This is a genomic window from Acetobacter orientalis (genome assembly GCF_000963965.1).
GTDB lineage: Bacteria > Pseudomonadota > Alphaproteobacteria > Acetobacterales > Acetobacteraceae > Acetobacter > Acetobacter orientalis.
On sequence record NZ_BAMX01000013.1, the window covers coordinates 57,672 to 115,342 of the forward strand.

A 57,671-nucleotide genomic window follows, 5' to 3' on the forward strand; every position below is an offset into this window, starting at 1 on the left:
TTCTTCATGCTCGCAGAAGATGCCATTCAGGTAGGTGACTGGGTTACAACCAGCGGTGTTGCCGGTACGGTTGAGCATTTGTCTATCCGTACCCTACGGGTACGCTCCTTCGACGGTGACCTGCACATTATTCCTTTCTCGTCTGTTACGTCTATTGCCAACACGGGCAAGGGCTTTAACCAGCTTATTGTGCGCCAAACCCTAGACCTGACAGAAGATTCAACGCGCGTTGCAGCCCTTATGGCGCAGGTCATTAAAGAAATGCGCCAAGAAGACGCTTTCAAAGACATGATCTACTCAGAATATAACGATCTGGGCGTTGATTGCAGCGACGGGAACGGTGCTGTGCTAATTGGCACTATTCGCACGGCCCCCATGATGAAATGGAAAGTGCAACGTGAATTTTACCGCCGTCTGGCCAACCTCATGGCCGAGAATAAGGTGAAATTCTACACCCCCACCTCGTATTCCACTACGCCACCGGGCAATAGCTTACACCTTGCACTAGACAGCATGCCCGATGCCCTTTTAAACGCCAGCACCCAAGCCCCTCCGGCTACCCCAACCGCACAGCCAGACACTCAGAGCGCACCCGCCAGCAGCACGCCTGGTAACGCCAAACCGTCTGGCCCAACAGAAAGCGCACCACATGGCTGAAACTCCAGCCTGTAGGGGCACTGCCCCTACCCTGCCCTTTGAAGATGATCTGGCCAAAAACGGCTTTGCCTACCAGCAAGCCGCCACCATGCGCCCTTTGTTAGAAGCCTACGGGCTAGAGCGGTGGCACGATTTTGCCGAGAGCTGGAACCATTTGGGCGTAGACCGTTACATGGCAGATGGCGGCCGCTACCGCCGCCGCCGCTACGCCACTTTTTCGGTAACGGAAGAGGGCATTACCCGCAAACCCCACCAGCCCCACTACCAAAGCCGAGACTACAACACCCTTAATGGGGGTATTGAGCGGTGGTTTAAACCCATGCTGCCAGACATTGGCAGCCACCCCGCCCTACTGGCCATATTACGAGTTGCCCACCGTATGGCCACAGACCTAACCCCGCAGGCCCAGCGCCCGCAGGCTTGGCATACAGAGGTACACCAGTTTCGTATTGAGCCAAGCCCAGACACGCTTGGCCAACCCACCCCAGAAGGGCTGCACCGTGATGGGGTGGACTGGGTCTGTGTTGTAATGATTGACCGCGACAATATTGCGAGCGGTGAAACATCCATCCATGATCTAAACCGCACAACAGTTGGGAGCTTTACCCTCACCAACCCGCTGGATACAGCCTTTGTGAACGACAGCCGCGTCTACCACGGCGTAACCCCCGTAACCCCGGTTGACCCCACACGCCCCGCACACCGTGACGTGCTGGTAGTAACCCTACGGCACGAATAAAAAACGCGGGAAGTACTCCTTCCCGCGTGTAGTGCGCACCAATTTATAGCCTGAGACTGCTTTGCCTAAAGGCGCTTAGTAGCCTGCATAAAACACGGCATGAAAACCTAACGCCGCAAAGCAGAACACAAAAACCATTGCGCCCACCATCTGTGCTACTTCTCGCATTGTTATATCCTGCTCATTTACCGCAACCGCAGCAACGGGCTGCGGCGTAACGGGCACAACGGGGTCGGGCAGTGCGGCTTGGGCCTGTGTTTCTACAGTTTGGCCCACGGTTTGGTGTGCCGTATCCTGCTCTGCCACTCTGTTTTCAGGCTGCAAGGCGGCGGTGACATTTTGTGATGATTCTGTTCCGGTCACGGCACAACCCTTCCATTTTTGCAACTCTGATTTGTAATTCATACTTATCTGGGGGGAGAGACCCATTCCGTCAAGGGGCGGGGATCGCAAAAATCTGCATCACCCATGCCCCCATTAGGGATAGACGCCCGCCCACAACACAGGCACACGATAGAAAAACACGTTCAGGAGTTATCCCTCATGAAATGCCTGCATGTATTGTCTGTGGTCGCAGTTGCCACACTGGGCAGCTTTATTGCCGCCAGCACGCCAGCTTTTTGCGCCGCCGCTAAGCCCGTAGCCCCTCCGGCCTTGGCCGATGCACACACAAACTATTCTGTGGCGCAGTTTCAGGGGCAGTGGGCGCTCATGTCCAATATGGGCACCATTAACGTTATGGCTAACAAGGCCCTAGGCCCAGCAGCACGCCTACTGGTAGCACTGCCAGAAGACCTGAAAAAAATAGTCGGGCAAGATCGCTTTAGCCTTGCCCGCGTGTCTGGCACCGCATGGCAAGGTGCAGAGGGTGACCTTACAGCCACCCTTACCCTTATTTCTGAAAACAGCGCGCAATTGCACATTACGGGCAAAAGGGGCCACAAGCTCGACCTGCCCCTTTATCGTAACGACTAACGTAGGCCGCTATACGCCTAAAAAAAACCGCCCTGCAACAAAGCAGGGCGGTAAAACTGGCAGGCTAGTCTTCTCTCAAAACAACAGTTTTAAGCCGTTGTTTCAGGCGTCCAACCTTTCAGGAATTTTTCCAGAGCGGCATCTGGTTTACCAACTTTAATTTGCAGGGTCACATACAGGTTACCAACAGGACGCGTGCCATGTGCTTGTACCCCTCTGCCACGTAGCCGCAGTTTGGTGCCACTATCAGAGCCTGCAGGAATATTCATTTTTACAGGCCCAGTGGGTGTTGGTACCGTAAAGGAGCCACCAAGCACCGCTGTTTTTAAATCAACCGGCAGGGTTTCATACAAATCCGTGCCTTGGCGGGTGTAGGTAGCATCTGGCTTCACTGTCACGGTTATCAAGGCATCGCCACTGGGGCCACCTTGCACACCGGCTTCGCCTTTACCGCGCAAGCGCAGCATTTGGCCATCTTCAATACCGGGTGGAATTTTTACATCCAATGCAGACCCATCGGGCAAAGTAATGCGCGATGTCGCCCCGTTAACCGCGTCCAGAAAGCTCACACTTAAAGAGTAAGAACGGTCTGCGCCTTTACGCGGGCCTGCACGGCGGCCACGCCCGCTACCAAACATGCCGAACAGGTCGCTAAGGTCATCTTCAGAAAATGCGCCACCGGCACCACCGCCCGCACCGGGCCGAAAACCACCTTGGAACCCATGAAAGCCGCCACCGCCGCCAGCACCACCAAAACCGGGGTGCCGTTCTTGGCCTTCGGCATCAATTTCACCGCGGTCAAAACGTGCACGCTTTTCAGTATCAGACAACAGGTCGTTGGCTTGGTTAACAGCTTTAAACTGCTCTTCGGCCACCTTGTCATTGGGGTTTAGGTCTGGGTGGTATTTTTTGGCCAGCTTACGGTACGCTTTGCGCACATCGTCCTGACTAGCGCTTTTGGTAACGCCCAGCACTTCATACGGATTACGCGCACTCATGCCTGATCTCCCTGTTTGTTAGCAGAGACTACGGCCCCACAGACATGAGCTACAAGGCGAGGTTGTAAATAAGCCTCTGCCAATAAGGTGATCATAAAGTGCTTCTCTCCAGTCTTTTTTCTCGGTCAGGCACGGGCTGCACAAGCACCCCGCCCTTTATGCCATACTGCTTTTTCTAACTTATAATAATGGGAACGCCCCAACGCCGGGTCAATGGACAGAACTGGGCATTCACGCCACAGGCTGTGCCTTTTTTTGCACATGCGGGCCAGACATTTCCAAAGAAGCAATAGCCTATGGGCACCATACTCTCTATAAGCTGTTAGAAAGAAACGCGCCTGGGCAACCAACTGGCCCCCCGCCTAGGCCCTGCAGCAACTGGAGAACCGGCTATGCCTGACAAACCGCGCTTTTTTGATGATCTGGCCGGTGTCGCTGGCGGCGCTTTTTCTGCCCTGACCGGCCTGCGCGAAGAAATTAACGCCATTGTACGCAGTCGCGTTGATGAAGTTTTGACCGGCCTGCAAGTTGTACGCCGTGAAGAATTTGAAGTCGTGCGTGAACTCGCTGCCCGTGCCCGCATTGCTCAAGAAGAAGCAGAACGCCGCATTGCAGCCCTAGAAGCCCGGGTTGAGGCTCTAGAACACACCACGCAGCACACACACCACCACTCAGCCTAAGCCGCATACCCATTTTGGGACATGGCAGCACACATGCTGCCATGCGGCCGCACTTACGCCCGCCCCTTTTGCGCTGGAGAGTGAGCTATGCCTGCACTAAGCACAACATCTGCCCATGATACCTCTAACCCGCTCGACCTGATGGAGCAGGTTATTGCCGGGCTAGACTGGAATTTTGATCGGTGCACCGCAACAGAAATGGCGGTAGAGGCACCGGGTAAATGGTGTGACTACGGCCTGTTCTTTTCTTGGTCGGCAGAATTAGGCGCGGTGCATTTCACCTGCGCTTTCGACCTTAAAGCCCCGCCCGCACAACAACGTGGCCTGTACGAGCTTTTGGGTATGGCCAACGAGCGTATCTGGATAGGCCATTTCAGCCTCGATCAAGACGATGGCGTGCTGCTGTTTCGCCACGCCCTGTTGCTCCGTGGCACAGAACTCAGCGTCGAAATGTTTGAAGACCTGATAGATATTGCCCTGACAGAATGCGAACGCCTGTACCCGGCTTTCCAGTTCTTTCTGTGGGGTGGGCAAGAACCGGCAGATGCCCTTGCCGCTGCCATGCTAGACTGCGCCGGAGAAGCCTAATGAGCCAAAACACGCCTTTACCCTCTGTTTTACTTATTGGGTGTGGCAAAATGGGCGGCGCCATGCTTGAGGGCTGGCTGGAGCACGGGCTTAAACCCTCTGTTGTGCTAGACCGGCACGAGCACACGCTCCCCGCACCCCATGTCCATGCACGCAGCTTGACTGATATTGCGGCAGACTTTACGCCAGACATTATTATTCTGGCAGTGAAACCCCAAAAAGCGAACGATATACTGGCAGAGCTTGCCCAGCACTACCCACAGGCAACGCTCCTATCCGTCATGGCTGGCCGTACCATTGAAAGCCTAAAGGCCCAGTTTACCGCCGCTATACCGGGTGCAAACCCCACCATTATTCGGGCCATGCCCAACACACCCTGTGCCATTGGCGCAGGCATTACTGGCCTCTATGCCCCCCCACAAGCCACAGAGCAGCAAAAGCAGAACTGTGACAGGCTTATTCGCTCTGTAGGTGAAACTGTTTGGGTTGAGACCGAACACCTGATTGATGCCGTCACGGCTGTATCAGGCAGTGGCCCAGCCTACGCTTTTTTGCTGGCCGAACTGATGGAAAAAGCAGGTGTTGAGCAAGGCCTACCCCAAGAGCAAGCGCGCAAACTTGCACGCCACACAGTCTATGGCGCAGGTGCTCTGCTTGAACAGTCAGACCTCGATTCTGCCGAGCTACGCACACGCGTAACCAGCCCCGGCGGCACCACAGCCGCGGCCCTTGCCGTGCTTATGGCCCCAGAGGCATGGCCCACCACCGTACCAAAGGCCATTGCGGCAGCGGCTCAGCGTGCGCAAGAGCTTTCGTCTTAAATCTACCCACCCATACCTGCCGCCCGCTTTAGGGTGGCACTTCTGTTTCCCCCCTTTCCCCGACAGCAGGCTTTTTTATGGATACCGACGATTTCGACACAGCTCTTCTTACGGCCGCCATGGCACAGGCAGAAGAACGGGGCTGGTCTTCTGTTTCGCTTCTTGATGCCGCACGGGCTGCCGGTCTGTCATTTTCTGAAACACGCACCCGCTTTCCGCTTCGGGCCTCTCTGCTGCTTCGCCTAGGCCGCATTGCAGATGATTCGGCCTTGGCTGACGACACCGCCAGCGGTAACGCACGCGAGCGCCTGTTTGACCTGCTTATGCGTAGGCTTGATGTCTTCCAACTCTACCGCAACGGCATAAAATCTGTATTGCGTGGCCTGCCATTTGACCCACCTCTGGCCCTACTGTTGGGCGGTGCCACGGTAGAAAGCATGCGTTGGATGGCTGATGCGGCAGGCATTACCGTAACCGGCGTTATGGGCTTTGTACGCGTTAACATGGTGGTTGGTATCTGGACACACACCCTACGCGCTTGGGAAAAAGACGAAAGCGAAGACATGGGCAGCACTATGGCCGCCCTAGACCAAGCGCTGGATAAAGCCGCCCGTTTCAACCTTTTTCCGGCCGATACAGGGCTGAATGACGGTGATTTGCCTGACCTCGATTTTGCTGAACCGGAGCCTCCGCTACCACCAAATGCAAAAAATACGACTTTTGATGAAAAACTAGACGGATAATCTCTTTACGAAACATGCTGGTTGGTCTTATTAAGGGCCAACCACACACTGGTGGGGCGTAGCCAAGCGGTAAGGCAGCGGATTTTGATTCCGCCATGCGGAGGTTCGAATCCTCCCGCCCCAGCCACCTTCTCTTAAAAATTTATATCACTTTAGGCGTTACATAACGCTACAGGCGTGTGCGCACTGTCAGAGTGCCTCCAAAATCACACTCAGCTTACTGCTGTACCATTTGTTATGTGCAGGCTGTTCTGTTGTTTTTATCCTGCTATGACTTACCCACCATGACAGACCAACCTGCGGCAAAAACGCCTCTCCTCGCCCTTCCCGGCCTGAAAGCCGTTCTGGCAGCACGCACGCTGTCAGCTTTCTCCTCTCAAGTTCAGGCTGTCGCTGTCGGGTGGCAAATTTATGCCCTTACCCATAGTGCCGCCGCCTTGGGTTTTGTCGGGCTGGCACAATTTCTGCCTATGGTTGCCTTTATTTTCCCCGCAGGGCACGCAGCAGACCAGCACAACAGGCAACGCATTGTTGTAACCTGCCAAACTATAGAAGCACTGGCCGCAGCCTTTATGGCGGTTGCTTCCTTCACCCACCACTTGGCCCCTTTCATGATTTATGGGCTGGTTGCACTTTTTGGCGTGTGCCGCGCGTTTGAAATGCCAGCACAGCAAACCTTTTTGCCTTCTATGGTATCTGCAGCAGACTTCCCACGGGCGGCAGCTTTGTCTTCCTCGCTGTTTCAGGTGGCTTCTATTGCCGGGCCTTCGCTTGGTGGGTTGCTTTACGGGCTGGGGGCAGATGTATGCTACGCGTTATGCGCCATTGGTTTTACCATTGCGGCCTTCTCTACCGCGTCTATGCGTTTGCGCTTTCCTGCTCGCGCAAAACAACCAGCGACCTTGGCGGCGGTGTTCGGTGGCATTGCTTTTCTTAAAAGCCGCCCCACAATGCTGGGCGCACTGTCGCTAGACCTCTTTGCCGTCTTACTTGGCGGCGCAACCGCCATGCTCCCTTTATATGCAACCGATATATTGCATGCAGGCCCTTGGGGCCTAGGTTTACTCCGGGCTGCCCCCGCTATTGGGGCACTACTGGTTGCCATGGTGTTGGCACGCTACCCTATGGGCCGCCATTCTGGGTTTTGGATGTTTGTCTCGGTTGCTATTTTTGGAGTCGCGACCATTCTTTTCGGGGTCTCAACCTCTATCCCGCTTTCTGTTCTGGCGTTGGCCGTGCTGGGCGGAGCCGATGTTATTAGCGTTATGGTACGAAGCTCTCTCGTGCAACTTGGCACACCAGATGATATGCGCGGGCGCGTATCAGCCGTAAACATGCTCTTTATTGGGTCGTCCAACCAACTGGGCGAGTTTGAAAGCGGCATGCTGGCAAGCGCCATTGGGGCCGTGCCAGCAGTGGTGTTAGGCGGCATTGGCACACTGGTTATTACAGGGGTATGGATGGCGCTCTTCCCCGGTCTACGTAAGCTCGACCGCCTTGAAGATATAACGCCAGACTAAAAATTTATTTTAGGGGGTTGGCCCTTAAACGGGCAGCCAACACTAAATTTTTGAAACAATTACTGAACACTTGGCCATAAAAAAAGCTCTGAGGTTATTGCCCTCAGAGCTTTCAAGACAGGCTCTAAAATAATTTGAGCTCAGCCTTTATACCTTCCTCAAAAAGCTCAAACAGCTTTTTTGAGGTTGGGGCTGGCTTTAAAGCGCACGGTTTTACCAGCTTTCACTTTTACGGCTTCACCTGTACGGGGGTTTAAGGCCTTGCGGGCTTTGGTCTTGCGCACGGTAAATGTGCCAAAAGATGGCAGGGTAAAGCCACCTTCGCGTTTCAGTTCTTCAACAATTGCTTCCAGCAGATCATTCGCTGCTTGGTTAGCGGCCACACCGGTGCACTCGATTGAATCCTGAATGACTGCTGCAATAAAGGCCTTGCTCATTGAGACCCATCTCCCCTTAGGATAGTACCATATCAGTAACAATTATTCGGTTACGATAACCAATATCTCTTGCGGCTTGTAGCCATATTTTTACAAAAAAACCAACTTAAAATTTATTAGATTTCCAAATTCTTTCGCGTCTGACTGCAAAAACCAAGGAGCAAACCCACAAAGCCCATACCCGGCAGCCTCTCAGTTTACCCCTTTTAGTTGTATGCACCCCCTATAAGAGTGCAAAGCATACAGCGTGTTTTTCCTGCAAAATCTTAGACTTGCGCTGCATACCCTACAGCTTATACTCTTAAGCGCAAACGTTATTACAGAATAAAGTCTTAATTTAGTATCGTTATCGTAGTTCATTTTTAATAAAAAAGAATAACCTTATTCAGGCAAAGAATTATGGGGCTCTCCCCCCCAACCCAGCAGCTACCGTCCGCTCCGTTATTATCACACGTCACGAACAAGCCTAGAGCAACATAACACCTAAATAGCCTCCGTGCGTTGCAGTTGCCCCTTATATAAAGAACACGCCACGAGGCGCCAAAACAGCTAATCTAAAGATCAACGCCCTCTTAAAGGCTGGCTCAAAGAGTTATAACCAAAACCCTATAGGGTTCTTCTGCGGCTCCATACTCAGCTTTATCGCACCAATGCTCTCGTAGCAGGGCTCAAAATCATTCAACCAGCAGCACACCACGCCAACCCTATTGAGCAGACTTTTAAAAGCGCCGTTTATAAAGCGCTACTTGATAAGCCTCATTTCATGCACAAAGAACAAAAACGCAACATGTGCATAATGGTAATGGTAATGGTAATGGTAATGGTAATGGTAGAACCTACACCCCACCATACGTTCCTATGACAGGTTCTCTTTACAAAACGCCATCCAGTTCTTAATTTCGCCCTCACCCCCACATCAAACAGAGCATGAAAGGCTTAACTCTCCTTGCCAAGCATGCGCGACATGAAGGGTACCGTATTGATGAGAATAAGCGCTCTGCCGCAAAAATACCTCTAGTGCCTCTGCTTGGCGTTTAAATGTTGTTAGTTTATATTTATAGTTATTTTTATAATTTATAAATTTATCCGTATTTTTTAAAAGATCTAAAACCGCTTTTTCTAACTCAATAGAGGTTCCATTTGCCGCAATAATGGTACCGTTTTCTCCATCCACTATGTCTTCAACCTGTCCACCACCATTTGTCGCAATAACCCATACATCTCGGGCAAGAGCTTCCCTTACACTTAAACCATAACTCTCTTTACATTGTGATGGAAAAACAAGAACATCTATTGTGTTGTAAAAATCATCCATGGTTTCTTGTGTGTAAGCAGGTAATATTTTAACGCGTCCCTTTGTTTTCCACCCCCCCGTAAAAAGTGACTCTATGCCAAGGTTTTTCTTATTATCAACAAGCATCAACTCCCAATCATAACCATCAATTTTCTCAAATACTTCACGCAGTAAATTATACCCTTTTACAATTTCCTCACCACTCACATAACCAAAACGTAAAGGCTGCGTCGCTTTACGTGCGGGTCTATTTTTTCTCGGCCAGACAAAACCATTTTTATTAACAACAATTTTTTCGGGAGAAACACCGTTGTCTATATAAAGCTGCCTATGCGACTCACTGGGTGCCAAAAGCAATGCTGCGTTATCCAACGCTATTTGCATAAATTGTGCACGCTCTTTTAAATGCTTGGACTCAGGCATACAAATTTGACATTGGGTAAGGTCTATTTTTCTTTGTCCACAAAATTTACCTTGTCCATTCACCATATAATTGCGTTCACACAACCACCATGCATCATGCAAAGTTATAACGTAAGGAATATGATTTTCCATACAAGCACGGGTTAACCCAACACCTAACCCAATTATAGAATGAAAATGTACAACATTCGGTTTTACAGCTTTGAGCCATACCCTAAAATTTTCAGTAATCCTTGGGTTATCTAGTCCTGCCAAATAACCACTATATGGCGCAGAATCTGTTTCAACCGCCATAACAGCACTTCTCCCAACCTGATACCGCACCCCCACTTGCTCTCTCTCCCTTATTTCGGGGCGTGATGTAAAAACTGAAAATTTGATTTTCTTTTGTTGTGAAAAATAATTTGCCATTTCCTCCGCAACAAATGTTGCTCCACCAAACGAATTTGGAGAAAAATAGATATTTACAGATAAAATAGAAAAATCATCTTTCTTCTCACTGTTAGGTAAGCCGAATACAGGTAAGACTTGCCGTTGTGTAATCGTGTCTTGATGATAAAAATTTAGCGCGAATTTCTGGGCACTCTTTCCAACTTTGCAGCGCAATGCAGAGCTTTGTACAAGCCATAAAATAGTCTGTGTCCATTCATGTTCCGTATGCGCTAAAAAGCCATTTTCACCTTGCTGAATAATACGCTTAAAAGCATCTACTGGTGAACATACTATTGGAATAGAAAAAACTGCACCTTCAAGAAATTTTATATTGCTTTTACAATCATTAAAAATAGATTTTTCTAATGGTGCTATTGTAATATCGGCGTTTGATAAAATCTGCATATATGTAGCGTAATCACATTCTGGTATGCATGTAATACGGCTACGCACTACATCGCACTCAACTGGCAGTGTTAATTCTCCAACTACATGCAAGGTTATACGGTGGTCTGCCAACATGGCATTCACCAAACCTTGTGCCGCAATTTTAAAATCTGCATCGTGCGTTTTAGTGCCAGATCCATAAACAATTCTGATTTCATTTTCATCATGATCTGAACGTATTGTTCCTTTTATTATAGAATCAGCTATTAATAAGGTATTTTTATCAAAAGAATTTTCAATAATTCTAACGTCTGTAAGACCCATACTCCGCATTACGTTAGCAAGCTGGTGCGTAGAGGCAATACCGCGCCCACATAGGGTTAGGCACTCCTTAAAAAGCTCCGCCCCCCATAATACCTCCTCTCTCTCTCTTTTTGAGAGTGTAATCAGATTATTATTCTCCAAATAATACTCTCTCGAAAAAATAAGGTCATCAACCTCCCACCAGGGTGACAAACCAAGGCGTTTAGCCTCTATAATAAGATCTTTAACACTGTTAAAAGCTGGCGTTCTGTAAAATACAACTTGTGTACAAACCTGTAAAAGAGAGAGAGAGTCTTTTTTATCTCTCCAATCTACGACAGAGACAGTCCAACCAAGATTTTCCAAGGCTTCTTTTTTTTGCCAAACACGATATTTAGCGCATTGTCGTAAACTTAATTCTGCAATTATCAAAATATGAGGCTCTAAAATCTCTAGATATTTTTCATTAATATTAGAAAGATATATCTTCTCATTTTTATTAGAAATTTTAAAAATTTCTTTTTTACTAAATTTTTTAACAATTTTTTTATAAAGAACTACAACACCATCACTTTTATAAATTCTATAAATTTGTTTAATAATATGGTTTATTTCTCTTTTTGATGTTAAATTCTTCCTTACAATTCTTTTTAATATTCTAAGCGGGTATGTAATCCGCCAAGAGAGAGAATTTTGCTCTATGAAAAGAGTATTATTCAAATGATTAACCCCCTTTTCTAATTCTTCTATTTTAATATTTTGGATCCGCTCACTTGCTTTATAACTTTCAAGGAGCATTTCGTTTGTGTTTGTTTTTTGAGTTAACGTGATATCTAATAGTGTTTTAACGCTTACCATCACGATAATCCTAATTATTTTCTGTATGTATTGTTTATTCTAAAACTTTAAACAAACAGGAAACCGGGTTTTAAAACCCGGTTTCCTTCTTTTATTTATTTTTCTACTGTTAGGTAAAAACTTTAAAAACCAGAGAACTGGTCAATTGTCAGTTTATCAACACCGACAAAAGTAATACGACTATTATCCGAAAGCGTTATCGTTGTATTACCATTTTGGTGGCTTGCCGAATCAAGAACCTGTTGGAAGCTTTCTTTAGTATAGCCTTTTCCGTTCTTGAGATACGCTTCATCATAATGCACAAGCAAGACAGAGTTGCCCGCAGCACTACCAAAGTCTGTAATGGTATAATCGGAGCCAGCAACACCATTACGGAAACCAAATACGTTAGCCGCGCCAGAACCACCAGTGAGCGTTGCATTACCGGTACCAGCAACCAACGTGTCTGAGGCAGAGCCACCAATAAATGTTTGTGTGGTAGCGCCATAATCAGACCCAAAGGCATGGATGCCAAACGCAGAAGACGCACCATCAAGTGTCTGGTTGCCAATGGTTGCAACAAAGAGCGATGTACCACTGGTAGAATTCAGGTGTAGGTCTAAACCTGCTGCACCAAAGATTGTGCTTTGGCCTGCGATAACTGTTGTCTCACCTGTTCCGTGCAAGAAGGTCAGGTTACCGGCAATGTTGATGTCTGCATTTTTCGTTTGTGCAACAACAAAGTTACCTTGCCCAGCAGAGATTGTACCGCTTTCCCCCCCAGATACTGTGCCATAAGCACCGTTAAGAGTAATGTTGTCTTGCACACCACCAATAACAGTACTGTTATTGCCCACCTTAATGCTCTGGTTGCTTCCGTTATCAACAACAAGAGATTGGTCACCGACATTTACTGTAGAGCTGGCGCCATTGAGCGTAATGTTTTGGGTACCGCTAGAGGCTGTAATAGTATCCTGTCCATCTGAGTGGACATAGTTCCAACCATCACCAAGGTTGATAACGTTATTGCCTGCACCAGCAGAAATTGTATTGTTACCATTCCCACTGTTAATGGTATCGTTACCATCACCAGTAGAAATTTTCCAATTTCCATTCCCGCCATCAAACAGATTGTTTCCTGATCCACTCAAGAACGTTCCATTTTGATTCGTGCTTAGAAAGTGGATACCCTGTTTGGTTCCACCAATAAAATTTAAGTTTTCAGTTGTAACTTTTCTTGCATCAACAGTTACAAAACCATCCAATGCTTGGCCGGGCTGTGCATGACTATCAGAGCCAACAGAAAGCCAATCTGGGTTACCACTAACCTGATACGAACCAGGCGTAGTAATGGCACCATAACCACCACGGTTACCGTTAAAAACATTAGAACCAGAAGTCAGGTATCGTGAATCGAGATCAGACTGTGCATTTTTCAACTGGTCAGCAAGGCTCTGCGCCTGCCGTAAAAGTGCTGAAGAATCGCAGCCGTCTACAGTTACTTGAACTGTATGGTCTCCCGACGCACCAGGAACTGTTATAAGTGCCATATGTCCGCCCTTTGTGAAGAAAAGCCTAGACCAGACAATTACTTTCTCTGTGGCCTCGGCCTGTTGGTATCACGGCAGTTGTAAGACACGCGATTTCAGGACTTCAAGCTGAAAACATGGACAACTTGTTATATTAGGGTTTTCCTTAACAATTTAGATTTTGGAAATTTTTGTATTTAAATTTGTTTGTTTTTTATCAGCTCAAATCTTAATGCGCGCCTAAAATGTAAGCCACATACTAACGTTATGTGCGGATAGACAACATCATACTATAACAAAACTACCAACTAACTCGACTCGTTTCCCCTCATAATGCGTTATTTTTTAGCGCACTATGTGGGCCTGCTATAAGCACAGGATAAAATGCTAAGAGCGCAGATAGCCAAGTATGACTTTATAATTAGGCATCTCACGCACAAGCTAAGTGTGCAGACAAACGCAGGCAACTTGCGTGGTAGTTTTTTCAAGTATTTTTTAGCAGAACCCAATGCGGTTAGAAGAATTTAACTCTCTAACGATCCGATTTTCCTAGGAAAATCTGGAGCGGGCGATGGGATTCGAACCCACGACCCCAACCTTGGCAAGGTTGTGCTCTACCCCTGAGCTACGCCCGCATTGGATGGCCTCCTTTTACGGGCGGATGCTAAATCGCGCAAGGGGGTAATTTCATTTTTTTTGTTTTTTTATATCAAATGCTTCCGCCCCCGCAGTTTTGAGCCTTTTTTTGTGAGAACACAGGCGCTTGGCTGTACACCCCTTCTCTGCAATCATCATCTGTGGCCCATCATTTAAGGAGCACTGCTGTGTCTGGTTCTGTTTTTCGTGCGCTTTACCACCATGGCTTTGCACGTGTAGCAGCCTGCACCCTGCCCGTAGCCTTGGCAGACCCGGCCACAAACATGCAGCGCACACGAGATGCCGCTTTGGCGTGCGCAGCAGAAAGCTGTGCCCTGTGTGTATTCCCCGAACTTGGTATTTCTGGCTACGCCTTGGATGACCTACGCCAGCAAGAAGTGCTACTACACGCCACAGAGCAAGCCCTAACAGACCTAGCCGCCGCCACAACAGAGCTGTTGCCTGTGCTTATAGTCGGTGCCCCATTACGCTATGGCTCTGCCCTTTATAACTGCGCGGTTGTGCTGCACCGTGGTGCTATATTGGGTGTTGTTCCCAAAAGCTTTTTACCCAATTACCGCGAATTTTATGAGGTACGCCATTTTACCCCCGGCGCTGGCCTACGTGGGCAAAGCATACGCATAGGCACACACACCGTACCCTTTGGCACAGACCTACTGTTTGACGCCACAGACCTGCCAAACTTCTGCCTTGGCATAGAAATTTGTGAAGATCTGTGGGTACCGGCCCCCCCCGGTACGTTTGCCGCTCTTGCCGGGGCTACCGTTCTGGCCAACCCCTCCGCCAGTGATATTACGGTGGGCAAAGCTGAAACTCGTACGCTTTTATGCCGCTCTCACTCAGCACGATGTGTGGCCGCTTATATTTACGCCGCCGCAGGCGAAGGGGAATCGACCACCGATGTTGCGTGGGACGGCCAGACTGCCATTTTTGAAAACGGCCAACTCCTTGCCGAGAGCGAGCGCTTTCCAACCGGTGGGCGCACCCTTATTGCTGATATTGACCTAACCTTACTGGCCCAAGAGCGCCTTCGCATGGGGTCTTTCACAGCTAACGCCCAAGCAAACCTTGCCCAGACAGCCAACACATGGCGGCGTATTCGCTTTACCCTTAATGCCCCGTTAACCGACCTGGGGCTGCGCCGCCCCTTACAGCGCTTTCCCTTTGTGCCAACAGAGGCAAACCGCCTAGAGCAAGACTGTTACGAAGCCTTTACCATTCAGGTTTCTGCCCTCAAGCAGCGTTTACGCACCTGTGGGGCCAAAACCATGGTTATTGGTGTGTCTGGTGGCCTAGACTCCACACACGCCCTGTTAGTAGCAGCCCGCACAGCAGATGAGCTAGGTTGGCCCCGCACCGCCATACGCGGCTACACCATGCCCGGCTTTGGCACCACAGACAAAACACTGGCCAGCGCACGCGCCCTTATGGCGGCACTCGGCACAGGTAACGAGGTGCTTGATATTCGGCCAACGGCTAACCTTATGCTAACCGAAATGGGCCACCCCTTTGCCAAAGGGGAACCTGTGCACGATATTACGTTTGAAAATGTACAAGCCGGTTTACGCACAGATTTTTTGTTCCGGCTGGCCAATATGCACCACGGTATTGTTATTGGCACCGGAGACCTGTCTGAGCTGGCTCTGGGCTGGTGCACCTACGGTGTGGGCGACCAAATGGCACATTACAATGTAAATGCAGGCCTGCCTAAAACGCTTATCCAGCACCTTATTCGGTGGGTCATTGCATCTGGCCATTTTTCACAGGCGGTTTCCCCCCTGCTTTCCACTATTCTGGCTACCGAAATTTCGCCCGAGCTTGTGCCCGTTACAAACGGGGCCACACAAAGCACAGAAAGCCTTATTGGCCCCTACGCGCTACACGACTTCAGCTTGTATTATGTTCTGCGCTACGGTTTTACGCCTTCCCGCATTGCCTTTATGGCAGTGCACGCTTGGCAGGATGCCCAAAATGGCACATGGCCACCCGGCTTTCCGGCGGCAGAACATAAAGCCTACGACCTGCCCACCATTAAACACTGGTTAGCTGTCTTTTTGCGGCGCTTTTTTGCAACCAGCCAATTTAAACGCTCAGCCATGCCAAACGGCCCTAAAATAATGGCCGGAGGCAGCCTCTCCCCACGTGGAGACTGGCGCGCCCCCTCTGATGGAAACGCCCGTATTTGGCTAGAAGACCTTACCCAAAACGTGCCCTAACCCCCTACTCACTGCTAAAACTTTCATCTAAGGGCCACGTTTACGCCACCGCCATGCAGCAAGAGCCATGACAGAGGCCCCGTTATAAGAGTATAATGCCAGCTATCATGAGCACACCGCGCCAAGCCACCCTTCATCGCGTTACCAGCGAGACAGATATTGCCGTTACTCTTGATCTGGACGGATCAGGACAGGCAGACATTGATACCGGCATAGGGTTTTTTGACCATATGCTGACAGCCCTTGCCAAACACGGGCTGCTAGACCTTACCGTAAAGGTACGGGGTGACCTGTATATAGACGGCCACCACACGGTAGAAGATACCGGTATTGCTCTTGGCCAAGCCCTACGCCAAGCCTTGGGCGATAAGCGCGGCGTACGCCGCTTTGGCCATGCGCTGGTGCCGCTAGATGAAGCCTTGTGCGAAGCCGTGGTTGACCTGTCTGGCCGCCCTTTTCTGACCTTTAATGCCACCTTTGACCGTGACCGCATTGGGGAGCTGGATACGGAACTGGTAGAAGAGTTTTTCCGTGCGTTTGCCATGTCTGGCATGGTCACGCTGCACCTCAACCAGAAAGACGGCAAAAACTGCCACCATATTGCAGAGGCCGCCTTTAAAGCCTTGGCCCGCGCCCTGCGTATGGCCATAGAACCAGACCCCCGTGCGCAGGGGGCCATTCCCTCTACCAAGGGAGTGCTGTAAACAGGGCGCCGGTGGTAGTTTGCCTTTAACAAGCTGCTGCCGTGCTCTTTCACCCAGCGTGTTGCTGGCTCCTGTTTTGCGGGCCTTCCCTCCGGCCCCGTTGCGCTCAGGACCCAAGAAGTGCGAGGTCCCATGACCCAGTCTCTCTCTATTGCCGTTATTGATTACGAAGGCGGCAATCTGGCTTCTGCCGCGCGTGCTGCGGCACGTGCAGCCGAGCTTTCAGGCATTGCGGCCTCTGTTTGCATTACAAATGCGCCAGATGTTGTGCTTAAGGCAGACCGCCTTATTCTGCCCGGCCAAGGCGCCTTTGCAGATTGCGCACATGGCTTGGACGCCCAACCCGGCTTAAAAGAAGCCCTGCTGGCTGCAACCCGTAAAGGTACACCTTTTTTGGGCATTTGCGTTGGCATGCAGCTTATGGCTGAGCGTGGGTTAGAGCACGGTACAACCCCCGGCCTGGGCTGGATAAAGGGTGAAATTGCCCCCATGCAGGCCCCCGGCCTACGCCTGCCCCAAATGGGCTGGAACGAGCTTAACCTAACCCGCCCCCACCCCTTAACAGAAGGGCTTGGCACGGCGCCGCACGGCTATTTTGTGCATTCCTACGCTTTACAGGCTACGCAGTCAGAAACACTTTTAGCCACAACAGACTACGGCGGGGCTGTGCCTGCCATAGTGTGCAACGGCAACGTAGCAGGCACGCAGTTTCATGTTGAAAAAAGCCAGACCGTTGGCCTGCGTATTATGGCCAACTTTTTGGCATGGCAGCCACAAACCCTTCGGGCTGAGTGATGTCTAGAAAAAAAACTGTCCAACGTATTCTCGAGCTGGAAGAAGACGACCTTCAGGCTTTGTGCGAAGCGGCTGATGCCGCAATTTTAGACGGTGGCGGCTTTGGTTGGATAACCCCGCAAGGGCGGCAGGTGCTAGAACGCTACTTCCGTGGCTTGTTGCTAGTGCCTGAACGTATGTTGTTTGCCGTAAGGCAGCACGGCGTTATTGTTGGTTGTGCCCAGTTGGTACGCGCGCCCCGCAATAACGAATCTCAGGCTATGTGCGTAACCCTTATGCACCTGTTTGTGGCCCCTTATGCGCGTAAATGCGGCCTAGGCACCCAGCTTTTGCACGAAGTTGAAAACGCCGCCCGCAGCATGGGCTACCGTGTGCTTAATGTTGATGTCTCCGCAACCCAAACGGGTGCGGTTAGCCTTTTCCGTAAAGCCGGGTTCCAACAATGGGGCACACACCCCCATTATGCCCGCATAGGTGAGCAGACCGTAAGCGGCCTGTATTTTACCAAATTACTTGATGCCACACGCGCCCCTTTCCCCCACCCTTTTGCAGAAGACCCCCGTATGACACAGGCTGAAGCATCCTCTGCTCCCTCATCCTCTCGCGCTCTGACCCTCTACCCGGCCATTGACCTGAAAGACGGAGCCTGTGTGCGCCTACGCCGGGGTGAAATGAATGACGCCACCGTGTATTCAGACGACCCAGCAGCCCAAGCCCGCGCTTGGTGCAATGCCGGGTTTAAATGGCTACACGCGGTAGACCTGAACGGTGCATTTGCTGGCCAGTCTGCCAACGTGCCTGCGGTGCGCGCTATTTTAGAAGCCACAACCGTGCCCATGCAGCTTGGCGGTGGCCTGCGTGACATCAAAGCCATTGCCTCTTGGCTGGAAGCCGGGGTTACCCGCGTTATTCTTGGCTCGGTTGCGGTTAAAAACCCTAACTTGGTGCGTGAGGCCTGCCGCCTGTTCCCTGGCCGTATTGTGGCCGGAATCGATGCGCGCTCTGGCCATGTTGCCACCGAAGGCTGGGCCGAAGTCTCTGACATGCAGGCAACAGAGCTTGCCCTGCGTATGCAAGAAGCAGGCGTTGCCGCCATTATCTTTACCGAAATTAGCCGCGACGGCATGCTGGAAGGGCTAGACCTTGAGCAAACCGTAGCCCTTGCCAACACCGTTACTATTCCGGTTATTGCCAGCGGTGGTGTGGGTAACATTGAGCACTTGGCAGCCTTGCGCAAAGCAGCAGAGCACGCCCACGGTATTGAAGGTGTTATTGTAGGCCGCGCCCTGTATGATGGTCGCGTCTCTCCAGCTGAAGCCCTCAAGGTTCTTGGTTAATGCTTAAACTCCGCGTTATCCCTTGTCTGGACGTTAAAAATGGCCGGGTGGTTAAAGGGGTCAATTTTGTCTCTCTGCGTGATGCCGGAGACCCGGTTGAACAAGCAGCTCTGTACGATGCGGCAGGAGCTGACGAGCTCACCTTTTTGGACATAACCGCCAGCCACGAAAACCGTGACACCATTTTAGATGTGGTAAGCCGCACGGCAGAACGTATTTTTCTGCCCCTAACTGTAGGCGGTGGCGTGCGCGCAACAGATGACATGCGCCGCCTGCTCCTAGCCGGGGCCGATAAATGCGCCATGAACTCGGCCGCCGTGTCCCGCCCTGAACTCATTAACGAGGCGGCCCGCAAATTTGGTAGCCAATGCGTTGTGGTTGCTGTCGACGCGCGCCAGTCTAGCCCCGGCAAATGGGAGGTCTTTACCCACGGTGGCCGCACCCCTACCGGCAAAGATGCCATAGAATGGTGCAAAGAAGTGGCCGAGCGTGGTGCTGGCGAAATTCTGCTTACCTCCATGGATCGAGACGGCACACGCTCCGGTTTTGATCTGGAGTTACTAAAAGCCGCAACACAAGCCGTGCGGTTACCTATTGTTGCCTCTGGCGGCGTGGGTGAGTTGGAACATTTTGTAGAAGGGGCCCGCGCAGGGGCCACAGGCTTGCTTGCCGCCAGTGTGTTCCACTTTGGCCAGTTCAAAATTTCTCAGGTCAAAACGGCACTGGCTGAGGCTGGCCTGCCTGTTCGTCCCTCTCCCCCTCCGTTTCAGGCAAATGCAAACGCATGATCAAGAAAGTCAGCACAAAGGCTAGTGGTAAAGTGGCACTTAAAACAACAGGCAAAAACGCACCCAAAAGCTCTGCAAAACAGCAGGGCAAAAAGGCGGCTCCGGCTAAAAAAGCAGCCGCAGCACCCGTAACCCAAGCCCCGCAAGATACCTTGAACACCCCAGCAGACATGACCGTGCTGGATAGGTTGTTTGATGTGGTGCAAAGCCGTAAAGGCACAGACCCCAGCGTAAGCCATTCGGCCCGCCTGCTGTCACGCGGCACTTACAAAATTGCCCAAAAATTTGGCGAAGAAGCCGTTGAATGCCTTATTGAAGCAGTAGCAGGCCGTAAAGACCTGCTTATTGGTGAAAGTGCAGACGTACTCTACCACCTTATTGTTTTGTGGGTTGATGCTGGCGTTACCCCGCAAGACGTATGGGCTGAACTTAAGCGCCGTGAAGGCACCAGCGGTATTGAAGAAAAAGCCTCTCGTCCTAAACAGGTTTTGGCAAAAAAGGATAAATAATGGCTGTTAACGGAACAGGGCCTTACGACCCCGAAAATATCTTTGCCAAAATTTTGCGCGGCGATATTCCGTGCAAAAAGGTGTTTGAAAATGAGTGGGTGCTGGCGTTTTACGACATTGCCCCCAAAGCCCCTGTGCATGTGCTCATTATTCCTAAAAAACCATATGTGTCGTTTATAGATTTCAACAAAACGGCTTCAGCGCAGGAAATTGCAGCGGTTATGCAGGCAGCAGGCCAAATTGCACACGACCTGCACCTAGAAGAAAGCGGGTACCGCATTATTACCAATGCTGGCCAAAATGCCGGGCAGGAAGTGCCACACTTTCACCTGCACCTGCTAGGCGGCAAAGCCCTGCCACCTTTCCCAGCCTAAGCCGTTCTGTCGTTACATCTCTTCTTCCAAACGGAGTTTTCCGATGACACCACTGGATATGCTGCTTAGCCGGGCTTCAACCGACCACCTGGTTGAGCCTGCACCATCTGCCGCACAATTGGCTGATGTGCTGGCAACCGCCATGCGCGCACCAGACCACGGAAAACTCCGCCCTTGGCGCTATGTACTTATTGAAGGCAATGCCCGCCCACTCGCCGCAGAACGTATTGTTGCCAGCATGTTGCGCCTGGACCCCAACGCGCCAGAAGCTAAACTAACAAAGCGCCGCACCCGTTTTTCTACCATGCCGCTTATTATTGCGCTGGGCATGCACCTACGCCCAGACAATAAAATTCCGCTTTGGGAGCAAGAAATGGCTGTGGCTGCTGCAACGATGAATGTTCTTAACGCGCTACATGCCACAGGCTTTGGGGCTGTTTGGGTTTCAGGAGAGATTACAGAAGACCCGGTTTTAGCCGCAGAGCTAGGCTTGCCAGCCCCCCATAAACTGGCTGGCTTTTTATTTGTTGGCACCCCAGCAGAGCAACGCCAGCCCCCACGCCGCCCAGACCCTGCCCAATTTAGCGCATACTGGACAGGCACCCCCGTTACCTTTGCAGCCGATAAGGAATAACCCCATGCAGGCCCCAACCCTGACAGATGTTGCACTTATTGGCGGCGGGCCTGTTGGGCTTGCCACAGCCCTCTCTCTTGCTAAAGCAGGGCTGGATGTTTGTGTACTGGAGCGTGCGCCAGAAGCCGTTTGGAGCGAACCCCCGTTTGATGGCCGCGAAATAGCACTTACCCACCATTCTGTGCATATTTTGCAAGAGCTGGGCGCGTGGGAGCATATTCCACAAACCGCTATATGCCCCCTACGAGAAGCACGGGTAGAAACAGGCAAATTTCGCCATCCGCTTACTTTTGATACAAACGGCCGCGGTGTTGAGGCTTTGGGCTGGCTGGTTTCAAATAACCAGATTAGGCGTGCCTTGCATGCCGCAGCCACACAGCACTCCAACATTACCCTGCTTGACCGCGTAACCGTTGAGACCGTGCGCCAAAACCCAGACCGTGCCGTGGTGCACCACACACGTGGCCAAACGGCTGCTCAGCTTGTTGTGGGGGCAGATGGCCGCTTCTCTCCCACACGGCGGCGTGCAGGCATTGGCGCCATTGTGCATGACTTTAAACGCACCATGATGGTGTGCCGCATGGCCCATACATCGCCACACCATAACATTGCCACCCAGTGGTTTGATGAAGGCCAGACGGTAGCGCTACTACCTGTTAACGGTATGGCCTCTTCTTTAGTGCTCACGCTGCCCCCAACAGAGATTGAGCACCTGCTTAGCCTGACACAAGATGACTTTAACGCTCAGGTCATGCAACGCATTGGTAACCGCTTGGGCACCATGCGTTTGGTCAGCACCCGCCATGCTTACCCTCTAAAAGGGGTTTACGCACACCGCTTTACCAGCCGCCGCCTTGCTTTAGTGGGTGATGCGGCCGTTGGCATGCACCCCATTACAGCCCATGGGTTTAACTTAGGCCTAAAAGGGCAAGAAACACTGGCAGAAGAAGTCTTTAAAAACGTCTCAACTGCCGGTGATGCCGGGCTGGCTTCTGGCCTGCGCCGCTTTGAACAAAAACACAGGTTGGCTACGGCCCCGCTCTTTGCGGGCACAAACAGCATTGCCACCCTTTACACCCACGATGGAGCGCCCTTCCGCCAATTGCGAGAAACCGGCATTAGATTGGCAGATGCGTTTACCCCTTTCAAATCTGTCGTGACCTCCCTGCTCATGGATCGTCACACAACACCCAACCACCAAGCCCCTTAAAGCCGCTAGACCGCCTTACTCCTCCTTCCTGCACTGCGCAGGAAGGGGGCGAGTTTACGCACAAACACGACGACAAACTTGGTATTGGGCACAGAGCGTAGAGGCCAGCATTCAAAAGAATGCTAAACGGCTCTTTTTTATAATTGAGCGTATGATGACACCATATCGCTTCCCCTTCCTGACACAGAGGAAGGCCTGAGAAGGGCGTTCATCAGCCCCACGATCAGGCTGAATAATTACCCCCTGAGATACTAAGACCAGAAGCGTCTCTGCCTCATTCCGGCGCGTTGAAAGCACACTCTCATTACGCTCTCAAGCCACTATTGCGATGCAAGTCCCTCAATGGCTAAATGCCACCCACGGGCCTCTATCTCTTAGGTTTTCTCTGCTAGCTCCTTATTTTTACGCCCAAGCGCTCGAGCGTATTTTGTATTCTGGCCGGGTTTTGGTGCTGGTCGATGTTGCTCTTGCCGCAACCATGCCGCTATGACAGCCAGCACATAGGCTTGCTGCACCCCGTTTAAAGGTAGGCCCTTTACAAAGCCATGCCATTTTTCAAGGCAGGAGCGGCAGCATGTGCCTGTTGCATGTTGTGCCACAAAAACAGGGTGGCCTTGCCACGGGGTTTGCCGCCCGTCTTTAGCTGGGTGCGCCGGTGCTAACCGCTTGCCAATAAAATCAGCACCATGCTCAAGCACAGCCTCAAAGCCTTTTGTCGCTAAATAAGAACGGTCTTGAGCGTTAAGATGAAACTGCTGCCTAAACTCTGAACGAGCAAGCCGCTCCCATAATACGGGCTGAACCTGTGGTAATTCACGCTCGTTAACGGCAGGAAACAGGCTTCCTTGCTTCGTAAAAATGCTTCCTTCATTTTCAGAAAAATCAGGCACAATCGCCTCCAGTTTTCTTCTTTAAAAGCCAGCTTATGGCCCTAGCAATAATAAGCGTAAGGTAACGTACGCAACCCTCAAGCCTTCACCGCTTACCGCAAGTCTCTTTTAAAAGCACGCCATGAGTGCATTTTTACGTAGCATGCGTCTTACATGATTTTTTATGAAGCAGCTAAAGCCAAGAAACTAACCTGACCTTTAAAACTCTAGAAACATATACCCATTGAACACCCACCCGATGGTGGTGGGGCTACAAAAATGGCATATGCCCCATAGAACACAAAGCTCAGCATAAGTACGGAGCAAACACAAAAAGCTAGCAGTTTGATGCTCATAAAGCTTTTCATATGCTCTCTCCTTTTTCAGCAGTTTTATAAAGAACTGAATAAAATTACAGCTTAAAACACAGCGACAAATAACGCGGTACAATGGCTGGGGTAAAGCGCACATAACAGTATGTGCACAGTTAGCTTACCAACGCCTATCAAGCGCTCCAGAATAACTCCGGAAGCCATAAAGAGCCAAATGCTCTAAAGCCTAAAACCACCTAAGTCTTTGAAAAGATTGGTGGGCGCACAAGGGCTCGAACCTTGGACCCGCTGATTAAGAGTCAGCTGCTCTACCAACTGAGCTATGCGCCCTTACAGCCCATTGGGCTGAAGTGGGGGTTATCTAACACCCCCATAGTAAAAATACAAGAGTAGTCTTTAGTTTTTTAGCCGCTCAAGCACGCTGTCTAGCTGGTCTAGGCTGTTATAATGGATTTCGAGAGACCCACCTTTATGCCCATCAAAATTGACCTTTACCTTGAGGCCAAGCCGCGTAGCGAGGTCTCGTTCCAACGCTTGAATTTCAGGGTCTTTTGCTTTTTTGGGAGCAGCATTTTTAGCTGCTTTCCCTTTGCTTTCAGAGGCAGCCTGCACCAATGCCTCTGTCTGCCGCACGGAAAGCCCCTTGGTCAGCACATCATGTGCTGCGGCAACGGGGTCTGGGTGGCCAAGTAGCGCACGCGCATGCCCTGCGGTAAGAGCGCCTGAACCAACAGCGCGCCTTACAGATTCTGGCAGGCGTAATAAGCGCAATGTATTGGCAACATGTGGCCGAGACTTGCCTATGGCATAGGCCAGTTCATCTTGCGTTAGGCTATAGTCTTCCATTAACCGGCTGAACCCTTCAGCCTCTTCTATTGGGTTCAGGTCTGCACGCTGTAAGTTTTCAACCAAGGCTGCCGCCATGGCATCAACTTCATCTAGGTCGCGCACGTGCACGGGCACAGTATGGCATTGGGCCAGTTGGGCCGCACGCCAGCGCCGCTCACCGGCAATAATTTGATAATGCCCCGGCTTATCTGGGTCTGGGCGCACTAAAATAGGCTGTAAAATACCTCTAGCCCGAATAGACTCAGCAAGCTCTTGCAGTGCCTCTGGGGCCATATCCTGCCGTGGTTGAAACGGGCCGGGGGCTAATACCTCTATTGGCAACACACTGGCTGGTATTTGCGGGGCCGGAGTTGTTGCCTCCCCCTCCTCTTTTGCGCCTTCCTCAGCTTTACCTGCGGTAGAAAAAGCCGGAGCAGTATCACCCAGAAGAGCAGCCAAACCTCGGCCTAGTTTGGGCCGAGCGGCAGGTTTACGCGCCATATTATGCTGTTCTCCCTTGAATTTCAGTTGCCAGAGCACGGTAAGAGGCAGCACCACTGGCCCGTGGGTCATAACTCATGACAGGTTGCCCATAACTTTGGGCTTCTGAAATACGAATATTACGCGGGATAACCGTCTCAAGCACGTCGTTGCCAAAAAAGCTGCGCGCATCTGCCCCAACAAGCTCGGACAGGTTGTTGCGCCGGTCATACATTGTCAGCACAATGCCGGTCATTTTAAGAGAGGGGTTAAGTTTTTTTCTGACTCGGTCGATGGTCTTAACCAAGTGCCCTAAGCCTTCAAGTGCAAAAAATTCACACTGCAAAGGGGCTAACACGCCATTAGCCGCTACAAGCGCATTAAGCGTAAGCAGGCTAAGGCTGGGGGGGCAGTCGATGATGATATAGTCTGTTTGGGCAGCCAAAGGTGCTAACGCACTCTGAAGGCGGTTTTCTCGCCCTTCTGCATCAACCAATTCTATTTCGGCCCCAACCAGCTCTGTATTGGCCGCAATAACAGACAGGTTGGCAATTTCGGTTGGTTGCAGCAATTCTTCGGCTGGTTTTTCCTGCATGAGCAGTGCGTACGACCCGCCCTGCCGTGCATCGTAGCCAACACCAAGGCCAGTTGAGGCATTACCCTGCGGGTCCATATCGACCAGAACCACACGCTTTCCATCTTCTGCCAAAGCGGCGGCCACATTAATGGCGGTAGTGGTTTTACCCACCCCCCCTTTCTGGTTGGCTACAGCCAGGACAAAACACTTCTTGGTTTCTTTGTTCGTTTTAGACACGTTCAAGATTGCTCACTTCCAAAATCACCCCATCATGGCTTGTCACGCTTGGGTGAATAGAAACATCCATGTGCCAGTAGCGTCTGGCTTCGGTCAACTCGTCTTGCGCTTGCTGGCCTTTAAGAAAAACGGCCTTGCCCCCTTTTGCCAGTAACGGTGCTGTCCATTCCAGCAATTTAGGGAGAGCCGCTAAAGCACGCGCACTCACAACTGGAGCAGGCTCTACTTTTGCCTGCTCTATACGCTCAGCCAAAACAGTAACAGAAGCCAGAGAGACACGAGCCGCCTCCCGCAGGAAAGCTGCTTTACGTTGGTCGGCCTCTATCAAAGTACCTGGTACATTTGTGGCAATAGCCGCCACAATACCGGGAAAACCACCGCCAGAACCAATATCAATAAACCGCCCAGCCCCGGCAACAAGTGGGGCTATTTGCAGGCTGTCTTTAACGTGGCGCTCCCAAACAAAGGCTAGGTCGCGGCCAGACACCAAATTAATACGTGGGTTCCACTTTTGCAGCAGGGCCACAAAGGCCTCTAACCGCTCCTGTGTTTCACGTGAAACGTTCATACTCTTTCCTGCTTGGCTCACTGCGTTACCCGCTGCCGCACATGGGCTAAAATAGCCACAAGGGCTGAGGGTGTTATACCCGGTATTCTTTGCGCTGCATTAAAATTTTCGGGCTTTGCTTTTTCAAGCCGCTCTTTCATTTCAGAACTTAAGCCACCAATGGCCGCAAAGTCTAACGTAGCGGGAAAGCGTATTTCGCTTTCGGCCTCAAGCTGTTTAATTTCACGCTGCTGGCGCACAAGGTAGCCTTTGTAACGGGCCTGTGTCGTAACATAATGCCGTGCCCGCGCCGGGGTAGCGGCAAACCACGGCGCAAGGGTATTCAGGCTTTCTTCTGTAACACCGTAACCCAATACCTCTAGCAATGTGCGCCGCCGCCCATCGAGCGAGACCTTAACCCCAGCCTGTACCAAGGCTTGAGGCTGCCAGCTTTCTTGTTCGGCCTTTTGGGTGAGAGCTTGAATGTCTGTGCAGTCTTGCTCGTAAACGGCTTGGCGTTGCGCCCCAACACACCCCCACTCCAACCCAATTTGGGTTAGGCGCATATCTGCGTTATCGGCGCGCAGGGTTAGGCGGTATTCAGCGCGGGAGGTAAACATGCGGTAGGGTTCGCTCACACCTTGCATGGTAAGGTCATCAACCATCACGCCCAGATAGGCTGTGCCCCGGTCTAGGCTTACTGCTTGTTGCCCACCTGCCCTACGGGCCGCATTTACGCCTGCAAGCAACCCTTGGGCCCCAGCTTCTTCATACCCGGTCGTGCCGTTAATTTGCCCAGCGAGAAACAGGTTGGGGCATTTACGCAGTTCCAGAGAGGTTGTGAGTTCTCGGGGGTCTACATAGTCATACTCAACAGCATAACCGGGCTGCGCAATAACGGCGTGCTCTAGCCCGGCAATAGAGTGAATCATTTCTTCTTGCACATCAGCAGGTAGACTTGTTGAAATACCGTTAGGGTAAATCAGGTCTCCCCCTTCATGCTCGGGCAGTGCTTCTGGCTCTAAAAATAACTGGTGGCTTTCTTTTTCCGCAAAGCGCACCACTTTATCTTCAATAGACGGGCAATACCGTGGCCCACGGCCTGAGATAGCACCGCCATATACAGCAGAAAGATGTAGATATTTTCTTATAATATCATGCGTTTTTTGGTTTGTCGCTGTAATACCGCATACGAGCTGTTGGTTTGTTATGCTTTTGGTTAGGCGGCTAAACGGTTCTGGCTCGGCATCACCTTTATCTTCTGCCAAGCTCGCCCAATCAATCGAATTTTTCAATAACCGCGCGGGGGTGCCTGTTTTTAGCCGCCCCATTGCCAGACCTAGCTTTTTTAACCGCGTCGCTAATGCAACTGACGGTTGTTCTCCAACGCGCCCGGCGGGTTTTGATTTATGCCCAACATGAATAACTCCATCAAGGAAGGTACCCGTAGTGAGCACAACAGCGCCAGCACGGTAAGTTGTGCCGTCTTCACACACAACGCCTTCAACCGCTCCTTGCGCGTTACACAGTAAGTCGCCTGCGGCACCTTCTGCACACTCAAGATTTGGGGTTTCAGCCAGCAACGCCTGTACGGCTTGCTTGTATAAAAACCGGTCTGCTTGTGCTCTTGGCCCCTGCACGGCTGGGCCTTTAGAACGGTTTAAAAGCTTAAAATGAATACCCGCACGGTCTGCGGCACGCGCCATAATACCATCTAGGGCATCAATTTCACGCACAAGGTGGCCTTTACCAATGCCACCAATAGCCGGGTTACACGACATAGCACCAATGGTGCTTTTACGGTGCGTGAGTAACAGTGTACGGGCACCACACCGTGCGGCAGCAGCAGCAGCCTCGCACCCAGCATGGCCACCCCCCACAACTATTACATCATAAAAATGCTGCATTACCTGCTGCCTTTTGCAAACTTACTTACCAATACAAAACTGCCCAAACACAGCATCAAGCAGGTCTTCTACCCCTACTTGGCCGGTTACACGCCCTAGCGCACGCATAGCAAGGCGTAGCTCCTCACCGCGCATTTCTGGCCACTCTTGCTCTAGTGCCGCTTGTAAACACGCTACGGCCTCTTGCACGCCAGCTTTATGCCGTGCACGCGTTAGCAAAGGTGCCCCAAAAGACGACTGCGCCGTTAGTGCCTCTACACGGCGTTCTAGCACCGCACGCAAGGCATCAAGCCCTTCTCCCGTTTTTAGGCTGACCGGCATGACAGGTTCATTTAGCACTGTTGCAGGAACCTGCCCAAGGTCTGTTTTATTACCAATTAAAATAGCACCCGCAAAAACAGACTCCGGCGCATGGTCAGCCGCAAACATTTGTAGCACACAGTCGGCTTGTTTCACGTGAAACAAAGCACGCTTTACACCCTCGGCCTCTATTTCGTCTTCGGTCTCGCGCATGCCTGCGGTGTCTACAAAGGTTACTTTTACACCGGCAAGGCTACCGCTTACCTCAATGGCATCGCGCGTGGTACCCGCAATGGGGGAAACAATGGCCGCGTCTCTATCAGCCAGCCAGTTTAACAGGCTAGACTTACCGGCATTAGGTGGCCCAGCTATAGCAAACACCACCCCTTGCCGAATACGCTCACCGCGTGCGCCTTCCTGAATATGGGCCTGCATTGCGGTTATTAGGCTTTGTATATTCTGGAGCAGGCCTTGTTCTACCTCTGGTGGTAGATCTTCGTCCGGAAAATCTATCAAGGCTTCCTGGTGGGCTAAGGCACGCTTAAGCTGCTCTGCCCAGCCTTGGTACAGCGTGCTTAAAGCCCCGTCTGATTGGGCTAGGGCTATTTTGCGTTGGCTTTCCGTTTCAGCCTCTACTAGGTCAGCTATACCTTCGGCTTCAACTAAATCCATACGGCCATTGGTAAAGGCTCTCCGTGTAAATTCACCGGGTTCAGCAGGGCGTGCCCCCCCTGCCACTAACGCCTCGGCCACCGCTTTAATAATGGCTGGGCCAGCATGCAGGTGTAGCTCAAACCCGTCTTCGCCCGTGTAGCTATTAGGGCCGGGAAACCACAGTACCAAAGCTTCATCAAGCAGGTTGTCTTGTGTTGCTGCGTTAGCCCATATACGGCGCAGGGCCGCGCGCCGTGGTGCTGGCAGGCGGCCACATAGGCGTGCCAACAGCGCCTGACTACCCGCACCACTTACCCGCATAACAGCAATGGCGGCCCGCCCCAAGCCTGTTGAAAGCGCAAAAATGGTTTGCTCGTTTTGGTAACCCATAGCTGCTTTTTTCTTCCTTTAGGCATAAGAACAACTGGTGCGGGATGGTGCTGCTGCCCGCTATTTACACGCAATAGTCTTGCGTCAACACAAGCAGCCAAGATGGGGCTTTTTAAAACAGAACCGGGCTAGGGTGTCACCCCTCTTTACACATAAAGCATTTGCCTCTGTTTGGGGCATGGTAAAGCCCCGCCTGCCCGCATACTATGGGAAAAAGCAGCTTTTAACGCCACACACCGGAGCACACACACCATGCCCCAGCTTTCTCTTCACTCCCCATTAGGGCCACTTACTCTTTCTGAAGAAGACGGAAAAATAATTTCTCTCGATTGGGGCTGGGGCCGAGACCAAACTGAAACGCCCTTGCTCTGCCAAGCCCGAGACTGGCTGGATAAATGGTTTGATGAACCCCAAGCCCTTGGCGCTTTCCCGTTTCCGCTAGAGCCGTTTGGTACAGAGTACCAGAAAAAAGTATGGGCGGCTTTATGCACTATCCCTACAGGCGAGATCACAACCTATAAATCCTTGGCAGAGAAAGTTGGGGGTAGCCCTCGTTCTATTGGGCAAGCTGTGGGCCGCAACCCTATTCCTGTGCTTATTCCCTGCCACCGGGTTGTCGGTAGCCATGGTTTGGGCGGGTATTCTGGTGATGGTGGGGTTGATGACAAAAAGTGGCTTCTTGATTTAGAAGAAGCCACCCTGCCTGCATTTAAAAAATAATACTAAAACTCTACAGGGCACAGGGCAGCGTGCTAGTGCCCTGCCGGCCCCTGCAGAACCGGTGCTTTTTGTGGCGTGCTCTCAACCGGCGCAGGCGCCACAGCCTGTGTGCTTCTGCTATCTGGCTGAACTTGTGCGGGCTGCGGTGCTTTGACATCAAAACTATTATCAGCCCGGTTAAGGTCAGGAATAACGTGGTCTGGATCTAGCACCACAGACCGAATAGCTTGCTGCCCCGGTATTTGCAGGTTTACCTCGTTTTTTTGGTACCATGTCTCGGTTGGTATGCGCACGCGGGCCGAGCTACCATCTACCCATGTGACAGACAGCACGACAGGCAAAGGCAGCCAGCCCTTATTAACCACATGCACCAAAGCGCCCTGTGTAGGGTTTGCGTTTATATAAGAAACGCCGTCTACCGCGTAATCTGGCCCCCAGTTGTTAAAGTACCAACCACGCCAGAACCAAGAAAGATCTTCCCCGCTTTCGCTTTCCATAAGCCTAAAAAAGTCTGACGGTGTAGGGTGTTTATAGGCCCACAACGCAATATAGCGCTTAAAGGCACGGTCAAAACGTTCTGGCCCCACTATTTGCTCTCGCAGTAAGGTAAGCCCATAGGCCCCTTTAAAGTAGGTTACTCCATGCCGGTATTTTTCCGGCACCAGGTCTGCTGGGGTCATGAGTGGCGGCGCTGCGGGGTCTTTGAGCACCTCAAGGCTATCTTCAGCCGGGTTACCCGTTTTGGGGGCATACTCCACATCTTGTTTGGGGGCATACTCACCGTGGTTAAAGTGGGCAGAGGCATACACATCTATAAAGGTATTAAAGCCTTCATCCATAAACGCATTACGGCGCTCGTTTGAGCCAACAATCATGGGAAACCAGCTATGGCCTAGCTCATGGGTTGTAACCCAAAACAGCTCTGCCCCGGCATCGTCTTTGCCATCAAACACAATGCCCGGATACTCCATAGCCGCACCATGCCCACCTACGTTAATGGCGTTTGGCCACGGGTAGGCAAACCATTGCTGAGAAAAATACTCGATTGCGTGCTTTGCATACTCCGTTGAACGATCCCATTTTTGCGCCCCTGCCGCTTCTAGCGGGTAAACAGACATAGCAAGGCGTGGCACCGTTTTACCCGTAGGTGCCTCTGGAGCAAGGGGGGGTAAATCGAGCTTGGCGGCATCCCACATAAGGGCGGGTGAGGCAACAAAAGCCACATCGCGCGTGTTATGCATACGAAAACGCCAGGTTTGCGTGCCCAAAGCCGGGTGGGCTGCAAGAGCCTTTACCTCATCCGCATTCCGAATCAGCACGCGGGTTTCGCTCTGCGCAGCTTGAGCTAAGCGGGCTTGCTCCTGCTGGGTTAAAACCTCTTGTGGGTTTGTTAGACTACCACTGCCTACAACCAAAAAGCCGCTTGGCACAGTTACGCTGTACTCAATATCTCCATAATCAAGGTAGAATTCTTGGCCTAGATAGGGGGCAGTGTCCCAGCCGCGCATATCATCATAAACGGCCATACGGGGGTAGAACTGCGCTATTTCATACACCTCACCCTCTGGCACGTGGCTGTATGCTGTGCGGCCACCCCACTCGGGTGGAATGGTATAATGCCATGAAATTTTAAGGCGGGTTTTACCCCCTTTGCTGCTTAAAGGGGCCTCAAGGGGCACCTGCATACGAGTATCTGAAATAAAGGGTTTAACCGCTATTTCCTGATCAGTGTTAGAAAGCAGGCTAACGGAATCAATCATCACACCACCCGTATGGTGCTTTAACCAATTAGGGTTGGCAAAAGCACCACGAGACCCCAGCGCATACATATTTTGGTCAAGCTGTACCCATAAAACAAACAACTCATCTGGGCTGTTATTGGTATATGTCAGCACCTCAGAGCCAGAAAGCGTGTGGGTTACAGGGTCTATACCAACGTTAATGGCGTAATCTGCCCTGTTTTGCCATGCTGCTGGGCCGGGGGCACCGCTACCAGAATGGTAAAGATTAACAGGCTGAGGCAGAGTTAAAGGGGCAAAAATAACATGTGGGTCTGGCTGGGCTGCCAAAGCTGTGCCGCCTAATACCGTAGCCAGCAAACACACGGGCACAGCGCTGCTACACCTAAGGCGTAAAGACCGGCTCAAAACCCTGTCTCTTTTTGGCTGGTCTTTTAATCGTGCCACGGCTTTCCCCTTTATGATCTATCACGCTCGTTTCAGATCTGTATCTTATTTACAAAAAAGGCATGCACAAAAAAGAAAGGGAGAAAGAGTTTTTCAACCCTGTTCTCCCTCTTTTTCGGTACGCTTTTGCACCAGATAGTTCCTGCTTTTAAAAGCAGCTTATCGCCTATCGCAGCTTTCGGTCAGTTTATTAAAAAAACGCCCTGCACTGCAATGCACCACATCATCTCCCCCCTCTTCATACGCAGGCGGAGCATATTGGTATGTCTCGTTAACAGACCCCTGCTGGGGCTGCGCATAATAACTTTGGGGGGCGTAATAGCTCGGGTTTGCATAAACGTTAGCTGGTAATTCCGGCGCAGAAGATGCCGCAACAGCCCCACCAACGGCTAAGCCAAGGGCAGAGCCAAACACAAACGGGGCGCCCCAACTCCAGCCCCAACTGCCTGCACCATAGCCCCACCCCCAACCGGGGTAACCCCAACCCCAGCCATAATAGGAGCGGCCCCAGCCGCCACCCCAACCACCACCCCAGCGTGGGCCACCGCCCCAACCTGGGCCGCGCCAGCCGGGGCCACGCCAACCAGGCCCGCCACCCCAACCGGGCCTAAACCCACCACCATGAAACCCCGGCCCACCATGAAAACCACCCCCAAAACCAGGGCCTGGGCCGCCACGGTAGCCACCACCACCGCCAAAGCCCGGGCCACCATGAAAGCCGCCGCCCCCAAACCCGCCACCCGGGTGAGCAAAAGCGCTCTGGGGCAGCACAGAGGTAGAGGCCAAAAGCGTAAGCCCCGCAAGGCTACATTTTAAAAGTGTTACTGGTGTCATGTGTCCCTCCCTTAAGGCCACATTGGTGTTCCTGCTGGCAGGAAAAAACTATTTTTGCTTTTGTAAATGTGGTGCGCCCACAGCAAAAATACCACTCAACTTGCCGCTTATTCTGGCGCATCAAAGCTGCGTACAGGGTATAAGATGTGCCTTAACCTTTAACACCACAGACAAGGCAATCTCGTGGCAAGGTCTTTGTGTTATATGGCCAATAAACAGAAAAGAGACATAAGCTAAAAGGATAAGCCTGTTTGACGGTGCATAATGTAAAAGGGCTGCAGGCGTATTTTATACGCACACTGGCAGCATTATGGCGCTCAATACTCACGATTAAAGCCAACAAAACACACTCTTCAAACGCAAAAAGAGCAGAACATCATCAGCTTAAGCAGCTTTGAAAGCGCTTAAAACAGTTGTTTTTTAGCAATTTTGGAAGGAAATATGGTCGGAGTGAGAGGATTCGAACCTCCGGCCCCTGCGTCCCGAACACAGTGCTCTACCAGGCTGAGCTACACTCCGACAGCCTGAGGCGGCTATACCGCTCTCGGGCCTATTTAGCAAGAGCCGAAACGGCAGCAATTCTCTACCGCCCCCGTTTTGCCGCCATTTTTAAAGCTGATCTACAGACAAAGGCGGGGTTGCAGTTGCCTCTGAAAGGCTATGCTCTAATGCCTCTGCCACGTCTTTTACAATCTCAATTTTACCCCGGGCAGAGGCTGTGGCAAAGCCCTGTGCCTCGGCGGCATCAAGCATGGCAATAACCTGATTAGCCCAGCCCGCCGTGTTAACAATAATAATTGGCTTGGCATGCCGCTGGAGTTGTTTCCAGGTCAAAATTTCCATCATTTCGTCAAAAGTGCCAAAGCCACCGGGTAAAATCCAGAATGCATCTGCACGAGAAAACATAATTTGTTTTCTGACATGCATGGAATCAACCACAATCAGTTCGGCCACACCTTCGTGCATTTTTTCGCGTGTGTGCAAAAAATGCGGAATAACCCCGGTTACATTACCGCCTGCACGCAATGTGGCATCTGCAACAACCCCCATAAGACCATGGGAGCCACCACCATAAACAAGCCTGATCCCTTTTTGGGCCAAGAGCTGGCCAGCGTCTTGCGCAACCTGACGGTAGCTCGGGTCGTTGCCAAATCTTGACCCACAAAACACAGCAACAGCTTTAACAGACACAGGCATACTCCCCTCTTTTTATCGTTATCGTCTTACCGCCAAGTGTCTCATGAGCTTAAAAAAAACACTAGGTCTTAAGACCTTTTTGGGTGTTTAATGCATAGCACATAGCCATGCCTATAATCGCACAAAGTGCTGTTATACCAAACAGCACGCCATACCCCCACAAGGGTATAATAAGCCCCAGTAAGGGGCCAGAAACACCTATCGCAATATCTAAAAAGACACAAAATGCACCTATGGCAGCCCCTCTGTTTTCTGGCCCTACGCGCTCGACCGCCCCTACCCCCAAAGCTGGAAATAAAAGTGAAAAACCAGCGCCAGACAGAGCAGCACCAACACAGGCCCAAAATGCTGTCGGGGCATATGCCAGCACCATTAAGCCTAAAGCCTCAACAAAGAGAGAGATAAAGGCAACATTTACGCCCCCACGCCGCATAATTTGGCGGGTAAACCCAAAACGCGTGAGCACAAACACTGTACCAAACAGCGTGAGCGCCAAAGCAGCCCCGCCCCAATGTTGGTCTGAAAAATACAACGTTAAAAGGGCAGAAATAGCCCCAAACCCAACAGAGCCAGCGGCCAGAGCCATACCAAAAGGCCAAACTTTATTTAAAGTTTGCATAAAAGATACAGGCTGAGAAGCTGGCAATGGAGCAACTGCAGGTTGTTTTAACGCTAAAGGTAACCCAATAGCCATAAGAGCAGCACATAAAAGGCCAACGCCAGAAAAGCCGGTTAAAACCGAAGTGCCACCTGCTTGGTACAACACCGTGGCTATAGGTGCGCCTAACGCAATACCACCGTATGAGCACACGCCATTCCAGGAAATAACTTGTGCTGTATGGGCCGCCCCAACCCTACGAATATTCCAGACAATAACGGCTGTAGCCACCCAACTTTCGGCAAAGCCCAGCGTAATACGGCCCGCCAGCACACACAGCAGGGCAAGTACAGGCCAGTGCGTAAGGTAAGCAGACACCGCAATAAACACCCCACATGCTATGCCAGCGTATAACCCTACCAGCACAACGTATTTAGGCCCTTTATGGTCTATTCTATGCCCAGCCCCTGCACGGGTGGCAAAGGTCGCTAAATACTGCACAGAGACCGCAAAACCAGCAATGGCAGAATTAAAACCCAGCTTTTCGCGCACAAAAAGCGGTGTTACGGCCATTTGCAAACCGATAACGCAGTAACAAAACAGGGTAAACACCACAACAGCAAGAATGGTTTTTACAACAGAGGACGCAGGGGGAGTATTATCTGTCATAAAAATCTCTTTCAAATTTGTAGGTTTTTTCAAACATTTTTCAGTGCCTTGGTCTCTAGGCAACACTGCGCTTATAATTTTACAAAAACCAGTTTAGGGTTGCTTACTCTGTTTACAGGACACCCAAAGACCCGGCATGAGCACAAACAAACAAGATGTAGGTGGCTACTCCGTGCTGTCTTCACGCATTGCCTATGAAAACCCATGGACCCGCGTGAGGGAAGACATTATATGCCGCCCCAATGGAGAAAAAGGGCTCTACGGCGTTATAGAGCGCGGTCAATTTTCTGTTATCTTTCCGCTTGGGCTTACGCCAGATGGCAAACCAACTGTTACATTGGTTAACCAATACCGCTACCCGGTGCAAAAACGTTTGTGGGAACTGCCAATGGGCATGTGGGAAAGCCGCCCAGATGCCCTACCTGTTGAACTGGCTATAGGCGAACTCAGAGAAGAAACAGGCCTTATAGCAGGCCACATGCACTATGCAGGGTTTCTCTACCAAGGGGCTGGTTACTCTACCCAAAAGGGTCACATTTATCTTGCAACGCACCTAACACAAAGCACACCACAGCGCGAACCAACAGAGCAAGATATGTATTGCAAAACTTTTTTACTTGAAGAATTTGAAGATATGATCACAAAAAATCAGATACCATGCGCAATAAGCCTTGCCGCATTTACGCTCCTTCGTGCACAAAAACTCGTTTAATACAAAAAAAATCCCTACACATATCTGTAGGGATTTTATGATATTTTGTTATTAAAACACACAATATCAGAATGGCCTTACAATCACCATTATAACAATAACCATCATTAAAACGGTCGGTATTTCGTTGGCAATTCTGTAGTACCGTTCACTATGGGTATTTGCGTCTTTTTCAAAATCTTTACGCCACCGTGCACAAAAACCATGAAAAAGAAACATAAAGAATAATGCTGTCATTTTGCAGTGCCACCACCCTGCATGCCAATCAACTGCACCGGGTGTTAAAACAAGTAAAATGCCAAAAAAGAGGCTTGCAAGCATGGCCGGGTTAATGATGGCCCGTAGCAACCGCCGTTCCATAATTTTAAACCGCGCACTTTCATCTGACCCTGTACGCACTTGGCAATGGTAAACAAACAGGCGTGGAAGGTAAAACATGCCCGCCATCCATGCCATGACAGACATGACATGAAACGCCAAAACCCAACGTGTCCAAGGAAGGAGAGCATCAATAACCATGATCACTGTTCCTGTGTTTTCAAGGCTTTTTGCAATAACGGTGCAAATTCTGACAAATGGTGAATAACCACAAGGTTAGGCCAGTCTGGTACCGGCTCACCCTGTGCACGCAACAAAACACACGCCATACCGGCGTTTACCGCTGCTTTAGCCCCTGTATTACTGTCTTCTAACACAACGCAATTTTCAGGCTTAACGCCTTCTTCTTGTGCTGCATGCAGGTAAACATCAGGCCTTGGTTTAGGAAAACCCATATCCCGTGCAGAATGAATACGGTTTTCAAAAAAATGTTCTAGGTTGGTTGTTTTGAATTTTATTGCCATTTCCTGACAAGATGAATTAGAACCAACTCTTACTGGTAAACCAAGTTTTACAACATTTTCCAGCATGTCATGCACGCCGTCTATTGGCTCAACACCGTTTTGCATGGCCTCAACAAAACGTGCTTGCGTTTGTGCCGCCCATGTAGCGCCAAGAGACTTACCCGTTTTTTCTTCAATAAGTTTTTGAATACCGGGTAAAGCCATACCAGAAAATGTTTCCACCTCTTTGCCAGCAGGTACGGTCATACCTGCTGCACGGGCTTCTTCTGCGCTAATACCGCAACAGGTTGCTTCACTGTCAACCAGTACGCCATCGCAGTCAAAAATAACCAGCTTGAGCTGCCCTTCTGGGGAAAGAACGAAGGGCATTGCCATTATGCTGTTTCCCTAACTGTTTTTACCAAATCAGCTACATGGTCTACAGGTGTTTGGGGCATAACGCCGTGGCCAAGGTTAAAGACATGCGCCCTGCCCTTACCAGCATTTCTAACTGCCAGCGCTTCGCTGCGCATAGCCTCACCTCCAGCTAAAACAGCTAACGGGTCTAGGTTGCCTTGCAGGCCAACATGCTGGGGTATTAGGTCACGCATTAGAGCAATATCAGCCCCGGTGTCTAAGGCTACAACATCAACGCCTGTATCGCGTGCGTATTCTGGCACAAGCATACCGCCTAAACGCGGAAAACCAATAATTTTAACGTTAGGGTGCCTGCTTTTAATATGCTGCACAATTTGGCGCGTGGGCGCAATGACGTGCCGCCTAAACTCAGACGGCGGGAGTAGACCTGCCCAAGAGTCAAACAACATAACGGCTTCTGCGCCCGCTTCAATTTGCGCGCACAGATAGGTTGCTGTTGTTTCTGTTAACAACGCCATAAGCCGGTCAAACAAAGCTGGTTCAGAAAAAGCCATTTCGCGCGTTATGGCAAATTCACGCGAGCCGCCGCCTTCAACCATGTAACATGCAACGGTAAAGGGGGAGCCAGTAAACCCTAAAAGCGTTGTTGCCCCAGCTTGTGCAACACCAATATTTTCTGATCCGTTCAGGGTTTTATTCAAACGGGTTAAGGTTTCAAGAACAGGGGCTGTCACATCAGCAATGCGTTTTGGGTCAAGTTTGGCAAGGTCTTGCTCGCTCCGAATAGCACCAAGAACAGGGCCTTTACCTTCAACAAATTCAAGGGACTGCCCCATAGCCCAAGGCAGAATAAGAATATCTGAAAACAGAATGGCGCCATCCATGCCAAACCGGCGAATGGGCTGAAGCGTTAATTCTGTTGCAATGTCGGGTGTCATGCAGCGTGTCAGAAAATCTGCTTTTGCACGCATGGCCCGAAATTCTGGCAAGAAACGGCCAGCCTGTCTCATGAGCCACATCGGAGGGGGCCACATGGCCTCACCGTTCAGAGTTCTGAGAAGGCGCTTGGAGGAGGAGGTATGTGTGTTGCTGCTCATGTTGTGCAGTCCTGCACGTCTTTTCCCGATGTGTCCACGCCCCCTTAAATATAAAAAAAGGAATAGAAATGATTGGAGTGGTTAGAGGGTACTGTGGATGATGGGGTACCCGGTATTCAGAAAATGTACCCCGTCTTTCCCACAGTGTGTACAGATTGCATTACGTTGAGAAATAAGGAATTTTTAGAGTTATCCAGAAAACTCCACAGAGAGGCTGTGTACAACTCACCGGTTTGTACATGTTATGAGTTGTGCACGGTACTCGGTACCGCCTTGTTATGACCGCCGTACAATCCACATGTACCCCGGTACTCATGACAGTACTCACACCCCCTTTTTTACGTAGTACCTGAAAGAGACTCGTTCCCATGCCAGATTTAGTACTAAAACCGACTCCGTTACAGAACACAGCAACACCATTAGTACTGGCGAGTGGTTCAGCTATAAGAAAACAGTTGTTGCACAATGCAGGGCTTTCCTGTTTGGCGGAGCCTGCGGCGTTAGAGGAAGACGTGCTTAAAGCAGAAGGCCTTGCCCAGGGGTGGGCAGCGTCAACAACCGCCCTCCGTTTAGCTGAAGCAAAAGCTCTCGCCCTGTATAAGCCAGAAGCATTTGTTATTGGTGCAGACCAGATGTTGTCATGCGAGGGCGTGCTTTATAACAAACCAGAGACACAAGACGCTGCCCGCACGCAGCTTCAGGCACTACGGGGTAAAACGCACATACTGCATACGGCGGTGGTTGTGTGTCATAAAGGTGCGGTACTGTGGCAGTATGTTTCTGAACCTAAACTGACCATGCGGTCTTTTTCTGACACATTTTTAGACGCCTACCTGCAATCAGAAGGGGCTGAGTGTTTGTGCTCTGTTGGGGCGTATCGGCTTGAAGGGCCAGGCTTACAGCTTTTTGAGCAGATAGAGGGAGACTATTCGGCTATTTTGGGTTTACCCCTTTTGCCGCTGCTAGAGGCGCTGCGCACTTTAGGTGTGACACTTTCCTGAAAAAAGGGGGTTGCAAGGCGTCACAACGCCTTGTATTAGCGAGCACACGCACACCACGCCCATATGGTGCTGCTTTGAAACTGTGGGGCCATAGCTCAGTTGGGAGAGCGCTTGAATGGCATTCAAGAGGTCGTCGGTTCGATCCCGATTGGCTCCACCAGTTTTCGCCTTCTCCTAAAAAATTTCTGCCCCTAGGTTGCTCTCTGGTTCTGCCAGCTCTGTTTGTCTGCTGTGCTTAAAGGCTGGACAAAGTGACCTAACATGAGAAAAGGGCTGGTCTTCTTTTCTACCATTTTGTTCGGGTCTGCTGCATGACGCGCTTCTCCCCCTCCCATGCGCTGCCAAGTGGTCATTTTACACCGTGGCTTATTATTTTGCTGGGGCTTGTAACGGGCATTGGGCCACTTGCAACAGATATGTACCTGCCTGCTTTTCCTGAAGTTGAGCAGGATTTGGCCGGAGGGCCCGGCTCTGCCCAGTTTACCTTGGCCGCGTGGTTTATGGGGCTGGCATTAGGGCAATTTTCGCAAGGCCCCCTTTCAGACCGTTTTGGCAGGCGTGCCCCCTTGGTGCTGGGGTTGGCTATTTTTGCTGTGGCGTCTGCTGGGTGTGCCCTTGTCCATAATTACCACCTGTTTTGCCTGTTTCGGTTTGTGGGGGCTATTGGTGGCTCTGCTTCGGCCGTTATTCCACGTGCAATTGTGCGCGATGTGGCAACGGGTAAGGCTGGGGCTAAAATTATGTCTCAGTTAACACTGGTGTTTGGTGTTATGCCGGTTTTGGCCCCAAGCTTTGGTAGTCTTGTGCTTAAGGTTGGCAACTGGCGCTGGATTTTCTGGGTAGGCACTGCCTATGCTGTGTTAGGCATTGTCGGTATTTTGGCCAGCCTGCCAGACACCTTGGCCCCACAGCGGCGCATAGCGCTCTCTCCCATGCAAATTGCCAGCCGCTATGTTGTTATTCTGAAAGAGCCCGTTTTTCGGGCTAATGCGCTCATTGCTACGTTTTCAACCTTTGTCATGTTTGCTTATTTAGGCAGCGCTCCGGTGTTGTTTGAGCAGGTTTTGCATTTTTCTGCGGGGCAGTTTGGTCTGTTTTTTGGGGTTAATGCTGCGGCGTTTATTTTAGGCACCCAAATTAATGGCCGGTTGGTGCACAAATTTGCCATGCCACACTTGCTAGAGGGTGCTTTGGCGTGGGCATTGCTTATGGGGTGCATTTTTGTTGTGCTGGCTTATATGGGGGTAGCAGGGGTACACCACCCGCTTCTAACCTGCGGCCTTATTACCAGCATAACGGGTGCTCTGGGTTTTATTGGGCCCAACGCAACCGTTATGTCGTTTTACCACCATGGGCACCACGCAGGCAGCGCCTCTGCCATGCTCGGCACGTTACAATTTAGTATTGGCTCTTTGAGCAGTGTTTTGGTGGGTCTGTTGCCCGGTGGCAATGCCACCTCGACCGCATTAGGCATGATGGCTGGTATTTTAGGTATGGCATTGGCCGATGTTATGCGCCGTTATGCGCCGCCTATTGGCGCAGAAGAAGACTAAAAAGACTTTAGGCTAGGCTTAATGGGGTAGTTTGGCCGTGCTGCAACAGCCGCTAAAGTGAGCCTAAGCGGCAGCAAAGCTCTGTGCGCTCTTAACTCTGAAATACGGAATAACTTTAAAGGGCGCTTTTGAGCGCTCTTTTTTATTGGCTGGGCTTTTGCTCTGTTGCTTCTGGAGGCTTGCCGTAAATGGGGTGGGCTTCTGGAATAAGCATATGGCCATCTCCCATATCCAGCGGGCCAGAATGGGCATTGCCGGGCATGAGGGCATCGTATTGCTCTTCGGGTTTTTGAGGGGCTTCTGGGCGTTTCTGGCCAGAGGCAATGGCTCTGTCTTCGCGCTCTTGGGCTTCTTTGGCGCGCCGTGCTTCTGCCGGGGCCGCTTCGGGAATAAACCGGCCGGGCCGCTCTGGTGGCAGGTCAATATTCTCGCCTTCAATTTCCCTATGGCACCCTCCGACACAGAGTACGGAGAACAGGGCAAAACCCAGCAAAACCCCAGATGGGCTGCGCCCCCCTTTTTTCCTGCCTAAAGCAGGGGGGTAATGCACAGCAGGGTGTGGGCTGTAGGGAAAGCGAGACGTCACGGCAGAGCCATACCCTTTGTTTGGAGAATCAGCCTTCGAGGTGGCGTGCTTCTTCGGGTAGCATAACGGGAATACCATCACGAATAGGGAAAGCCAGACCAGCTTGCTGGCTAATCAGCTCGTTTGTCTGGTCGTTATAGGTCAGTGGCCCTTTGGTAAGCGGGCAGACCAGCATAGACAGCAGGCGGGGGTCAAGCGGGGCGTTGGTTGGGGCACCAGACATGAAAGAGGTTTCCTAAAAAGTGTTAAGACGGCGGGCCGTCATCTTGTGGCCCGGCCAGATCAAGCAACATCTGTAGCACACGTACGCGCTCCGTTAACGTGGCCGCATCAAGCAATGCCTGTTTTTCTGCCGGAGGGAAAGGACAGATCATGGGCAAGGTCACCAGCAGCACGTCATCATCCATCTGCTCGATCACAGACCAGCGTGCATGTAGGCCTTTTTGTTTGAAGTAAGCGCGTAGGGCCTCAAGCAGTTTTTTGCGGTCAAACGGGCTTGGTGGCAGTTCGTGCAGGTCGTTTGCAAAAGACGAAACATCAACCCGCCCCAGCCTGTACCCCCGGTGCAAGCCGGTTTCTCGTAATAGCCTGAAGCGCGCAATGCCGCTTAGCGTTATGGCGTAGGTGCCGTCGCGCCGTTCTGTAAACGAGGTAATGCGGCCAACACACCCCACTTTATAGAGCGGGGGCAGCGCCTCTTGCGTTTCTTCGTCTTCTTCCTGCCAGCGGGGCTGGATCATGCCAATAAACCGGTGCGCGGCCAGTGCATCTTCAACCAATGCAATATAGCGCGGCTCATAGACATTAAGCGGCAGCTTGCCTTCTGGCAGCAACAAGGCACCGCTAAGCGGGAAAAGACCCAGCTCAGCGGGAATATCAGCCAGTGTCAGGTCTGAAAGCCGTGGAATGGTACGGGCTATGTCGCTGGCTTCGTTATACGGGAGAGAACTAGCCAAGGCTCAGGAAAACAGTAGTGAAGAAAGTTTACGGCGTGCTGCCAGCGTAGCGGGGTCCATATGGCCCCACGCTTCAAAAAAGCGCAAAAGCTGTTGGCGTGCTGCGCCGTTGTTCCAGTCTCGGTCTGTTTTAATAATATGGAGCAGTTCTTCTGCCGCTTCTGCATGTTGGCCCGCAGCATTAAGGGCTGTTGCCAGTTCGCACCGGGCTTCGTGGTCTTCTGGGTTGGCGGCTAGGCGTGCCCGAACGCCCTCCATTTCTTGTGCTACTTTGCGCCCTTCCCGTTTGAGTTCCAGAGCGGCGCGGGCGCCAGCTACTTCTGGGGCTTCGGTAATTTTGGCGGGTACATCAGCCAGTGCTGCACTGGCGGCCTCTTCATCGTCTAGCGCCAACATGGCACGGATCAGGCCTGCCCATGCTTTTGGGTTTTCGGGTTCTTCACCAATTACAGCCGAGTAAAGCTCAGCTGCGCGTTCGGGCTGGCTGGTTTCAAGGGCTACATCGGCTTCTGCCAGCAGTTCGGTTGCGGGCAGTGTGCCGCCGCCTGCGGCTTTCAGAACGCCTTCCACAAATTTTTTGATCTCGCTTTCAGGCAAAGCCCCTTGAAACAGATCCAGAATCTGGCCTTTCCAGAATGCTGCCACCATAGGAATGGACTGAAGCGGTAAGCCAACCTGCGTTAACTGGGCTGTAAGGGCGCGGTTGGCTTCAATATCAATTTTAACCAGACGTACCCGGCCCTTGGCTGCGGTAACAACTTTTTCCAGCACTGGGGCAAGCTGTTTGCAGGGGCCGCACCACTCTGCCCAGAAATCGACCAGAACCGGAACAGTACGGCTGGCCTCAATGACGTCTTGCATAAACGTGGCTTGAGAGCCTTCGGAAATAATAGGTGCGCTGCCAGCAGGTGTGTCCCCAGTATGGGTTGGGGTTAGGTTTTGGCCAATAATATGATCCATCTGGTCTTTCCTTACTCAAAATAATGGGGTGGGCTTGCGCAACTTTTTCCCATTTTGCGGCGTTTGCCGCCCTTCTTGCTTCTAGATGGTCAATGAAAGGCACGGGTGCAATGGGAATTTGGTTCCCGCATGCCCATATCGCACATTAAGTATACCGCCCAGCATTCCCATAACCAGTCGGAAGGCGCTAGAACGGTAAAGCAGGACAAAACAGGAACGGCAGCGCAAAACTGATGGAAAATACCCTTCCCCCTGGCCAGGCGGCCATTCGCGTTCGTGGTGCGCGGGTTCATAACCTTAAGAATGTTGATATTGATATTCCCCGAGACCAGTTGACCGTTGTTACGGGGCTTTCTGGGTCTGGTAAGTCTTCTTTGGCGTTTGACACAATTTATGCCGAAGGGCAGCGCCGCTATGTTGAGAGCCTGTCTGCTTATGCCCGCCAGTTTTTGGAGCTTATGGGCAAACCAGATGTAGACTCGATAGAGGGTCTCTCACCGGCAATTTCCATTGAGCAAAAAACAACCTCCAAAAACCCTCGTTCTACTGTTGGTACAGTCACAGAAATTTATGACTATATGCGCCTGTTATGGGCGCGCGCGGGTGTACCGTATTCCCCCGCGACTGGCCTGCCTATTGAGGCACAAACAGTGAGCCAGATGGTTGACCGCATTTTGGCGCTGGCGGAGGGTACACGCCTGCTGCTGCTCTCTCCCGTTATTCGTGACCGTAAGGGGGAGTACCGTAAAGAACTGGCTGAACTGCAACGCAAAGGTTTTACCCGTGTTAAGGTAGACGGAACCCTGTACGAAATTGCAGACGTGCCAGCCCTGAACCGTAAGCTACGCCACACTATAGAAGTTGTGGTTGACCGTATTGTCGTTAAACCCGGTATTGAAACCCGCCTTGCTGATAGTTTTGAAACAGCACTCGAACTTTCAGATGGTGTTGTGTATGCCGAAGAAGTGCTGCGAGATACAGACGCAACACCCGAACGCTACGTTTTTTCTTCTCGCTTTTCATGCCCGGAAAGTGGTTTTACGCTTGAAGAAATTGAACCACGACTTTTTTCGTTTAATGCGCCACAAGGGGCTTGCCCTGCCTGCGATGGTTTAGGCACGGAAACATTTTTCAACCCGGCTTTGGTTGTACCCAATACAGCACTTTCTTTAAAAAAAGGGGCTATTGCACCATGGAAAGATGCTAAATCTCCACTTTTAGAGCAAACACTCCAAAGTCTAGCTGACCATTTTGATGTAAGCATGGACACCCCTTGGAAAGAGCTGCCCTTAACAGCCCAAAATGGTATTCTTGATGGTGTAGTTGAAGATGTAGCATTTACATACAAAGATGGTAAAAAAAGCTACACGGTTACAAAACCTTTTGAAGGTGTTTTGCGTAGCTTATCAAGGCGTCTTGCAAATACTGATAGTATGTGGGTGCGTGAAGAACTTTCACGGTATCAGTCTGAAAAAGCATGCCATGTGTGCCACGGTGCGCGCCTACGGCCTGAAGCTTTGTGTGTGAAAGTAGCCGAAAAAACTATTGCACAAGCGTGTGATTTACCAATAGGTCACTCATTAGTCTGGTTTGATACGGTTCTGCCAACTCTTACACCGCAACGTGCAGAAATTGCCCGCCGTATTTTACGTGAAATTTTAGAACGCCTTAAATTTCTTGATGATGTAGGGCTGGACTACCTTACCTTATCCAGAAGCTCTGCCACCCTTTCAGGGGGAGAAAGCCAGCGTATTCGTCTCGCCAGTCAAATTGGCTCTGGGTTAACAGGTGTGCTTTATGTACTTGATGAACCCTCTATCGGGCTACATCAAAGAGATAACGAGCGCCTCCTTGGTACATTAGAGCGTTTAAAAAAGCTTGGTAATACACTCATTGTTGTTGAACATGATGAAGACGCTATACGTAGTGCAGACTGGCTGGTTGATATGGGGCCGGGGGCTGGCGTAAACGGCGGTACAGTTATTGCGGCCGGTACACCAGAGCAGGTTGCTAAAGTGCCACAAAGCATAACCGGTGCTTATTTATCTGGCCGTAAAGTTATTCCCGTACCCACCCAGCGCCGCGCTATAGATAAAAAACGCATGCTTACGGTTGAAGGGGCAAGTGGGCATAACCTTAAAAATGTAACAGCGCGCTTTCCGCTTGGCACATTTACCTGCGTTACAGGGGTATCTGGCAGTGGTAAATCGACCCTTGTGATTGACACGCTGTACAAAACATTATCCCGCGAGTTAATGGGGTCTTCTACTTCTCCTGAGCCATGTAAGGGCATAAAAGGGGTAGAGCAGCTTGATAAAATTATCGATATTGATCAATCCCCTATTGGGCGTACACCGCGCTCTAACCCTGCAACATATACAGACCTGTTTACCCCAATACGTGACTGGTTTGCAGAATTGCCAGAAAGTAAGGCACGTGGGTACAAACCGGGGCGGTTTTCTTTCAATGTGAAAGGGGGCCGATGCGAAGCATGCCAAGGTGATGGCGTTTTAAAAATTGAAATGCATTTTCTGCCAGATGTGTTTGTGACGTGCGACACCTGCAAAGGGAAACGCTACAACCGTGAAACACTGGATATTAAGTTTAGAGGTAAATCCATAGCTGATGTATTGGCTATGAGTGTTGATGAAGCTGTGCCTTATTTTTCTGCTCAAACCCGTATCCGTGACCGGTTGTCTATTTTGCAGCAGGTCGGGCTTGGGTATGTTGCTTTGGGGCAGCAAGCCACAACCCTTTCAGGGGGGGAGGCACAGCGCGTTAAACTCTCTAAAGAGCTGGCACGTAGGGCAACAGGCCGCACACTCTATATTTTAGATGAACCCACAACCGGGCTGCATACAGAAGATGTGCGCAAATTACTTGAGGTACTGCATGCCTTGGTAGACCAAGGTAATACTGTGGTGGTTATTGAGCACAACCTAGAGGTTATTAAAACAGCAGATTGGATTATTGACGTAGGCCCAGAAGGGGGCAGTGGTGGTGGCCAAATTGTTGCAGAAGGTACGCCAGAAGATATAGCTGCGTGTAAAGCAAGCTATACAGGCCGTTTTTTGGCACCTCTTTTGGTACAAAAACCCGAAAAGAAAACAGTAAAGAAAAAGAAATAAAATGCTTCTTTTCAAAAAAAATAAAACAACCATGGCGCTTGCTGCCATGGTTTTTAGCCTCACTGTGCCCTCATTTATGTGGGCACAAAATGCGTCTTCTGTCTTGTTTGAGCAGCAAACATGGAAAGAAATACAAGCAGGCTTACAAGCTGGTACCAACACCATTATTATACCTGTAGGGGGTACAGAGCAGAGCGGCCCTTATATTGCTGTTGGTAAACACAATGTACGTGTTTTGGCTTTGGCTGAACAAATTGCCCAAAAAGCAGGAAAAACACTGGTAGCACCTGTGGTGGCGTACGTACCAGAAGGCAATACCAACCCCAGAACATCTCATATGCGTTTTCCCGGCACCATTACTGTACCACCAGATATTTTTGAAAAATTACTTATTTCTGCGGGCAATAGTTTTCAGGTGCAGGGGTTTAAGCTTGTTGTTTTATTAGGTGACCATGGTGGATACCAAAAGTCTCTTGAAAAAGTAGCAAAGAGTTTAAATGCACAATGGCAGGGTACAGGTGCTAAGGCTTTATATGTACCGGGGTATTATACTGTTATTGTCCACCAATATGCTCAATGGTTAAAACAGCAAGGGTATGGCAAAGATGTTGGCATGCATGCTGATATTAGTGACACCTCGCTGCAATTAGCAGTTGCCCACTCTATGGTGCGGGAGCAGGCATTGCGGGCCTCTGGCCCCCCTTCAACGGCTGATGGCATGTATGGTGGAGACCCGCGTAAGGCAACTGCTGCATTAGGGCAGGCAGGTGTGAGTATGCAGGTTAATGCGGCAGTAAAGGCCATTGAACAAGAACGTAACAAATAATCAGTAGTAAAAAAGTACTCTATAATTCAGAAAATAGACGCCCTGCCTGTCCTATGCTAAATCGCTATGGCGCTTATTCTAAAGGCACAAGAAAGGTATGGGCTGTCTTACAATGGTAGTAAAAAGAAATCTGATAGCGGCTGCGGCTGTGCTTGTTTCTCTTGGGGCTGGTTACGGTATTGCTACCGCGCAAGAGGCTTTGCCTGCGCCCGCGCCTTCAGATTCTGCAACACAAAGCCTGCCATCTGGCACGGCTGCCCCCTCTGCTGGGGTTGCTGCGGCTAACCAGCCTACTTACCCCGGTGCTACGCCCTCAGCCATACAAACTATTCCCGGTATGCCGCCGGTGGTTAACCCCACAAATTTGTATAGCGAAACAACGGCAGGCCACATTGCCCCAGAAATTGCGCAAGACCCAGCCCGGGTTTACGTGCCCAACCTGCGCTCTAACGATGTATACGTGATTGACCCTGCAACATCTCAGGTGGTTGATAAATTTCCGGTTGGTAAAAGCCCACAGCATGTTGTGCCCTCTTGGGATTTGCGCACGCTTTGGGTTACCAACAATGCTGAAGGTACGTTTGATGGCAGCCTTACCCCTATAGATGCCCATACAGGTAAACCCGGCCCAGCCGTTGCGGTAGATGACCCCTATAACATGTATTTTACACCAGATGGTAAGTCAGCCATTGTGGTGGCAGAAGCGCGCAAACGCCTAGACTTTCGTGACCCCCACACCATGGCGCTGCAACAATCTGTAGAAACACCTGAGTGCAAAGGTGTTAACCACGCAGATTTTTCTATTGATGGTCGTTACGCCATTTTCACCTGCGAATTTGGTGGGCATTTGGTAAAGGTTGATACCGTTAATAAAAAAGTGTTGGGGTATCTAAAGCTTTCCAGTGGTGGCATGCCGCAAGATATTCTTATTTCACCAAACGGTAAGATTTTTTATATTGCTGACATGATGGCTGATGGTGTCTTTATGGTTGATGGAGACACATTTAAGGAAATTGGTTTTATACCAACTGGTGTCGGTACACACGGCCTTTACCCTAGCCGCGATGGTACTAAAATGTATGTTGCAAACCGTGGTTCTCATAAAATTCATGGTAAACCACACAGCAAAGCTGGTGGCGTAAGCGTTATTGACTTTGCTACAAACAAAATTGTTGCAAACTGGCCTATTCCCGGTGGTGGTAGCCCAGATATGGGTAACGTAAGTGCAGATGGTAAAACATTGTGGCTTTCTGGCCGGTTTGATGATGTGGTCTACCAGATCAACACGGAAGATGGGTCTATGAAAAGTATTCCCGTAGGGGCAGAGCCACATGGCCTTACCGTTTGGCCACAGCCGGGGCGTTACTCTATCGGTCATACTGGTATTTTACGTTAAGAACAAAAGTTTTTATAAAACTAAAAAAGCCCGCCCTTATAATGGGGCGGGCTTTTTTTATCACTGTAGAGCAAGAAGCTTAATTTAAGAGGTGGTCTCTAAAACTTAAGGCTCGCGCTTTAGCTACGTCTTTTTGACGGCTTAACATGTTTGAAAACTATAATTTTCTTAGGCAAAGAGGCTATATTTGCTGCTCTAAAATGGCGCTTCAGCCTTAGTGAGCAACTTTTGAAACAGCCTCTAAGCCTTAGTCAATTAAGCGTTCAGATAAATTGTTTTTGTTTGAACATAAGCCTCTAGGCCGTATTTCCCGTCTTCCCCTCCAAGGCCGCTGTCTTTGTAGCCATGGTGGAAACCCTGCGGGGCTTCACCACCTTCTCGGTTCACATAAACCTCGCCAAAATGCAGGTCAGAGCTTATGCGCATAATACGCTTTAAATCTTGTGTGAAGACATAAGCAGAAAGCCCATAACGGCAGTCATTGGCTTGGCGCAGGGCATCGTCATAGTCGGTAACTTTGGTAAGGAGCATGACAGGGCCAAACACTTCGTTTTGCACAATCTCCATGCCTTCTTTTACGTTTGTTAGCACTGTTGGTGCGTAAAAATGGCCGTGGTCGTACAGACCATCTGTTAAGCGTTTACCCCCTGTTTCCAGTTTTGCCCCTTCTGCTACGGCTTTTTCAACCATAGCATGCACTTTTTCAAGTTCTTGCTGGCTTACTTTTGGGCCCATATCGGTTGTGTCTTCTAATGGGTTGCCAACCTTTAGAGCCGCAACTTTCTGCTTAACCAACTCTACAAATTTGTCGTATATGGCTGCATGTATATAGGTGCGCTCGTTACTGGTGCAAACTTGGCCTGCATTGGTAAAGCGTGCCGTTACAGCTGCTGTTGCGGCTTTTTCTAGGTCTGCATCTTCCATTACAATAAAGGGGGCCTTGCCGCCCAGTTCCAACCTTACTTCTTTTAAGGTGTTGGCCGCGGCTGCCATAATTTTTTTGCCCGTTGCGGTACTACCGGTCATGGTAATTAGGCTTATGTCTGGGCTTTCAACAAGGGGTACCCCAACCTCTTGCCCATTTCCGGTGACAACATTGAGCACCCCTGCGGGAATACCCGCTTGCTCTGCCAGTTTGGTGGCCTCAAGAGCTGCTAAGGGGGCTAGTTCGTGCGGTTTAATAACAATAGTATTGCCTGCGGCCAAAGCAGGGGCAACTTTGCGCATAAACAGCGCAAGCGGAAAATTCCATGCTGAAATACCGCCGATAACACCATGCGGTATTTTTTCGAGCAGTATTTTCTCACCCGGCCTGCTTCCGGGCACAATGTCCCCTTCTAGTCTGCGGGTATTTTCAGCGGCAAAGCGTATAAGGCCGGTTGCAAAGCCAACCTCTACCCTCGCCTCTTTAACAGGTTTACCCATTTCGCTTGAGATAATGTGTGCAAATTTTTCTGCGTTTTTTTCTATGAGCGCTTTAAAGGCGTATAAGATATCAGCACGCTCTTCTGCTGTTTTTTTGCTCCAAGCAGGGAAGGCGGCTTTGGCTGCTTTTACAGCGTTTTCAACATCTTGCTTTGTGCCTTTGCTCACATGTGCAAGGGTTTTGCCAGTGGCGGGACTTATAATGCCTAGATGACTGCCCGATGCTCCCTCTACCCATTCACCATTAATATAAATTTTATAGGGTGTTTTTTGTAACATATATGTCATTAATTAAACTTTCTCTTTTTAAGCGTGCTTAACATGAGGTCTCACACATAAAGGTCTGTGTTTGAGAGGGTTCCATAAAGTTTTTATATTTTATTATTAAGCTTTGTAGGCTTTAAGTGTTTGTTGTGCTCTGGGTTGCATATTGGGTATGGCTTTATAGATATGAGCATAAATTTTATGTGTAATGGGTCTTAAAAAATGTTTTTAAAATGGGTCTATAAGTTTTAAAGTGTTGAAAAATAGATCTAACACTTTGGTTCATTAATTTTTGATTTGGGCTTTGCATGTACACTCTTTTAAATAATGAGCAAAATAATAACGCTCTTGCTAAAATTTCTCCTGAAAAAAACTTATCTGATGAACAACTTACGTTACAAAATAAGGTAGAAGAATTTTGTAAAAAACATATTGTACAAGGGCAAGCTGTTTTTATTATTGAAGGAAATGCAGGAACGGGGAAAAGCCTTGTTCTTAATAAGATATTTAATACACTACAAAAACAAGCACGAGATAAAAATGGAGTATCAGTTTTACAGGGTACACAAAATTATCTTGTGGTAAACCACCCTGAAATGATGAAACTCTATAAAAACAGTGCTGGTAAATTCCCTTATTTAAAACAAAAAGATTTTGAAATACCCACTACCTTTATAAATCGTATGCATAAAGAGGGCAAAAAGGCAGATATTTTACTTATTGATGAAGCACATCTTCTTTTAACACGCCCTGATAATTATAATCGCTTTACGCAAGAGAACCAACTTGAGGAGTTATTGAAGCTGGCACGGGTTGTGGTACTTGTATTTGATGAAAAACAAACGCTGAAATTTAAAAGCTACTGGAACAAGTCTTTACTTAACACTATTGCTGCTAAATATAGTGTTCAAACATATCATTTAAAACAACAGTTTAGAATGCATGCTGGTGCTGATATTCAGTGTTGGATTGAGGAGTTTTGTCAGAAAAAAATTCTACCTACGCCCCAAAAACAACTTTTTGATTTTCAATTTTTTGATGATGCGCAAACTCTTTATGAAACGCTAAAAGAGAAAAACGCCCTTTATGGCCTTTCACGCTTGGTTGCCACTTATGACTACCCCTACACGCTAGATGGCCAAGACCATTTTATAACCGAAGGGCGCTTTCATTTACGGTGGGACAGATCAAAACCGCAAGAAAAGCTGCCCTGGGCAGAGCGGCCAGATACGATAGATGAGGTAGGTTCTGTCTATACCGTGCAGGGGTTTGACCTCAATTATGTGGGGGTTATTCTTGGCCCCTCCGTGCTGTACAATGCCAGCACAGATGGCTTACGCCTTGACCCTGCCCGGTATGAAGACAGCGCGGCTTTTGCCGGTCGTGGCGGCTTGCTTGAGCCAGAGCAGGTTAAAGAGCGCATAATGCTCAATGCCCTTAATGTTTTGCTTACGCGGGCGGTAAGGGGGCTATATATTTACGCCCACGACCCAGCCTTGCGCGCCAGACTTATGGCATTGCAGGCAAAGGCCGTCTTAACGTAAAATCAGGGGGTTAAGGGCAAAAATTGCTCAAAATAACAAGGTCAGATGCGGTTTAAATAGCTTTTCTTTGTGTAACAGGACTTGTCGTGTCCTTATTCTGATGCCAACTGATACACGCACAGCGTTAGTACAGAAACCAGGATCTGGCCATGTTTATTGAAACTGAAGACACCCCAAACCCCGCCACACTGAAATTTCTGCCCGGTCGGGCTGTTATGGGTGACAGCGGTACCATCGATTTTATTGATGCAGATGCCGTCATTGGCCGCTCTGTGCTGGCAGATGCTCTTTTTGCCTTGCCTGGTGTGTCTCGTGTGTTTTTGGGTCATGACTTTGTGTCTGTCACCAAAGCAGACAGCGCAGACTGGTCTGAACTGCGCCCTATTATTTTGTCTGCTTTAGTTGACCATTTTGCAGCAGGCTTGCCCGTTGTAGAAGCAGGTGTTGGCGTAACAGAAGAGCCAATTGCCCCAGAAGACCAAGAAATTGTAACCCAGATTAAGGAACTGCTTGATACCCGCGTGCGCCCAGCCGTTGCGGGCGATGGAGGAGACATTGTGTTCCGTGGGTATAAAGATGGCATTGTGCGCCTAACCATGCAGGGCGCGTGCTCTGGCTGCCCGTCTTCTCGGGCCACGTTAAAACACGGTGTTGAAAACATGCTGCGCCACTACGTGCCAGAAGTTGTTGGAGTAGAGCAGGTAGAGGGCTAAAGAGCCCTACCCTTTGCGTTGGCGCGTTCCTGACCTAAAAGGAATGCGCTAACGCAATATACTGCCTGTGCGGGCAGCATCGTGGAGACTGAACAGACATGCTGGACGAAAGCGGGTTGGATCTACTTTTTCAAAAAGCACGGACACCCCGGCGTTGGCTTGCCAAGCCCGTTGAAACATCAACACTCCAGCGGCTGTATGACTTCGTTAGCCTTGGGCCGACGTCTGGCAATTGTAGCCCTGCCCGTTTTGTTTTTATTACTGGCTCAGAAGGCCGCGAAAAGCTACGCCCAGCCCTTTCTGCTGGTAATGTTAACCGCGTTATGGGCGCGCCTGTTATTGCTATTGTCGCCCACGACCCACTGTTTTTTGAGTATCTGTCGCGCTTATGCCCCAATGAAGAACTGCGCTCTTGGTTTGCGGCAGATGTAGGCTTGGCAGAAGAAACAGCTTTTAGAAATGGTACGCTACAAGGCGCCTACATGATTATGGCCGCCCGTGCCTTGGGGTTAGATGCACTGCCAATTTCAGGTTTTGACCAAGCAACCGTTGAAGAGGCCTTTTTGGCAGATACCGGCTGGCGCGCTAATTTTCTGTTGTGCTTGGGGTATGGAGAGACAGAAAGCCTGCCGCCCCGCGCCCCGCGCTTAGCCTTTGAAGAAGCTTGCCGCCTGTTGTGAGTATGATAACCCGTATTTTAGTGCTGGACGGCAGCGCCGCTGGCGAGAGTGCTTTTGGCCTTGCGGCATGTGTAGAGCATACTGGTGCGCGCTATAGTGTCGTGGCGTGCCAAAAAGAGGCTGGCAAGCAAGCGGCAGAAGGTATTGGCCTACTTGCTGCCAAAGCGTTGGACGCAGCAGGGTGGGGCCCTATTGCCCTGCGTAAGCCCCAACTGGTTGCGGTTGTTGTGGGGCCGGGGTCTTTTACCGGCTTGCGGGCCTCTTGTGCTACGGCTGCGGGGTATGCGTTGGGTTTAGGTGTGCCTGTTGTAGGCGTAACGCGGGGTGAAGCCCTTTTGCCAGAGTTGGAGCAGGCTGTGGCTTTGCATACTGGGGTTAAACCAGTGCAAGGCTGGATGCTGGTTACAGGTGCGCGCAAAGGCCGTGTTTTTGTAGAAACAAAACAGGGTGTACAAGCCATAGCTTTGGCAGAATGGCAGCCACCAACGGGCCAAGCATGGCTTGTAGCGGGCGATGCCGCAGAAAGCCTACCCCTGCCAGAAGCACAAATAAGTGGCATAACAACCCCGACACCGGAGCAAATTGCTGTTGCTGCCTGTGCACGTTTGTCTGGTAATCTCCCTGCCCGTGAGGCCTTGCCATTGTATGTTGACCCGCCAGAGGCAAAACGGCCCGCAGCAGGGTTGCGTGCGGCCCCTGTATAACCCCTTAGTCTTGGTTATGACGTCTTTTACTGGCCAGATTATACCTGTTGGCCCCGACTATGCAGCCGTATTAGCGGCTTTACATGCTGCAAGCTTTGCGGTGGCTGAACAATGGCCTGAAGCAGCTTTGCGAGACTTGGTTGTATCATACGGCACTATAACCGGCCTTGCAGTATGGAATGATAACCCTGTGGGGTTTGTTATGCTACGGTGTGTTGCCGGAGAAGCTGAAATTTTAACCCTGTGTGTTACACCAGATTTTCAAAAATGTGGGGTGGGCGCGCAGCTGGTAGCCTGGGCTATACAGCAAGCAAAGCGCTCTGCGGCAGACGTGATTTTTTTAGAGGTTTCTTGCAAAAATAAAGATGCATACACACTCTATCAGAAAAATAAATTTGTGCAGTCAGGGCTTCGTAAAAACTATTATCCAGATGGATCAGATGCTTTTGTTATGCAGTATGATAGTCAGAAAAACTCTTCTTAAAGACACACTCTATCAGAATTTATGTTAATTTATATATAACCAATGCAATGGTAATTTTATAATCTACCCTGAAGGGAAAGACGTGTTCAAAACTAGTTTTTTTGTTTTTTCAGTAATTTGTTTATTATCTACGCAGGTACAAGCAGCCTCTTGCCCGCAACTTTTTGCGCAAAATACACCCCCACAGGTTTTGTCTGAAACACAGCGCATTGGTACGGTTATGCTGTGTAATGGGCAATATGCGGTGCTTATGTCCCAACAAAAGCGGGCACCCCTTTGGTCTGCTGAAGACCTGACCGAAGAAAGTCTTGAAATTGCAGATAAAACCCAAAGGCATGGTAGTTTTATGCCGGATACGCGCCTGCCCCGCTCTATGCAGGTGCAAACGTCGGAATATAATCGCTCTGGTTATGACCGTGGGCATATGACACCAAGCGGCGATGAACCCGGTTTTGCAGCACAAAAAGAAAGTTTCTTACTCTCTAACATTGTACCACAAACGCCAGAGCTTAATCGTGGCCCTTGGGTAGGGGTAGAAAGTGCTGTACGGGGGTGGGCACGACAAGAGGGGGAGCTTTTTGTTGTGACTGGCCCCGGTTACGACCCTGACTCGTTTCGCTCTATTGGGCCGCACCATATCCCTGTGCCTGCCGTTATCTGGAAAGCGATTTATGACCCAGCAGGCAATGGTGCTGGGGCGTATATATGCCTTAACACGCACACGCCTTCGTGCCGTGTTACGTCTATTTCAACCTTAATAAGGCTAGTCAACATAGACCCTTTTCCGTCTTTGCCTGAAACACTTAAAAACCATGTGGCAGCTATGCCGCCTATTCAGGAAAGCCCATATGTTTTGTCTAAACAGAGCAATACAAACAAATTATTGCAAGAGTGGGGTAAAAAGGCGGTTAGAAAAGCCTTGCAGGCTTTGGTTAAATCTTTAGTGCAGTAAAATAGTAAGAAAAAATGGTGCTTTTTTCTCCCTCTTGCTTAAATCAAGAGGGAGAAAAGTATTTTTAGTTAAAGTGCGCGGGCACCAATATCTTTACGGTATTGGGCACCGTCCCATGTAATGGCTTTAACACCTGCATAGGCTTTGTCTTGTGCGTCTTTTACCGTGTTGCCAAGAGCACAAACAGCTAAAACACGACCGCCGGAAACAACAATTTGCCCTTGAGCATTTTGCTTTGTACCTGCTTGAAAAACCGTAACATCTGGCATGGCGTTGGCATCTGCAATGCCGTTAATAACCGCACCAGTTATGGGTTTGGCAGGGTAGCCTTGAGCCGCCATAACAACGCTGATAGACGCTTGGTCTGAAAACGTAATGGGCGCTGTGTCAAGCGTGCCCTCTGCCAAGGCTTTAAGCGCTGGCAACAGGTCTGAGGTAAGGCGTAGCAAAAGGGCTTGGGCCTCTGGGTCGCCAAAGCGCACGTTATATTCAATAAGTTGCGGGCCTGTGTCTGTTAGCATAAGGCCTGCAAAAATAATGCCTCTAAAAGGTGTGCCCCGGTGCGCCATTTCACGCAGCATGGGGCGCACCATGGTATTGAGCGCCTCTTCCTGTGCGGCGCGGTCAAACCCACGGGGGGGGGAGACAGCGCCCATGCCACCTGTATTGGGGCCGGTGTCACCATCGCCTATACGTTTGTGGTCTTGGGCGGCGCCAATTAGCACGGCACTTTCACCAGAGCAGAACGCAAAGAGAGAGACTTCTTCACCCACCAGACAGTCTTCAATAACGACGCTTTTGCCTGCGTCTCCCATGCTGCCTTGGGTCATCATGTCGCGCACGGCGTCTTCTGCTTCGGCTAGGGTTTGGGCAACCACTACGCCTTTGCCTGCGGCTAGACCATCGGCTTTTACAACTATGGGTGCACCGCATTCGTGCAAGTAGGTTATGGCGTCTTCTACATTGGTAAAGCGTTCACCCCGTGCGGTGGGAATACCCGCAGCGTAGCAAATTTCTTTGGTAAAGCTTTTGCTGCCCTCAAGGCGCGCTGCGGCTTGGGTGGGGCCAGCGCAGGCGATGTGGGCTTGGGCGCAGGCATCTGCCAGGCCCGCTACCAAGGGGGCTTCGGGGCCGGGTACAATCAGGTCTATGGCCTGCTCTTTGGCAAAGGTAATAAGGGCCGGTACGTCTTCGGCGCCAATGGCTACGTTTACGCCGTGCTCTGCCGTGCCGGGGTTACCCGGCGCTATAAAAAGCGCCGTAAGATGGGGTGAGCGTGCAAGTGTTGCGGCCAGCGCATGTTCTCGTCCGCCTGAACCAACCAGTAGTACTCGCATTTTTTTCTCCCACATCTGTAAGGTCTGCTCTTTCAGGGCGAGCGTCTGTAGCATAAGTTGGGCCCATGAACGAAGGGTTTGCAGCAGGCGCCCCCCAAGTGGGAAATGTGCCGGAATACACTGTCTCTGAAATTTCTGGGGCTATCAGGCGTACGCTTGAAGGCACGTTTGGCCGTGTACGGGTGCGGGGTGAGATAACGGAGTTTAAGCGTTACCCCTCTGGGCATATTTATTTTTCGCTT

At 50.4% G+C, this 57,671-nt stretch carries 55 protein-coding genes and 5 tRNA genes (2 of these 60 cut by a window edge); 33 read left to right on the top strand and 27 right to left on the bottom strand.

The annotated features are described in order from the left end of the window. A protein-coding gene (locus Abor_RS05205) for a mechanosensitive ion channel domain-containing protein (protein ID WP_084594385.1) crosses the window boundary here: on the top strand, positions 1-657 show its final stretch. Its footprint begins 1,875 nt before the window's first position; the window shows 657 of its 2,532 coding nt (coding positions 1,876-2,532); its start codon lies off the left edge, out of view; it ends in the stop codon at positions 655-657. Further along, positions 650-1,396, top strand: coding sequence for a 2OG-Fe dioxygenase family protein (locus tag Abor_RS05210; protein WP_048840788.1), 747 nt, complete (start codon positions 650-652; stop codon positions 1,394-1,396). The genes Abor_RS05205 and Abor_RS05210 overlap by 8 nt, the downstream gene beginning before the upstream one ends. A 75-nt stretch (positions 1,397-1,471) precedes the next feature. On the opposite strand, the gene Abor_RS05215 is transcribed toward Abor_RS05210, so the two are convergent. Further along, positions 1,472-1,759, bottom strand: coding sequence for a hypothetical protein (locus Abor_RS05215; protein ID WP_048840789.1), 288 nt, complete (start codon positions 1,757-1,759; stop codon positions 1,472-1,474). Between the two features lie 180 nt (positions 1,760-1,939). Between Abor_RS05215 and Abor_RS05220 the strand changes: the two genes are divergently transcribed. Further along, complete coding sequence (locus Abor_RS05220) at positions 1,940-2,371, top strand: hypothetical protein (RefSeq protein ID WP_052946363.1); 432 nt, start codon at positions 1,940-1,942, stop codon at positions 2,369-2,371. Positions 2,372-2,460: 89 nt separating this feature from the next. Here Abor_RS05220 and Abor_RS05225 read toward each other — a convergent pair whose 3' ends face one another. After that, positions 2,461-3,369, bottom strand: coding sequence for a DnaJ C-terminal domain-containing protein (locus Abor_RS05225; RefSeq protein ID WP_048840790.1), 909 nt, complete (start codon positions 3,367-3,369; stop codon positions 2,461-2,463). Positions 3,370-3,761: 392 nt separating this feature from the next. Between Abor_RS05225 and Abor_RS05230 the strand changes: the two genes are divergently transcribed. From Abor_RS05230 to Abor_RS05255, 6 genes are all read left to right on the top strand, one after another. Next, positions 3,762-4,049 carry an accessory factor UbiK family protein gene (locus tag Abor_RS05230; protein WP_048840792.1) on the top strand — a complete coding sequence of 96 codons (288 nt, stop codon included), beginning with the start codon at positions 3,762-3,764 and terminating at the stop codon, positions 4,047-4,049. An 87-nt stretch (positions 4,050-4,136) separates the two neighbouring features. Further along, positions 4,137-4,637 carry a type III secretion system chaperone family protein gene (locus Abor_RS05235; protein ID WP_048840793.1) on the top strand — a complete coding sequence of 167 codons (501 nt, stop codon included), beginning with the start codon at positions 4,137-4,139 and terminating at the stop codon, positions 4,635-4,637. After that, on the top strand, positions 4,637-5,458 hold the full coding sequence (proC, locus tag Abor_RS05240) for a pyrroline-5-carboxylate reductase (protein WP_048840794.1): 822 nt from the start codon (positions 4,637-4,639) through the stop codon (positions 5,456-5,458). Before Abor_RS05235 ends, proC begins: the two co-directional genes overlap by 1 nt. 77 nt (positions 5,459-5,535) lie before the next feature. Continuing rightward, positions 5,536-6,201 (top strand): TetR family transcriptional regulator, encoded by a 666-nt coding sequence (locus Abor_RS05245; RefSeq protein ID WP_048840795.1) that lies wholly within the window; start codon positions 5,536-5,538, stop codon positions 6,199-6,201. 52 nt (positions 6,202-6,253) lie between these two features. Next, a tRNA-Gln gene (locus tag Abor_RS05250) sits at positions 6,254-6,328 on the top strand. Positions 6,329-6,485: 157 nt separating this feature from the next. Continuing rightward, complete coding sequence (locus Abor_RS05255) at positions 6,486-7,721, top strand: MFS transporter (RefSeq protein WP_048840875.1); 1,236 nt, start codon at positions 6,486-6,488, stop codon at positions 7,719-7,721. Positions 7,722-7,888: 167 nt separating this feature from the next. On the opposite strand, the gene Abor_RS05260 is transcribed toward Abor_RS05255, so the two are convergent. From Abor_RS05260 to Abor_RS05275, 4 genes are all read right to left on the bottom strand, one after another. Beyond that, positions 7,889-8,158 carry an HU family DNA-binding protein gene (locus tag Abor_RS05260; protein ID WP_048840796.1) on the bottom strand — a complete coding sequence of 90 codons (270 nt, stop codon included), beginning with the start codon at positions 8,156-8,158 and terminating at the stop codon, positions 7,889-7,891. 916 nt (positions 8,159-9,074) lie between these two features. Further along, positions 9,075-11,855: a glycosyltransferase gene (locus tag Abor_RS05265; RefSeq protein ID WP_052946364.1), complete on the bottom strand. Its 2,781-nt coding sequence runs from the start codon at positions 11,853-11,855 to the stop codon at positions 9,075-9,077. Positions 11,856-11,977: 122 nt separating this feature from the next. Continuing rightward, on the bottom strand, positions 11,978-13,384 hold the full coding sequence (locus Abor_RS05270; RefSeq protein ID WP_048840797.1) for a calcium-binding protein: 1,407 nt from the start codon (positions 13,382-13,384) through the stop codon (positions 11,978-11,980). A gap of 539 nt (positions 13,385-13,923) precedes the next feature. Next, positions 13,924-13,998 (bottom strand) — tRNA-Gly (locus Abor_RS05275). A gap of 189 nt (positions 13,999-14,187) precedes the next feature. Between Abor_RS05275 and Abor_RS05280 the strand changes: the two genes are divergently transcribed. The 9 genes from Abor_RS05280 (at position 14,188) to ubiM (ending at position 22,587) form a co-directional block, all read left to right on the top strand. After that, the gene (locus Abor_RS05280; protein ID WP_048840798.1) at positions 14,188-16,236 is read left to right on the top strand and encodes an NAD(+) synthase; all 2,049 of its coding nucleotides are present in this window, start codon (positions 14,188-14,190) and stop codon (positions 16,234-16,236) included. A 107-nt stretch (positions 16,237-16,343) separates the two neighbouring features. Further along, positions 16,344-16,940 carry an imidazoleglycerol-phosphate dehydratase HisB gene (hisB, locus tag Abor_RS05285; RefSeq protein ID WP_048840877.1) on the top strand — a complete coding sequence of 199 codons (597 nt, stop codon included), beginning with the start codon at positions 16,344-16,346 and terminating at the stop codon, positions 16,938-16,940. Positions 16,941-17,072: 132 nt separating this feature from the next. Further along, a complete protein-coding gene (gene hisH / locus Abor_RS05290; protein WP_048840799.1) occupies positions 17,073-17,735 on the top strand; it encodes an imidazole glycerol phosphate synthase subunit HisH in 663 nt (220 codons plus the stop codon). Then, complete coding sequence (hisA, locus tag Abor_RS05295) at positions 17,735-19,072, top strand: 1-(5-phosphoribosyl)-5-[(5-phosphoribosylamino)methylideneamino]imidazole-4-carboxamide isomerase (protein ID WP_048840800.1); 1,338 nt, start codon at positions 17,735-17,737, stop codon at positions 19,070-19,072. Before hisH ends, hisA begins: the two co-directional genes overlap by 1 nt. Then, complete coding sequence (hisF, locus tag Abor_RS05300) at positions 19,072-19,860, top strand: imidazole glycerol phosphate synthase subunit HisF (protein ID WP_048840801.1); 789 nt, start codon at positions 19,072-19,074, stop codon at positions 19,858-19,860. The genes hisA and hisF overlap by 1 nt, the downstream gene beginning before the upstream one ends. After that, positions 19,857-20,369: a phosphoribosyl-ATP diphosphatase gene (locus Abor_RS05305; protein WP_048840802.1), complete on the top strand. Its 513-nt coding sequence runs from the start codon at positions 19,857-19,859 to the stop codon at positions 20,367-20,369. Before hisF ends, Abor_RS05305 begins: the two co-directional genes overlap by 4 nt. Further along, positions 20,369-20,743: a histidine triad nucleotide-binding protein gene (locus Abor_RS05310; protein ID WP_048840803.1), complete on the top strand. Its 375-nt coding sequence runs from the start codon at positions 20,369-20,371 to the stop codon at positions 20,741-20,743. Before Abor_RS05305 ends, Abor_RS05310 begins: the two co-directional genes overlap by 1 nt. A 43-nt stretch (positions 20,744-20,786) precedes the next feature. Then, complete coding sequence (locus Abor_RS05315) at positions 20,787-21,377, top strand: nitroreductase family protein (RefSeq protein WP_048840804.1); 591 nt, start codon at positions 20,787-20,789, stop codon at positions 21,375-21,377. 4 nt (positions 21,378-21,381) lie between these two features. Continuing rightward, positions 21,382-22,587, top strand: a complete 1,206-nt coding sequence (gene ubiM / locus Abor_RS05320; protein WP_048840805.1) for a 5-demethoxyubiquinol-8 5-hydroxylase UbiM — start codon at positions 21,382-21,384, stop codon at positions 22,585-22,587. Between the two features lie 374 nt (positions 22,588-22,961). On the opposite strand, the gene Abor_RS05325 is transcribed toward ubiM, so the two are convergent. From Abor_RS05325 to mnmE, 7 genes are all read right to left on the bottom strand, one after another. Next, entirely contained in the window at positions 22,962-23,477 is a 516-nt protein-coding gene (locus Abor_RS05325) for a DUF4186 domain-containing protein (RefSeq protein WP_232014977.1), read from the bottom strand. 565 nt (positions 23,478-24,042) lie between these two features. After that, positions 24,043-24,118: transfer RNA gene (locus Abor_RS05330), tRNA-Lys, on the bottom strand. A 66-nt stretch (positions 24,119-24,184) separates the two neighbouring features. Beyond that, entirely contained in the window at positions 24,185-25,117 is a 933-nt protein-coding gene (locus tag Abor_RS05335; RefSeq protein WP_048840806.1) for a ParB/RepB/Spo0J family partition protein, read from the bottom strand. Position 25,118: 1 nt separating this feature from the next. Further along, positions 25,119-25,910, bottom strand: a complete 792-nt coding sequence (locus Abor_RS05340; RefSeq protein WP_048840807.1) for a ParA family protein — start codon at positions 25,908-25,910, stop codon at positions 25,119-25,121. Next, a complete protein-coding gene (rsmG, locus tag Abor_RS05345) occupies positions 25,903-26,478 on the bottom strand; it encodes a 16S rRNA (guanine(527)-N(7))-methyltransferase RsmG (protein WP_048840808.1) in 576 nt (191 codons plus the stop codon). The genes Abor_RS05340 and rsmG overlap by 8 nt, the downstream gene beginning before the upstream one ends. A 17-nt stretch (positions 26,479-26,495) precedes the next feature. Then, complete coding sequence (gene mnmG, locus Abor_RS05350) at positions 26,496-28,364, bottom strand: tRNA uridine-5-carboxymethylaminomethyl(34) synthesis enzyme MnmG (RefSeq protein WP_048840809.1); 1,869 nt, start codon at positions 28,362-28,364, stop codon at positions 26,496-26,498. Between the two features lie 21 nt (positions 28,365-28,385). Further along, positions 28,386-29,708, bottom strand: a complete 1,323-nt coding sequence (gene mnmE / locus Abor_RS05355) for a tRNA uridine-5-carboxymethylaminomethyl(34) synthesis GTPase MnmE (protein WP_048840810.1) — start codon at positions 29,706-29,708, stop codon at positions 28,386-28,388. Between the two features lie 252 nt (positions 29,709-29,960). Here mnmE and Abor_RS05360 point away from each other — a divergent pair, with 252 nt between their 5' ends. Continuing rightward, the gene (locus Abor_RS05360) at positions 29,961-30,428 is read left to right on the top strand and encodes a methylated-DNA--[protein]-cysteine S-methyltransferase (protein ID WP_048840879.1); all 468 of its coding nucleotides are present in this window, start codon (positions 29,961-29,963) and stop codon (positions 30,426-30,428) included. Between the two features lie 32 nt (positions 30,429-30,460). Here the strand turns inward: Abor_RS05360 and Abor_RS05365 are convergent, their stop codons facing one another. The 5 genes from Abor_RS05365 to Abor_RS05385 all read right to left on the bottom strand — a co-directional run bounded on the left by Abor_RS05365 (position 30,461) and on the right by Abor_RS05385 (position 35,912). Next, on the bottom strand, positions 30,461-32,575 hold the full coding sequence (locus Abor_RS05365) for a M1 family metallopeptidase (protein WP_371861237.1): 2,115 nt from the start codon (positions 32,573-32,575) through the stop codon (positions 30,461-30,463). Positions 32,576-32,773: 198 nt separating this feature from the next. Further along, positions 32,774-33,448, bottom strand: coding sequence for a hypothetical protein (locus Abor_RS05370; protein WP_048840811.1), 675 nt, complete (start codon positions 33,446-33,448; stop codon positions 32,774-32,776). Positions 33,449-33,890: 442 nt separating this feature from the next. Continuing rightward, a tRNA-Pro gene (locus Abor_RS05375) sits at positions 33,891-33,967 on the bottom strand. Positions 33,968-34,057: 90 nt separating this feature from the next. Then, a complete protein-coding gene (locus tag Abor_RS05380; protein ID WP_052946365.1) occupies positions 34,058-34,645 on the bottom strand; it encodes an LOG family protein in 588 nt (195 codons plus the stop codon). Between the two features lie 61 nt (positions 34,646-34,706). Then, positions 34,707-35,912 (bottom strand): MFS transporter, encoded by a 1,206-nt coding sequence (locus Abor_RS05385; RefSeq protein ID WP_048840882.1) that lies wholly within the window; start codon positions 35,910-35,912, stop codon positions 34,707-34,709. Between the two features lie 136 nt (positions 35,913-36,048). On the opposite strand from Abor_RS05385, the gene Abor_RS05390 reads away from it, so the two are divergent. Further along, entirely contained in the window at positions 36,049-36,624 is a 576-nt protein-coding gene (locus Abor_RS05390) for an NUDIX domain-containing protein (RefSeq protein ID WP_048840812.1), read from the top strand. 66 nt (positions 36,625-36,690) lie between these two features. Here Abor_RS05390 and hemJ read toward each other — a convergent pair whose 3' ends face one another. The 3 genes from hemJ to hemE are packed head-to-tail and all read right to left on the bottom strand — an operon-like array spanning position 36,691 to position 38,920. After that, positions 36,691-37,143: a protoporphyrinogen oxidase HemJ gene (gene hemJ / locus Abor_RS05395; protein ID WP_048840813.1), complete on the bottom strand. Its 453-nt coding sequence runs from the start codon at positions 37,141-37,143 to the stop codon at positions 36,691-36,693. 2 nt (positions 37,144-37,145) lie between these two features. After that, on the bottom strand, positions 37,146-37,844 hold the full coding sequence (locus Abor_RS05400) for an HAD family hydrolase (RefSeq protein WP_084594386.1): 699 nt from the start codon (positions 37,842-37,844) through the stop codon (positions 37,146-37,148). Next, positions 37,841-38,920: a uroporphyrinogen decarboxylase gene (gene hemE, locus Abor_RS05405; RefSeq protein WP_048840814.1), complete on the bottom strand. Its 1,080-nt coding sequence runs from the start codon at positions 38,918-38,920 to the stop codon at positions 37,841-37,843. The genes Abor_RS05400 and hemE overlap by 4 nt, the downstream gene beginning before the upstream one ends. Before the next feature lie 368 nt (positions 38,921-39,288). Here hemE and Abor_RS05410 point away from each other — a divergent pair, with 368 nt between their 5' ends. The 3 genes from Abor_RS05410 to Abor_RS05420 all read left to right on the top strand — a co-directional run bounded on the left by Abor_RS05410 (position 39,289) and on the right by Abor_RS05420 (position 41,474). Next, positions 39,289-39,921: a Maf family protein gene (locus Abor_RS05410; protein WP_048840815.1), complete on the top strand. Its 633-nt coding sequence runs from the start codon at positions 39,289-39,291 to the stop codon at positions 39,919-39,921. An 84-nt stretch (positions 39,922-40,005) separates the two neighbouring features. Then, positions 40,006-40,081 (top strand) — tRNA-Ala (locus Abor_RS05415). A gap of 151 nt (positions 40,082-40,232) precedes the next feature. Further along, positions 40,233-41,474, top strand: a complete 1,242-nt coding sequence (locus Abor_RS05420) for a multidrug effflux MFS transporter (protein WP_048840816.1) — start codon at positions 40,233-40,235, stop codon at positions 41,472-41,474. Positions 41,475-41,616: 142 nt separating this feature from the next. Here Abor_RS05420 and Abor_RS05425 read toward each other — a convergent pair whose 3' ends face one another. The 4 genes from Abor_RS05425 to Abor_RS05440 are packed head-to-tail and all read right to left on the bottom strand — an operon-like array spanning position 41,617 to position 43,976. After that, positions 41,617-42,060: a hypothetical protein gene (locus tag Abor_RS05425; RefSeq protein ID WP_048840817.1), complete on the bottom strand. Its 444-nt coding sequence runs from the start codon at positions 42,058-42,060 to the stop codon at positions 41,617-41,619. A 28-nt stretch (positions 42,061-42,088) separates the two neighbouring features. After that, entirely contained in the window at positions 42,089-42,283 is a 195-nt protein-coding gene (locus Abor_RS05430; RefSeq protein ID WP_048840818.1) for a Trm112 family protein, read from the bottom strand. A gap of 22 nt (positions 42,284-42,305) precedes the next feature. After that, positions 42,306-43,016: an LON peptidase substrate-binding domain-containing protein gene (locus Abor_RS05435; protein WP_048840819.1), complete on the bottom strand. Its 711-nt coding sequence runs from the start codon at positions 43,014-43,016 to the stop codon at positions 42,306-42,308. 3 nt (positions 43,017-43,019) lie between these two features. Further along, complete coding sequence (locus Abor_RS05440; protein WP_048840820.1) at positions 43,020-43,976, bottom strand: thioredoxin family protein; 957 nt, start codon at positions 43,974-43,976, stop codon at positions 43,020-43,022. A gap of 233 nt (positions 43,977-44,209) precedes the next feature. Here Abor_RS05440 and uvrA point away from each other — a divergent pair, with 233 nt between their 5' ends. The 3 genes from uvrA (at position 44,210) to Abor_RS05455 (ending at position 49,326) form a co-directional block, all read left to right on the top strand. Beyond that, a complete protein-coding gene (gene uvrA / locus Abor_RS05445; RefSeq protein ID WP_048840821.1) occupies positions 44,210-47,104 on the top strand; it encodes an excinuclease ABC subunit UvrA in 2,895 nt (964 codons plus the stop codon). Between the two features lie 46 nt (positions 47,105-47,150). Next, positions 47,151-47,930 carry a creatininase family protein gene (locus Abor_RS05450; RefSeq protein ID WP_048840884.1) on the top strand — a complete coding sequence of 260 codons (780 nt, stop codon included), beginning with the start codon at positions 47,151-47,153 and terminating at the stop codon, positions 47,928-47,930. A 112-nt stretch (positions 47,931-48,042) separates the two neighbouring features. Further along, positions 48,043-49,326, top strand: coding sequence for a YncE family protein (locus tag Abor_RS05455; protein ID WP_048840822.1), 1,284 nt, complete (start codon positions 48,043-48,045; stop codon positions 49,324-49,326). A 255-nt stretch (positions 49,327-49,581) separates the two neighbouring features. Here the strand turns inward: Abor_RS05455 and aldA are convergent, their stop codons facing one another. Beyond that, on the bottom strand, positions 49,582-51,030 hold the full coding sequence (gene aldA / locus Abor_RS05460; protein ID WP_048840885.1) for an aldehyde dehydrogenase: 1,449 nt from the start codon (positions 51,028-51,030) through the stop codon (positions 49,582-49,584). A 293-nt stretch (positions 51,031-51,323) separates the two neighbouring features. Between aldA and Abor_RS05465 the strand changes: the two genes are divergently transcribed. From Abor_RS05465 to Abor_RS05490, 6 genes are all read left to right on the top strand, one after another. Next, positions 51,324-52,559, top strand: coding sequence for a DUF2075 domain-containing protein (locus Abor_RS05465; RefSeq protein WP_048840823.1), 1,236 nt, complete (start codon positions 51,324-51,326; stop codon positions 52,557-52,559). A gap of 149 nt (positions 52,560-52,708) precedes the next feature. Next, positions 52,709-53,272, top strand: coding sequence for a NifU family protein (locus Abor_RS05470; protein ID WP_048840824.1), 564 nt, complete (start codon positions 52,709-52,711; stop codon positions 53,270-53,272). A gap of 98 nt (positions 53,273-53,370) precedes the next feature. Further along, complete coding sequence (locus Abor_RS05475) at positions 53,371-53,952, top strand: malonic semialdehyde reductase (RefSeq protein WP_048840825.1); 582 nt, start codon at positions 53,371-53,373, stop codon at positions 53,950-53,952. A gap of 2 nt (positions 53,953-53,954) precedes the next feature. Next, positions 53,955-54,656: a tRNA (adenosine(37)-N6)-threonylcarbamoyltransferase complex dimerization subunit type 1 TsaB gene (gene tsaB / locus Abor_RS05480; RefSeq protein WP_048840826.1), complete on the top strand. Its 702-nt coding sequence runs from the start codon at positions 53,955-53,957 to the stop codon at positions 54,654-54,656. Between the two features lie 16 nt (positions 54,657-54,672). Beyond that, entirely contained in the window at positions 54,673-55,140 is a 468-nt protein-coding gene (rimI, locus tag Abor_RS05485) for a ribosomal protein S18-alanine N-acetyltransferase (RefSeq protein WP_084594392.1), read from the top strand. A gap of 190 nt (positions 55,141-55,330) precedes the next feature. After that, on the top strand, positions 55,331-56,092 hold the full coding sequence (locus Abor_RS05490) for a DNA/RNA non-specific endonuclease (protein WP_232014978.1): 762 nt from the start codon (positions 55,331-55,333) through the stop codon (positions 56,090-56,092). 68 nt (positions 56,093-56,160) lie between these two features. Here the strand turns inward: Abor_RS05490 and purD are convergent, their stop codons facing one another. Continuing rightward, positions 56,161-57,444 (bottom strand): phosphoribosylamine--glycine ligase, encoded by a 1,284-nt coding sequence (gene purD / locus Abor_RS05495; RefSeq protein WP_179193558.1) that lies wholly within the window; start codon positions 57,442-57,444, stop codon positions 56,161-56,163. Positions 57,445-57,494: 50 nt separating this feature from the next. Here purD and xseA point away from each other — a divergent pair, with 50 nt between their 5' ends. Continuing rightward, positions 57,495-57,671 carry the 5' end (the start) of an exodeoxyribonuclease VII large subunit gene (gene xseA, locus Abor_RS05500; protein WP_048840829.1) on the top strand. It continues 1,284 nt past the right edge of the window, so the window shows 177 of its 1,461 coding nt (coding positions 1-177); it begins with the start codon at positions 57,495-57,497; the stop codon falls past the right edge of the window.

Bases quoted from the DNA above. Each gene is read 5' to 3' on its own strand.
- Abor_RS05210 (WP_048840788.1), top strand. From the start codon at position 650: ATGGCTGAAACTCCAGCCTGTAGGGGCACTGCCCCTACCCTGCCCTTT.
- Abor_RS05220 (WP_052946363.1), top strand. From the start codon at position 1,940: ATGAAATGCCTGCATGTATTGTCTGTGGTCGCAGTTGCCACACTGGGC.
- Abor_RS05225 (WP_048840790.1), bottom strand. From the start codon at position 3,369: ATGAGTGCGCGTAATCCGTATGAAGTGCTGGGCGTTACCAAAAGCGCT.
- Abor_RS05230 (WP_048840792.1), top strand. From the start codon at position 3,762: ATGCCTGACAAACCGCGCTTTTTTGATGATCTGGCCGGTGTCGCTGGC.
- Abor_RS05235 (WP_048840793.1), top strand. From the start codon at position 4,137: ATGCCTGCACTAAGCACAACATCTGCCCATGATACCTCTAACCCGCTC.
- proC (WP_048840794.1), top strand. From the start codon at position 4,637: ATGAGCCAAAACACGCCTTTACCCTCTGTTTTACTTATTGGGTGTGGC.
- Abor_RS05245 (WP_048840795.1), top strand. From the start codon at position 5,536: ATGGATACCGACGATTTCGACACAGCTCTTCTTACGGCCGCCATGGCA.
- Abor_RS05255 (WP_048840875.1), top strand. From the start codon at position 6,486: ATGACAGACCAACCTGCGGCAAAAACGCCTCTCCTCGCCCTTCCCGGC.
- Abor_RS05260 (WP_048840796.1), bottom strand. From the start codon at position 8,158: ATGAGCAAGGCCTTTATTGCAGCAGTCATTCAGGATTCAATCGAGTGC.
- Abor_RS05265 (WP_052946364.1), bottom strand. From the start codon at position 11,855: ATGGTAAGCGTTAAAACACTATTAGATATCACGTTAACTCAAAAAACA.
- Abor_RS05270 (WP_048840797.1), bottom strand. From the start codon at position 13,384: ATGGCACTTATAACAGTTCCTGGTGCGTCGGGAGACCATACAGTTCAA.
- hisB (WP_048840877.1), top strand. From the start codon at position 16,344: ATGAGCACACCGCGCCAAGCCACCCTTCATCGCGTTACCAGCGAGACA.
- hisH (WP_048840799.1), top strand. From the start codon at position 17,073: ATGACCCAGTCTCTCTCTATTGCCGTTATTGATTACGAAGGCGGCAAT.
- hisA (WP_048840800.1), top strand. From the start codon at position 17,735: ATGTCTAGAAAAAAAACTGTCCAACGTATTCTCGAGCTGGAAGAAGAC.
- hisF (WP_048840801.1), top strand. From the start codon at position 19,072: ATGCTTAAACTCCGCGTTATCCCTTGTCTGGACGTTAAAAATGGCCGG.
- Abor_RS05305 (WP_048840802.1), top strand. From the start codon at position 19,857: ATGATCAAGAAAGTCAGCACAAAGGCTAGTGGTAAAGTGGCACTTAAA.
- Abor_RS05310 (WP_048840803.1), top strand. From the start codon at position 20,369: ATGGCTGTTAACGGAACAGGGCCTTACGACCCCGAAAATATCTTTGCC.
- Abor_RS05315 (WP_048840804.1), top strand. From the start codon at position 20,787: ATGACACCACTGGATATGCTGCTTAGCCGGGCTTCAACCGACCACCTG.
- ubiM (WP_048840805.1), top strand. From the start codon at position 21,382: ATGCAGGCCCCAACCCTGACAGATGTTGCACTTATTGGCGGCGGGCCT.
- Abor_RS05335 (WP_048840806.1), bottom strand. From the start codon at position 25,117: ATGGCGCGTAAACCTGCCGCTCGGCCCAAACTAGGCCGAGGTTTGGCT.
- rsmG (WP_048840808.1), bottom strand. From the start codon at position 26,478: ATGAACGTTTCACGTGAAACACAGGAGCGGTTAGAGGCCTTTGTGGCC.
- mnmG (WP_048840809.1), bottom strand. From the start codon at position 28,364: ATGCAGCATTTTTATGATGTAATAGTTGTGGGGGGTGGCCATGCTGGG.
- mnmE (WP_048840810.1), bottom strand. From the start codon at position 29,708: ATGGGTTACCAAAACGAGCAAACCATTTTTGCGCTTTCAACAGGCTTG.
- Abor_RS05360 (WP_048840879.1), top strand. From the start codon at position 29,961: ATGCCCCAGCTTTCTCTTCACTCCCCATTAGGGCCACTTACTCTTTCT.
- Abor_RS05370 (WP_048840811.1), bottom strand. From the start codon at position 33,448: ATGACACCAGTAACACTTTTAAAATGTAGCCTTGCGGGGCTTACGCTT.
- Abor_RS05380 (WP_052946365.1), bottom strand. From the start codon at position 34,645: ATGCCTGTGTCTGTTAAAGCTGTTGCTGTGTTTTGTGGGTCAAGATTT.
- Abor_RS05385 (WP_048840882.1), bottom strand. From the start codon at position 35,912: ATGACAGATAATACTCCCCCTGCGTCCTCTGTTGTAAAAACCATTCTT.
- Abor_RS05390 (WP_048840812.1), top strand. From the start codon at position 36,049: ATGAGCACAAACAAACAAGATGTAGGTGGCTACTCCGTGCTGTCTTCA.
- hemJ (WP_048840813.1), bottom strand. From the start codon at position 37,143: ATGGTTATTGATGCTCTCCTTCCTTGGACACGTTGGGTTTTGGCGTTT.
- hemE (WP_048840814.1), bottom strand. From the start codon at position 38,920: ATGAGCAGCAACACACATACCTCCTCCTCCAAGCGCCTTCTCAGAACT.
- Abor_RS05410 (WP_048840815.1), top strand. From the start codon at position 39,289: ATGCCAGATTTAGTACTAAAACCGACTCCGTTACAGAACACAGCAACA.
- Abor_RS05420 (WP_048840816.1), top strand. From the start codon at position 40,233: ATGACGCGCTTCTCCCCCTCCCATGCGCTGCCAAGTGGTCATTTTACA.
- Abor_RS05430 (WP_048840818.1), bottom strand. From the start codon at position 42,283: ATGTCTGGTGCCCCAACCAACGCCCCGCTTGACCCCCGCCTGCTGTCT.
- Abor_RS05440 (WP_048840820.1), bottom strand. From the start codon at position 43,976: ATGGATCATATTATTGGCCAAAACCTAACCCCAACCCATACTGGGGAC.
- uvrA (WP_048840821.1), top strand. From the start codon at position 44,210: ATGGAAAATACCCTTCCCCCTGGCCAGGCGGCCATTCGCGTTCGTGGT.
- Abor_RS05450 (WP_048840884.1), top strand. From the start codon at position 47,151: ATGGTTTTTAGCCTCACTGTGCCCTCATTTATGTGGGCACAAAATGCG.
- Abor_RS05455 (WP_048840822.1), top strand. From the start codon at position 48,043: ATGGTAGTAAAAAGAAATCTGATAGCGGCTGCGGCTGTGCTTGTTTCT.
- aldA (WP_048840885.1), bottom strand. From the start codon at position 51,030: ATGTTACAAAAAACACCCTATAAAATTTATATTAATGGTGAATGGGTA.
- Abor_RS05465 (WP_048840823.1), top strand. From the start codon at position 51,324: ATGTACACTCTTTTAAATAATGAGCAAAATAATAACGCTCTTGCTAAA.
- Abor_RS05470 (WP_048840824.1), top strand. From the start codon at position 52,709: ATGTTTATTGAAACTGAAGACACCCCAAACCCCGCCACACTGAAATTT.
- Abor_RS05475 (WP_048840825.1), top strand. From the start codon at position 53,371: ATGCTGGACGAAAGCGGGTTGGATCTACTTTTTCAAAAAGCACGGACA.
- tsaB (WP_048840826.1), top strand. From the start codon at position 53,955: ATGATAACCCGTATTTTAGTGCTGGACGGCAGCGCCGCTGGCGAGAGT.
- rimI (WP_084594392.1), top strand. From the start codon at position 54,673: ATGACGTCTTTTACTGGCCAGATTATACCTGTTGGCCCCGACTATGCA.
- purD (WP_179193558.1), bottom strand. From the start codon at position 57,444: ATGTGGGAGAAAAAAATGCGAGTACTACTGGTTGGTTCAGGCGGACGA.